The organism is Stieleria sedimenti, from assembly GCF_025060895.1.
Classification (GTDB): Bacteria; Planctomycetota; Planctomycetia; order Pirellulales; family Pirellulaceae; genus Stieleria; species Stieleria sedimenti.
In genome coordinates this window covers 115,343-173,013 of record NZ_JANZKV010000042.1, presented here as the reverse complement: position 1 = coordinate 173,013, position 57,671 = coordinate 115,343, and the positions used below count along the sequence as shown (strand labels likewise).

General features: G+C 54.8%; 48 protein-coding genes and 2 pseudogenes (1 of these 50 cut by a window edge). 33 read left to right on the top strand and 17 right to left on the bottom strand.

Annotated features, from left to right (window positions below):
- The 3 genes from NZK35_RS06935 to NZK35_RS06925 form a co-directional block, all read left to right on the top strand.
- Positions 1 to 228, top strand: the final stretch of a protein-coding gene (locus NZK35_RS06935) for a hypothetical protein (RefSeq protein WP_259631834.1). The gene continues 537 nt to the left of window position 1, outside the view; 228 of the gene's 765 nt are visible here — the last part of the coding sequence; the start codon falls outside the window, past its left edge; its stop codon occupies positions 226 to 228.
- Between the two features lie 647 nt (positions 229 to 875).
- Positions 876 to 1,895, top strand: a complete 1,020-nt coding sequence (locus NZK35_RS06930; protein ID WP_259631833.1) for a bifunctional DNA primase/polymerase — start codon at positions 876 to 878, stop codon at positions 1,893 to 1,895.
- Positions 1,892 to 2,971, top strand: coding sequence for an AAA family ATPase (locus tag NZK35_RS06925; protein ID WP_259631832.1), 1,080 nt, complete (start codon positions 1,892 to 1,894; stop codon positions 2,969 to 2,971). The genes NZK35_RS06930 and NZK35_RS06925 overlap by 4 nt, the downstream gene beginning before the upstream one ends.
- 333 nt (positions 2,972 to 3,304) lie before the next feature.
- On the opposite strand, the gene NZK35_RS06920 is transcribed toward NZK35_RS06925, so the two are convergent.
- Positions 3,305 to 3,427 (bottom strand): hypothetical protein, encoded by a 123-nt coding sequence (locus NZK35_RS06920; protein WP_259631831.1) that lies wholly within the window; start codon positions 3,425 to 3,427, stop codon positions 3,305 to 3,307.
- A 114-nt stretch (positions 3,428 to 3,541) separates the two neighbouring features.
- On the opposite strand from NZK35_RS06920, the gene NZK35_RS06915 reads away from it, so the two are divergent.
- Complete coding sequence (locus NZK35_RS06915; protein ID WP_259631830.1) at positions 3,542 to 4,591, top strand: tyrosine-type recombinase/integrase; 1,050 nt, start codon at positions 3,542 to 3,544, stop codon at positions 4,589 to 4,591.
- A gap of 401 nt (positions 4,592 to 4,992) precedes the next feature.
- Positions 4,993 to 7,440 carry a heavy metal translocating P-type ATPase gene (locus NZK35_RS06910; RefSeq protein ID WP_259631829.1) on the top strand — a complete coding sequence of 816 codons (2,448 nt, stop codon included), beginning with the start codon at positions 4,993 to 4,995 and terminating at the stop codon, positions 7,438 to 7,440.
- Here NZK35_RS06910 and NZK35_RS06905 read toward each other — a convergent pair.
- Positions 7,326 to 8,219 (bottom strand): restriction endonuclease, encoded by an 894-nt coding sequence (locus NZK35_RS06905; RefSeq protein WP_259631828.1) that lies wholly within the window; start codon positions 8,217 to 8,219, stop codon positions 7,326 to 7,328. The genes NZK35_RS06910 and NZK35_RS06905 overlap by 115 nt on opposite strands.
- Positions 8,220 to 8,679: 460 nt before the next feature.
- Here NZK35_RS06905 and NZK35_RS06900 point away from each other — a divergent pair, with 460 nt between their 5' ends.
- Positions 8,680 to 11,256, top strand: coding sequence for a hypothetical protein (locus NZK35_RS06900; protein ID WP_259631827.1), 2,577 nt, complete (start codon positions 8,680 to 8,682; stop codon positions 11,254 to 11,256).
- Complete coding sequence (locus NZK35_RS06895) at positions 11,253 to 12,731, top strand: hypothetical protein (protein WP_145214628.1); 1,479 nt, start codon at positions 11,253 to 11,255, stop codon at positions 12,729 to 12,731. Before NZK35_RS06900 ends, NZK35_RS06895 begins: the two co-directional genes overlap by 4 nt.
- A gap of 151 nt (positions 12,732 to 12,882) precedes the next feature.
- Here the strand turns inward: NZK35_RS06895 and NZK35_RS06890 are convergent, their stop codons facing one another.
- Complete coding sequence (locus NZK35_RS06890; protein WP_145214631.1) at positions 12,883 to 13,182, bottom strand: MTH1187 family thiamine-binding protein; 300 nt, start codon at positions 13,180 to 13,182, stop codon at positions 12,883 to 12,885.
- A gap of 224 nt (positions 13,183 to 13,406) precedes the next feature.
- On the opposite strand from NZK35_RS06890, the gene arsC reads away from it, so the two are divergent.
- The 5 genes from arsC to NZK35_RS06865 all read left to right on the top strand — a co-directional run bounded on the left by arsC (position 13,407) and on the right by NZK35_RS06865 (position 19,355).
- Positions 13,407 to 13,757: an arsenate reductase (glutaredoxin) gene (arsC, locus tag NZK35_RS06885; protein ID WP_259631826.1), complete on the top strand. Its 351-nt coding sequence runs from the start codon at positions 13,407 to 13,409 to the stop codon at positions 13,755 to 13,757.
- Between the two features lie 338 nt (positions 13,758 to 14,095).
- Entirely contained in the window at positions 14,096 to 15,658 is a 1,563-nt protein-coding gene (locus tag NZK35_RS06880; RefSeq protein WP_259631825.1) for a TolC family protein, read from the top strand.
- A gap of 137 nt (positions 15,659 to 15,795) precedes the next feature.
- Entirely contained in the window at positions 15,796 to 17,304 is a 1,509-nt protein-coding gene (locus NZK35_RS06875) for a copper oxidase (protein ID WP_259631824.1), read from the top strand.
- Between the two features lie 133 nt (positions 17,305 to 17,437).
- A complete protein-coding gene (locus NZK35_RS06870; protein WP_145214647.1) occupies positions 17,438 to 17,725 on the top strand; it encodes a metal-sensitive transcriptional regulator in 288 nt (95 codons plus the stop codon).
- Between the two features lie 184 nt (positions 17,726 to 17,909).
- Positions 17,910 to 19,355 carry a SpoIIE family protein phosphatase gene (locus NZK35_RS06865; protein ID WP_259631823.1) on the top strand — a complete coding sequence of 482 codons (1,446 nt, stop codon included), beginning with the start codon at positions 17,910 to 17,912 and terminating at the stop codon, positions 19,353 to 19,355.
- A gap of 236 nt (positions 19,356 to 19,591) precedes the next feature.
- On the opposite strand, the gene NZK35_RS06860 is transcribed toward NZK35_RS06865, so the two are convergent.
- The 4 genes from NZK35_RS06860 to NZK35_RS06845 all read right to left on the bottom strand — a co-directional run bounded on the left by NZK35_RS06860 (position 19,592) and on the right by NZK35_RS06845 (position 27,069).
- Positions 19,592 to 19,876: a hypothetical protein gene (locus tag NZK35_RS06860; RefSeq protein WP_259631822.1), complete on the bottom strand. Its 285-nt coding sequence runs from the start codon at positions 19,874 to 19,876 to the stop codon at positions 19,592 to 19,594.
- A 162-nt stretch (positions 19,877 to 20,038) separates the two neighbouring features.
- Complete coding sequence (locus NZK35_RS06855; RefSeq protein ID WP_145214656.1) at positions 20,039 to 21,436, bottom strand: hypothetical protein; 1,398 nt, start codon at positions 21,434 to 21,436, stop codon at positions 20,039 to 20,041.
- Positions 21,437 to 21,545: 109 nt separating this feature from the next.
- Positions 21,546 to 25,073, bottom strand: a complete 3,528-nt coding sequence (locus tag NZK35_RS06850) for an efflux RND transporter permease subunit (RefSeq protein WP_145222876.1) — start codon at positions 25,071 to 25,073, stop codon at positions 21,546 to 21,548.
- 64 nt (positions 25,074 to 25,137) lie between these two features.
- Positions 25,138 to 27,069 (bottom strand): efflux RND transporter periplasmic adaptor subunit, encoded by a 1,932-nt coding sequence (locus NZK35_RS06845; protein WP_259631872.1) that lies wholly within the window; start codon positions 27,067 to 27,069, stop codon positions 25,138 to 25,140.
- A 1,487-nt stretch (positions 27,070 to 28,556) separates the two neighbouring features.
- Here NZK35_RS06845 and NZK35_RS06840 point away from each other — a divergent pair.
- Positions 28,557 to 29,990 carry a TolC family protein gene (locus tag NZK35_RS06840; RefSeq protein WP_259631821.1) on the top strand — a complete coding sequence of 478 codons (1,434 nt, stop codon included), beginning with the start codon at positions 28,557 to 28,559 and terminating at the stop codon, positions 29,988 to 29,990.
- Positions 29,991 to 30,066: 76 nt separating this feature from the next.
- On the opposite strand, the gene NZK35_RS06835 is transcribed toward NZK35_RS06840, so the two are convergent.
- Positions 30,067 to 30,495: an RNA polymerase sigma factor gene (locus NZK35_RS06835; protein WP_407699773.1), complete on the bottom strand. Its 429-nt coding sequence runs from the start codon at positions 30,493 to 30,495 to the stop codon at positions 30,067 to 30,069.
- A gap of 302 nt (positions 30,496 to 30,797) precedes the next feature.
- On the opposite strand from NZK35_RS06835, the gene NZK35_RS06830 reads away from it, so the two are divergent.
- From NZK35_RS06830 to NZK35_RS34630, 4 genes and pseudogenes are all read left to right on the top strand, one after another.
- A complete protein-coding gene (locus tag NZK35_RS06830; RefSeq protein ID WP_259631819.1) occupies positions 30,798 to 31,367 on the top strand; it encodes a hypothetical protein in 570 nt (189 codons plus the stop codon).
- A gap of 594 nt (positions 31,368 to 31,961) precedes the next feature.
- On the top strand, positions 31,962 to 32,627 hold the full coding sequence (locus tag NZK35_RS06825; protein ID WP_259631818.1) for a Spy/CpxP family protein refolding chaperone: 666 nt from the start codon (positions 31,962 to 31,964) through the stop codon (positions 32,625 to 32,627).
- Positions 32,628 to 32,682: 55 nt separating this feature from the next.
- Positions 32,683 to 32,982, top strand: a pseudogene (locus NZK35_RS34635) (Glu/Leu/Phe/Val dehydrogenase dimerization domain-containing protein); the annotation flags it as partial.
- Positions 32,876 to 33,373, top strand: coding sequence for a Glu/Leu/Phe/Val dehydrogenase (locus tag NZK35_RS34630; protein ID WP_323379614.1), 498 nt, complete (start codon positions 32,876 to 32,878; stop codon positions 33,371 to 33,373). The pseudogene NZK35_RS34635 and the gene NZK35_RS34630, both read left to right, overlap by 107 nt.
- Positions 33,374 to 33,766: 393 nt before the next feature.
- On the opposite strand, the gene NZK35_RS06810 is transcribed toward NZK35_RS34630, so the two are convergent.
- Positions 33,767 to 34,459, bottom strand: coding sequence for a carbon storage regulator (locus NZK35_RS06810; RefSeq protein WP_259631817.1), 693 nt, complete (start codon positions 34,457 to 34,459; stop codon positions 33,767 to 33,769).
- A gap of 53 nt (positions 34,460 to 34,512) precedes the next feature.
- Positions 34,513 to 34,866, bottom strand: a complete 354-nt coding sequence (locus NZK35_RS06805; RefSeq protein ID WP_259631816.1) for a DNA-binding transcriptional response regulator — start codon at positions 34,864 to 34,866, stop codon at positions 34,513 to 34,515.
- A gap of 578 nt (positions 34,867 to 35,444) precedes the next feature.
- Between NZK35_RS06805 and NZK35_RS06800 the strand changes: the two genes are divergently transcribed.
- From NZK35_RS06800 to NZK35_RS35075, 15 genes and pseudogenes are all read left to right on the top strand, one after another.
- Positions 35,445 to 35,573 (top strand): hypothetical protein, encoded by a 129-nt coding sequence (locus tag NZK35_RS06800; protein WP_259631815.1) that lies wholly within the window; start codon positions 35,445 to 35,447, stop codon positions 35,571 to 35,573.
- Positions 35,574 to 35,916: 343 nt separating this feature from the next.
- Positions 35,917 to 37,950 (top strand): 2Fe-2S iron-sulfur cluster-binding protein, encoded by a 2,034-nt coding sequence (locus NZK35_RS06795; RefSeq protein WP_259631814.1) that lies wholly within the window; start codon positions 35,917 to 35,919, stop codon positions 37,948 to 37,950.
- Between the two features lie 3 nt (positions 37,951 to 37,953).
- Positions 37,954 to 38,718, top strand: coding sequence for a hypothetical protein (locus NZK35_RS06790; protein ID WP_259631813.1), 765 nt, complete (start codon positions 37,954 to 37,956; stop codon positions 38,716 to 38,718).
- Positions 38,719 to 38,730: 12 nt separating this feature from the next.
- Positions 38,731 to 39,516 (top strand): cytochrome c3 family protein, encoded by a 786-nt coding sequence (locus NZK35_RS06785; RefSeq protein WP_259631812.1) that lies wholly within the window; start codon positions 38,731 to 38,733, stop codon positions 39,514 to 39,516.
- Positions 39,517 to 39,583: 67 nt separating this feature from the next.
- Entirely contained in the window at positions 39,584 to 41,059 is a 1,476-nt protein-coding gene (locus NZK35_RS06780) for a ferredoxin reductase family protein (protein WP_259631811.1), read from the top strand.
- Between the two features lie 125 nt (positions 41,060 to 41,184).
- Entirely contained in the window at positions 41,185 to 42,441 is a 1,257-nt protein-coding gene (locus NZK35_RS06775; RefSeq protein WP_259631810.1) for a cation:proton antiporter, read from the top strand.
- 193 nt (positions 42,442 to 42,634) lie between these two features.
- Positions 42,635 to 43,087: a hypothetical protein gene (locus NZK35_RS06770; protein WP_259631809.1), complete on the top strand. Its 453-nt coding sequence runs from the start codon at positions 42,635 to 42,637 to the stop codon at positions 43,085 to 43,087.
- A gap of 74 nt (positions 43,088 to 43,161) precedes the next feature.
- Positions 43,162 to 44,241: a methionyl-tRNA formyltransferase gene (locus tag NZK35_RS06765; protein ID WP_259631808.1), complete on the top strand. Its 1,080-nt coding sequence runs from the start codon at positions 43,162 to 43,164 to the stop codon at positions 44,239 to 44,241.
- 625 nt (positions 44,242 to 44,866) lie between these two features.
- Positions 44,867 to 44,965, top strand: a pseudogene (locus NZK35_RS34850) (anti-sigma factor family protein); the annotation flags it as partial.
- A gap of 198 nt (positions 44,966 to 45,163) precedes the next feature.
- Positions 45,164 to 45,862 carry a hypothetical protein gene (locus NZK35_RS06760; RefSeq protein WP_259631807.1) on the top strand — a complete coding sequence of 233 codons (699 nt, stop codon included), beginning with the start codon at positions 45,164 to 45,166 and terminating at the stop codon, positions 45,860 to 45,862.
- A 206-nt stretch (positions 45,863 to 46,068) separates the two neighbouring features.
- Positions 46,069 to 46,689: a hypothetical protein gene (locus NZK35_RS06755; protein ID WP_259631806.1), complete on the top strand. Its 621-nt coding sequence runs from the start codon at positions 46,069 to 46,071 to the stop codon at positions 46,687 to 46,689.
- 430 nt (positions 46,690 to 47,119) lie between these two features.
- Complete coding sequence (locus NZK35_RS06750; protein ID WP_259631805.1) at positions 47,120 to 47,422, top strand: DUF5676 family membrane protein; 303 nt, start codon at positions 47,120 to 47,122, stop codon at positions 47,420 to 47,422.
- A 138-nt stretch (positions 47,423 to 47,560) separates the two neighbouring features.
- Positions 47,561 to 48,916: an APC family permease gene (locus tag NZK35_RS06745; protein ID WP_259631804.1), complete on the top strand. Its 1,356-nt coding sequence runs from the start codon at positions 47,561 to 47,563 to the stop codon at positions 48,914 to 48,916.
- A 224-nt stretch (positions 48,917 to 49,140) separates the two neighbouring features.
- Positions 49,141 to 50,004, top strand: coding sequence for a site-2 protease family protein (locus NZK35_RS06740; protein WP_259631803.1), 864 nt, complete (start codon positions 49,141 to 49,143; stop codon positions 50,002 to 50,004).
- A gap of 97 nt (positions 50,005 to 50,101) precedes the next feature.
- The gene (locus tag NZK35_RS35075; protein ID WP_456115271.1) at positions 50,102 to 50,446 is read left to right on the top strand and encodes a hypothetical protein; all 345 of its coding nucleotides are present in this window, start codon (positions 50,102 to 50,104) and stop codon (positions 50,444 to 50,446) included.
- Positions 50,447 to 50,764: 318 nt separating this feature from the next.
- Here the strand turns inward: NZK35_RS35075 and NZK35_RS06730 are convergent, their stop codons facing one another.
- The 7 genes from NZK35_RS06730 to NZK35_RS06700 form a co-directional block, all read right to left on the bottom strand.
- Positions 50,765 to 51,238: a DUF305 domain-containing protein gene (locus NZK35_RS06730; RefSeq protein ID WP_145214757.1), complete on the bottom strand. Its 474-nt coding sequence runs from the start codon at positions 51,236 to 51,238 to the stop codon at positions 50,765 to 50,767.
- Between the two features lie 427 nt (positions 51,239 to 51,665).
- The gene (locus tag NZK35_RS06725; protein WP_259631802.1) at positions 51,666 to 52,586 is read right to left on the bottom strand and encodes an SHD1 domain-containing protein; all 921 of its coding nucleotides are present in this window, start codon (positions 52,584 to 52,586) and stop codon (positions 51,666 to 51,668) included.
- 22 nt (positions 52,587 to 52,608) lie between these two features.
- A complete protein-coding gene (locus tag NZK35_RS06720) occupies positions 52,609 to 54,768 on the bottom strand; it encodes a glycogen debranching protein (RefSeq protein ID WP_259631801.1) in 2,160 nt (719 codons plus the stop codon).
- Positions 54,769 to 54,782: 14 nt separating this feature from the next.
- A complete protein-coding gene (locus NZK35_RS06715; protein ID WP_259631800.1) occupies positions 54,783 to 55,388 on the bottom strand; it encodes a hypothetical protein in 606 nt (201 codons plus the stop codon).
- A gap of 14 nt (positions 55,389 to 55,402) precedes the next feature.
- On the bottom strand, positions 55,403 to 55,699 hold the full coding sequence (locus NZK35_RS06710; protein WP_259631799.1) for a glycogen-binding domain-containing protein: 297 nt from the start codon (positions 55,697 to 55,699) through the stop codon (positions 55,403 to 55,405).
- An 85-nt stretch (positions 55,700 to 55,784) separates the two neighbouring features.
- On the bottom strand, positions 55,785 to 56,561 hold the full coding sequence (glgP, locus tag NZK35_RS06705) for an alpha-glucan family phosphorylase (protein ID WP_259631869.1): 777 nt from the start codon (positions 56,559 to 56,561) through the stop codon (positions 55,785 to 55,787).
- A 115-nt stretch (positions 56,562 to 56,676) separates the two neighbouring features.
- On the bottom strand, positions 56,677 to 57,078 hold the full coding sequence (locus NZK35_RS06700; RefSeq protein WP_259631798.1) for a BON domain-containing protein: 402 nt from the start codon (positions 57,076 to 57,078) through the stop codon (positions 56,677 to 56,679).
- 77 nt (positions 57,079 to 57,155) lie between these two features.
- Between NZK35_RS06700 and NZK35_RS06695 the strand changes: the two genes are divergently transcribed.
- A complete protein-coding gene (locus NZK35_RS06695; RefSeq protein WP_259631797.1) occupies positions 57,156 to 57,620 on the top strand; it encodes a hypothetical protein in 465 nt (154 codons plus the stop codon).
- The last annotated feature ends 51 nt before the right edge of the window (positions 57,621 to 57,671 follow it).

Below are 57,671 nucleotides of genomic sequence, written 5' to 3'. Positions count from 1 at the left end.
TTGGTTGGTTGCTCCCCCAATGCCCGAAGCCTGTGCGAAGCCTGGACTGACTACATGACAACCTGTGGCAAGGGGAGCGATACGCAGCAGGCCCACGTTTTGCATGACGGGCTGGGAGAGCTAGATGACGCTCTCGAAAAACTAAAGGCGGGCGAATTGGAAACGCTAATTCGGGAACAGGAGACTGATCAGCGTTCGGAGGGATTCTCTCGTAGGAAGGTGCTCTGACCCGGCGCGTGCGCACGCGCTAGCGCACGGAAACACAGCGATTCACCATGGTTTTTGCGGTATTCGCTCTTTTGTTAGCGCACGTTTCGCTTACTGACGGACACCTTCGTTCCGCCGGCCTAAATGAGTGAAATGACAAACCACAGTCCTCAGTTGCTGACATCCGGGCGAATGGCTCGGTTACTGGGAGCGTCTTCCCAGCGAGTACGGCATGTGCTCGCTACCAGACCCGACATTCATCCAACCGCATATGCCGGGCACGTGCGTTTGTATGACCGGCAGGCAATGGCCCGCGTTCGGCATGAACTCGCAGCGATCGACGCCCGGGCAAAACATCGGGAGCGGACCGATGGGTAGTACGCCGACACCCGCGTTCCTAGTCTCTCAAGAAGACCTGGACGCTCACGCCGCAAAGACGGCCGCAATTGTGATCGAGCAATTGCTCCCGCTGCTGGAGCGAGCCAATGAACCACGATTGGTCGATCGACAACGAATGGCGGAATTGCTCAGCATTTCGGTTCCAACGCTGGACCGGCTCGTCGCGAACGGATCAGTCCGAAGCCTGCTTCTCAATAATCGAAGGTTGTTCGACCCAGATGAAGCGATAGCTGATCTGCGTCAGCGCCGCGACGAGGAGGTGCAGCGTCATGAATAAGCCTGTCAACGGATTCGCAATCGCGAATATTGAACTACGCGAAACCATGTTCGATTTCGTGAGGGCGGGGATCTCGGTCATTCCCTTGGCCTTGGGCGGGTCCAAAGCACCTGCTGCGAACTTGCTTCTAGGGCCACCGGGCAAGTCGGGAACCTGGAAACCATATCAATACCGACTGGCTACAGCGGCCGAAATGTGGCACTGGACGCAGCATCCGGTCGGCATCGGGCTGGTGTGTGGTGTCGTCAGCGGGGGCGTCGAGGTGTTCGATTTCGATCTGAATGCGGACGAATCCATTGCCTACTGGCTGGACCAAATCCCGCCTTCAGTTCGCGGACGGCTGACGGTTGTCGCAACCGGTGGTGGCGGGTTTCACGTTCCCTACCGCTGTGAGGTCATCGGACACAGCCAGAAAATCGCCAAGACCGCCGACGGCTCCGGGACGGTCGTTGAAACGAAAGGGGAAGGCGGCTATGTGGTTGCCGTCGGATCACCGCGGGAGGTTCACAGCAGCGGCAAGCCCTACGTCCAGGTCATGGGCGAGCCGTTGCCTTCGCTGCCTCGATTCACCCCTGACGAACGTCGCGCGATGTTTGCGGCGGCACGAGAACTCGACCAACGAACGCGAAGGGACGTTATTGCCCAGTACGCCCGACGGTGTTCGCCGGTGATTCGCTCCGCCGACGTAGACGCTTCAACGCCCTGGGGTGACTTTGACATCCGGGGTGACTGGACTGCGATTTTGGAGCCGCACGGTTGGCGTACCGGCGATGGCGCTTCGTGGACAAGGGCTGGGAAACGATTTGGCACTTCGGCGAAAGTTGTGGTGGCTGGAAGCGGATGCGAAGTGCTGACCGTTTTCTCGGTTTCCGCGGGGCCACTCGCGCCAGATGTTGGTGGGCATCGGATTTGGGGGAAGTTCGCGGCATACGCCGCACTGAATCACGGTGGCGACCGACGTGAAGCCGCTAAGGCTGTGCGGGCGATGGGGTACGGGAGGACGGTGGCGTGAGTGTGACTGTAGAAAAAACACCGCCGGACCTGGAAGCAGAAGTCGAAAGGCAAATCGCTCCGCTACGTTTTCAATCGGCACTCGACTTCATTGAAACACACCCCACGCTCGCCGAGCCGATTGTTGACGGCTTGTTCCGGCGCGGAGAGACAGTCAACGTCATCGGTAGCACGAAGCAGGGCAAAAGCTGGATGATACTTGGCCTGGCACTATCAATTGCCGATGGTCGTGACTGGCTGGGACGTGCGACGGCTCAGGGGCGTGTCGCATTGATCGACAACGAGCTACAACCGGGGACGCTCAGCAGTCGCATCAAGTCTGTCGCAAACGCGATGATGGTCAAGGATGACATCTTACGCGACAACGTGGTTGTGCTGCCGTTACGGGGGAATCTCGCGGGCCTAAATGAGCTTTACGATCCGTTGGAGGGATTGGCCGATCAAGGCGTCGTGATGGTCGCATTGGATGCGTTTTATCGGTTCATTCCAACGGGGTTGAGTGAGAACGACAACGCGGCGATGACCGGGCTGTACAACACGATCGACGATCTGGCGAGAAAGACGGGAGCAGCGTTTGTGCTGAACCATCACAGCAGCAAGGGAAGCCAAGCCGACAAGCGGGTCACGGATGTGGGCAGTGGTGCCGGGTCAATCAGCCGAGCGGCCGACACCCACATGATTATCCGTGAGCACCAAGACGACGAGTTGGCCGTGTTGGATGCTGCGTGCCGATCGTTCCCACCGATTGACCCAACGTCCCTTCGTTTTGAGTTTCCGCTTTGGAGCGAAAGCAGCACTGAGCCGGAGCTGAAACGAGCGAAAGGACGCCAAAATGAGAAGCAAGAGCAGGCCGACAAGGAAGCGGACAACGTGGTGCGAAACATCCTCCGCGATTCTGGCGACTGGATGTGCCGCGCGACGATCACTCGCAAGTCACCATTCGGCCCAACTCGAGTCAATCGCGCACTTTTTCGGCTTGCCGGAGAACTGGACGTCATGCAGCAGCCGAATCCAAAGAACAAGTCCCAGAAGGTCGACTGTTTTAGATACGACTGTGGCAATGATCCGGCCCCGTAGCTCCGCTAAGTGATTGATACACACGCCCCTATTTATAGGGCGTGTGTGTATCAAAAACGAAGCAATGGCACGGATGAAAGACACGGGATTGATACGGTGTAGCGAATCACCGTGGCAATGAAATGATGTTCAACTATTGGTGAACGCGGTAAACGTACAACCGCCCTCACCCCCGAATCCAGTCGGACTAAGCTCGACTAGCTCAATGTGGATGAATACACTTACCAACGCCGCGGCTAGGACCGTACATCCGAAAACCAGTCCCCCATAACTGGCCCGCCGCGGTACTTCTTTCAATATGGGATCAACGAATGGGAGTTGAATACGATGGCTTCATTGCACCAACAGAAAGGTGAGCGGCGCGGCTTCAAAATTCGGTGGCGTGACGCTAACCAGTCGCAGCGTGTCCTTTGGCTCGGCGACGTTTCCAAAACATTGGCGAAAACGGTTTGCCATCACGTCACTGAATTGGTTCGCGCTCAAAAGGCGAACGGGCGTCCTGATCCGGCAACTGAGAAGTGGGTCAACTCGCTGCGAGGACGATTGCGGAAGCGCCTTGCTGAACTTGGCTTGGCAGCGCCGGAACGGGAATTGTTGAACGAGGACGCCGGGCGTCTGCTGGGGCCATTCTTGGAGAGCTACATCGAATCCAAGAAGGGCAAACCGTCAACGATCACCAACTACAGCAATGCGAAGGACTGGCTGCTGAAGCGTTTCGGTCGGAACAAGCTGCTCACCGAGATCACGCCGGCCGATTGCGACCGGTTCCACCAGTTCCTTCTCGAAAACCTCGCCGTGTCGACGGCGGAGAAGATCCTCAAGCGTTGCAAGACGATGATGACGTTCGCGGTGAGGGATCGGTTGATCGAGTCGAGCCCCTTCGATGGGCTGAAGCTGAGCGGGCACGTCAACCGGGATCGGGACCACTTCGTTTCGCGGCCCGTGATCGATGCGATCATCGATTACACGCCCGATCACGACTGGAAGCTGATTTTTGGACTGGCGCGGTACGGTGGGATGCGGCGGTGTGAATTGACTTCGTTGACCTGGACCGACGTGCTGTGGGAGCAGGGGAAGCTGCGGATCGATTCTGAAAAGACCGGACTGCGGTTCTGTCCGCTGTTCCCAGAATTGGAGTCGTTGCTGCTCGGCGCCCAGGAATCGGCGGCCGACGGTTCGGTGTTCGTGATCCGCCGGTACCGCCGGACATCGAACCTGGGCACGCAGGCCAACCGGATCATCGAGGCCGCGGGCTATGAGTCATGGCCCAAGACGTTCGTCAACTTGCGGGCCAGCCGCCGTACGGAGCTTCAGGAGCAGTTTCCCGATCACGTGATCAACGCCTGGATGGGGCACTCGGGCAAGGTCGCCGAGAAGCACTACCTGCAAGTCACCGATGACCACTGGAGTCGGGCGACCGATGGCGGTGGTAACACCGGTGGTAACATCATCGAAAATCAATCGGAATCCGCCGCCTCAGATGCAGCCGACACCAACGAAAAAACGCCCGCTGAGGGCGGGCGAGTCTCGAAGATTTTCGTTCTAGCTCCCCCGGCAGGACTCGAACCTGCATTCGCTCTGTTGGCTAGGCGTTGTGTCGGCGTCGGATTTGTGTTGTAAGTCATCTTGAGGGTGGGGGTTACTGAGACAGCACGTTGGATTGAGATTGTAACGAAGTTGGCCCGACGTTGCCAACATTGTCACTGATTTGTCACCGATTTTGGATACAAATTCCTCAGCGACCGCAGGCAACGCAAGACCGTGAAAACGGTTGTAGGTTCCAATCACAGTCGCCGTGCGAAGCGGCGGATAGGCAGTGATTGGTCAACGTGTCAGCACAGGTCGTCTGACGCTCTTGGCAGCTTTCGATGCATTCTTCCATGGATGCGGTTGCAGAACTCATTCGTTTCTCCTTTTGAAATCCTAGATGCGGCCCCGTTTCCGCTGAATAAGCGGTACGCAACTTGCATACCACTGCGGGGTATATTGGAGAATGACTTTTTGACAGCTTGGAGAAATCGATGGACCACGCCAAAAATCATGAAACGTCATTGCCGGTCGCCGATCCGTCAATGCAAATTGATCCGGTTTGCGGCATGAAGGTGCCTAAAGACAGTCCCCGTTCGGCGGATTTCCAGGGCAAACACTACGTATTCTGTAGTGATGGATGTTTGAGTAAGTTCCAGGATGATCCCGCTGGGGTGCTGGCAAAACGAGCGCAAAAGGAGGCGGCAAGCGGTTCGATTTGTTGCGGTGGAGAAGCCACGATTCAGATCGGAGAATCCTCGACCACTTCGTCGTGCTGCGGTGGTCAACCATCGACCAAGGCGAGCGATTCTCCGGCAGACCCAACTGCCATTTACACCTGTCCCATGCATCCGGAGATCGAGCAGGTTGGGCCTGGCGATTGCCCAATTTGCGGGATGGATTTAGAGCCGAAGGTGGTTTCGTTGGCTGACGAGGGTGATGACCAACAGTACGCTGACATGAAACGTCGCTTTTGGGTTGGCGTCGCACTGTCGGTGCCACTGCTCATAATCGCGATGGGGCCGATGGTGGGATTGCGGATCGCGGATTGGATTAGCCAGACGATGTTTGGTTGGTTGCAATTGGCCCTCGCGACGCCAGTAGTTTTCTGGTGCGGATGGCCATTGTTGGTTCGCGGAGCCAAGTCGTTTCGCACAATGAACTTGAACATGTTCTCGCTGATCGCGGTGGGAACCTTGGCTGCGTACATGTTTAGCTTGGTCGTGGTGCTGCTTCCGGGGGTGATCCCGGAAGCCTTCTTCGAGAACGGTGTTCCACCTCTGTATTTTGAAGCGGCGGCGGTGATCATCACCTTGGTGTTGCTCGGACAAGTGTTGGAACTGCGAGCACGTCAGCAGACTGGCGGAGCAATTCGCGAACTCATGAAGCTTGCTCCCGATACGGCACACCGAATTACAGACGATGGCGAGGAAGACGTCTCGCTCGATTCAGTACACAAGGGTGATCGGTTGCGAGTTCGTCCCGGTGAGAAGGTTCCGGTCGATGGGAAAGTGCTTAGCGGGTCGAGCAACGTCGATGAGTCGATGTTGACGGGCGAGCCAATACCTGTGAAGAAGGTCGAGGGCGACGAAATCACCGGCGGAACGTTGAATCAGACCGGTGCGCTCGTGATGGAAGCCGTCGGCGTCGGCGGGGACACGGTTCTCAGCCGCATCGTTCAGATGGTTGCAGACGCTCAACGAAGTCGTGCGCCGATTCAGAAACTGGTCGATGTGGTCGCTCGGTACTTTGTGCCAGCGGTGATCGTATGCTCGATTCTCGCGTTCATCGGATGGGCGGTGCTTGGTCCGCAGCCGCAACTGGCTCATGCGTTCGTAGCAGCCGTTGCAGTATTGATCATCGCATGCCCTTGTGCGTTGGGGCTGGCAACGCCGATGTCGGTGATGGTGGGCGTTGGCCGCGGTGCCAAGGAAGGCGTGCTGATCAAGAACGCAGAAGTCCTTGAGGTCATGGAGAAGGTCGACACGATCGTCGTCGACAAGACAGGTACACTCACGCAGGGCCGGCCGGAAGTGACCGGCGTCGAGACGTTTGGCAATTGGAATCAAGACGATGTGTTGACGTTGGCTGCGGCGGTCGAAGCGCAGAGCGAACATCCGCTAGCTCAGGCAGTCGTTCGTCGTGCCAAGGCGGGCGAGCTGCAGGCTGTGGAGGCACGTGAATTCAACAGTATTACCGGTGGCGGAGTTCAGGCGCGCGTCGATGATCATGATGTGTTGATCGGCAAGGCTGACTTGTTGGACGAACAGGGCATCGAGGGAGTCGATGCGGGAAGGGAAAAAGCGGGTTCGCATCAGGCCGAAGGCGCAACGGTTGTGTTTGTGGCGATCGATAACCAGTTGGCCGCTATCCTGGCAATCACGGACCCGATCAAGCAAAGCACGCCGGCAGCACTAAAGACGTTGCACGAACTGGGATTGAAGGTGGTGATGTTGACCGGCGACGCCGAACCGACCGCGAAAGCAGTCGCATCAAGGCTGGGTATCGACGAGTTTCATGCTGGGGTTTCTCCCGAGGAGAAGCATGATTTCGTTCGCAAGTTGAAGAAGGAAGGCAAGACGGTTGCGATGTGTGGGGATGGGATCAATGACGCTCCAGCTCTTGCCGAAGCGAATGTCGGCATCGCCATGGGCACGGGAACAGGCGTTGCGATTGAATCTGCGGGCGTCACGCTCGTCGGCGGCGATCTCCGCGGCGTTGCGGCGGCGGCGAACTTGAGCCGAAAAACGATGAGTAACATTCGCCAGAACTTGTTCTTCGCCTTCATCTACAACGCGCTGGGAATCCCAGTCGCAGCCGGATTGCTCTACCCATTCTTCGGCATATTGCTCAGCCCCATGATCGCAGCCGCAGCAATGAGTTTTAGTAGCGTATCGGTGATTGCAAATGCGTTAAGACTGCGGGCCGCAAAGCTCACCTGATCCTCGGCAGGAATCCATTTCCCATCACTAAGAGTTTTGGGCCATTGACGAAGCGATCGTGACGCCGCTGTAAAAGCGGGCGCAATTCCGTCAATCGTAAGCTTCGCAATTTGGCATACTTCGGCGCTTTCCTGCGTCTTTCTCTCTTCTCGCTCATCTAGGAGATCAACGACAGCTTTGGCGACATCTTCACTGGATCCATCGACTACCTTTCGGAGCGTGAAGAACTCGTCGATCAGGTCAGGAAACGCTTTGATCCGTAGAGTTAGCGAGATCGCTTTTTCTGATGTGATCTCAGGCCACCATTGCTTCGCAAAACTCACCAATTCACCTGATGGCGTTTTCTTGAGGAAGCTCTTCAGCGACTCTTCGGCTGCGGCTTGCCACTTTGCTTGATCGTCGATCAGACCCTGTGCGCCGCTGGTCAAGTCAGGAACCACATAGAACGTTACGCGATCAAATGGGCCGTCGAGACGCTTGTAAAATAGGTTGCTCACCAGCTTGGCAAGTTCAGCCTTGACTTGACTCGCGTCAACATTCTTCGAGAAACGCTTGCATTGAATGAGTTCAACATCGCCGTTGGCATGCCAACGAACAATGTCGCGTCCTTGATCTTTGGTCTTCCCGTAGTAAACGATCTTTTGGCCAGGATTCTCTGCTTTGAGAAGCAAGAAGCAGAGTATCTCGAACACATCACCGGAAAACTTCGAGAACGGTAGTTGCGTCTCGCCTTCGAGCCAGGGTGGCAACCCGAATGGTTCAAGTGATTTCAGTTCCAAACGAGCTTGCTCAATCGTTTGGCGTCTCGGTCTAGTCGGTTCTTGGTCTCCTTCGCTCGAATCATCGCTCACGTTTGGTGACACGGAAACGGCCAACTGTAGTAGTGCCGCGACTTTCTAGCCGCACTTGATATTAACAGTGCACTTCCCACCTCCCAAGGTCCGGGTTCGTTGCACGGGTTCCAGACGCTAAACGTGCTCACGATTTTACTGAGCTCTGGGGGCAGATCTGAAATTGGATTTGGTACAAACGGTTCAACCGCGCCTCTGAACGTCGTTGCTGCAGATGCAAGGTAATCGCAATTAGGCGTTCCACCTTCTGCAAACTCCAGGACGATCGTCGTGTTGGCTTCTTGGGGGATTTCTTCCGAAACACTAAACTGATGAAGCCGGTGCCTTTCATAGAACCACGCAAATCAGGCGAGGCTTGCATTTCCTTGCGCCACCGATAGGTGATTTCATGCGACGCTACGATGAATCGAGAAAAGACGATTTCGATCAGAGCCTTGAATTGGGTCGGGACAACCAAGAATGTCTCGACGGAATGAATGCTTGGTGTACCAACGTAGAAATCGCCCGGGAGAGCCAAGGGCTTTATGCCGAGATGAGCGGCCTTCCAATCGCGTCGCACTCGATAGGGTGTCCGCACGTTGAGCATAAATCGAGCTCGATGAATTTACGTTGGATCTTTAGCGAGTTCCTCAGCCAACATTGCCAGGGCTGCCCACACCACTCTCCCGCTGGTGACCCAAGTTGGGGAAATGAAATTATCGCTAGCCAGCGAAAGGCAGTTGAAGCTCGCGAGGGAAAGGAGGCGGATGAGACGGCTCGCATATCTGAGCTACGCGCCAATCTCGCTGACCAGAGCACACAGATAGGCGAAATGGCGTCGCCGGAAACGCGTGAGCTTATTCAGTTCTTGGAGCAGTTATTCTCCGAGGATGCATCGAAACGTGCTGCTGCGTCACAGCGACTGGTGGAATCTGCCAGCCTCGCGCCGGAACTGTTTCCCGACGCCAGCGTCACTCTGTTGATCACATTGGCTTCCACCGACGATCATGCCGAATTGACGCTACCAACCTGCATCGCGCTAGCACGGGCATCGCAAAGCGTTCGTGCCGCGATGCTTCCCATGGCAACCGCGAACATCGAGAGAGGATTCTATACCGAGCTGACAGCCGAGTTGGTGGACGCACTCGGAGACACGGTTCAGTACCCACTTAGCGATACGCTTATCGACAGTCTGATCCGCACCCAGCATGATGACATGGCATTCCTTCTGTGGCATCGGTCGTCTCCGAGCTACCAATGGCACCTCAACGCCCTCCAAAGAAGCTACGACGCAGACCAGGAAAGTGTCAGGCAAGCGTTTCGGCTTGGTTTGCAGAACTTGGACGACCGTACCCGCATTCGATACTGCGGTGCCTTAAAGAGACTTCAGCGAAGCAGACCCAGCATCGCTGTGGATCTGATCGAATCGATTGCCCAATCTCTCTGTCTCTTTGAAACGAATGATCGTGGTTCCAATACGCCATCCGCAGAGATCGTCGGCGTCCTGCAACACGCATTCAAATTCGCTCCAGACCAAGTCGACGAAGAGCTGGCGAGTACTTTTGCCGGATCACGTCCCGCGGTCAAGGAAGACATCATCCGCGTATATTCTGATCTGCTTGATTGGGACGATGATAAAACGAAAGAAGTCGATGATATCGCTCGTTCGCAACAGATTGCTTTTGGTCGACTTTTCGATTGGGTGAAAGACGACATGCTTGAACTTGATCTGAGAGGCGAAGCGGCCGAGGCTTTGGAAAACGCAGCGTCACATCGGCCGGTGGTAATCTCTGAGAAGTTCGACGCTATCTTGGGATACTTGGCCCTGATTGTTGCGATCAAAGAACCTCCTGAGCCCCCGCCAAAAATCATCATTCCTGGCGAGAGCGAAGATCCACGCCTCGCTGGTCTACAGGCCCATGGGCGAAAGCGTGAATGGTTGATGCTGAAAGACCGATTGATTCGCTGCTTGAAACACCTGACTGAGCAACAGAGTTCGGTTCACTTTGACACGGTTGCCGGGTGCCTTCAAAATCGTGATGCCAATGTGGGCGCGGAGCTGAAAGCGGTCTGCATGACACTCCTTGGGACGATTGGCGAGAACTACCAACTACGATCCAAGGCTCTACCGTTGCTGATGAAAGGACTCATGGATTATGAATCCGTTTGGGTTCGCGGACACGCTATCGACGCCACCTGTGAGATGTTTCGATATAGCAAGTCGCCGCCACCATCGAACATCATCGACATCATGAATGTTCACCTGCGAGACACCTACACGATGGTCCATAAGGCCGCTGTTGAGGTTGTCTCAAGAGGACCGCGATGGTTTGATGAGGATCAGGCACTGGACGCAATGACTGCACTGGCCACCCATTTGAAGGTCTACAAAGACGACCCAATTCAATTAGAGAGCATTTGCGAAGCCATCCTCGGTTTGGCACGTCAACACGATGGGCTCATGCACATCGCCATTGGATTGGTCAAGTCCACACTCCCAACCGGTGAAAGTCGCCCCGACCAAAAGATCATCGCGAATCTTGTGCGAACCTGCCCGCCAAATTCGCCGATCGCTGGAGTAGTATCTATTCTGATTGCGGAATTCCTGGCAAGAGTCCGTAGTCGGCGACTGAACGGATACGAGCACGACCGAAAGCGAATGTTTCAATGGCTTCATTCACTGCCCCCTAGGACGTACCAGCACATATCAAATCAACTGTTGAACGCCGCACGCGAAATGGCAGTTCACGACCCTTGGGAAACAACTCATTTCGCGAGTCTTTTTTCGCACTTCGGTGATTTCGCGAAAGAGAACTCGATACTAGATACAGTGAGGAACGCCATCCGCGATGAACCGAGGCACCAAGAGTTCCGAGACGACTTGTTGAAGCTCGCGACAGTCGCAAAAGGTAACGCGTGCTTGCGCACGGGCGACGTTGACTTGGCCATGGCGACCTTTGCGTCTCAGGGTGATCCGCAGTCATGAAAAAGTTTCTTAATGTTGACCTCCGTCAGGCCATCGACTCTTCCCAGGCAATCCTCGAAATCCGAGCGACTCTCTTCGCACTATCGTTGGACGACGACGATGCGTCAGATTGCGTCGCGAGCATGATCGAACGAGCGTCGAAAACAATTACCAAAGCGGCTGATCCTCGAATTCCCAATGGCTGGAAAGCGTTCATCGCAGGACTGAGACTGCTTGAGAATTCAATTCGTTGCCAAGCGATGGCGCGGTCTGGTGTTGGTGACTTGATCGCTGAAACAGCTCGAACGAAATTCTTGGTCGATGAGTTTAGTTCCAAGTTGTCGGAACTAGATCCGGGACCAGTCGCGAAATCAGATCACTCAGGTGCTAGCAGGTTGGAAGATCCATCCTTCTTACGCGAACTCTTGCTCGGAATCTCACTACCAAGTCTGTACTTGGCGGACGAGAAAGACCGCGAGAGAAGGGATCAATCGCATGAGATTGGTCCGGAACCGAAGCGACCGCTGGTGCGCGTGATCGCATTCCTGGACGATATTCCGATCGCGACGCCTCAGCTGCTCCGATCGGATCTGCTGTACTCGATTCGCTTCAAAATCAAGGGGTTAGAATGGCCGGTTGACTCGAAACGAGTTCGCCTGGATTTGTTGACCACTTGCCCGCAAGGAGAATACTCGATTTCGGAATTCATTTCGGACCAACCGCCTGTCGACAAGAACGGCGGATTTGAAGTCGAACTGAGCGGTCAAATCAAGTTCCAGTCTGGTCAAAGCAGTCTGCTGGATGATCTTGTGTTCGCGGTTCAGGTTGCGTTTGAATCAGATGACAACCATTGGACCGAAGTTCCAGCAATTGGACACACTGAGCTTCGGTTGAAAGTAACTGATGAGAGTCGGCAGCCCCTGCTTGTCGGAAACCGAAGCCTTGACCGTCATGTCAATGATTTGGCTACGAGTCTGATTTCGCAATGCCCCGCTGCAAAGGATGAGTTGCCAGAACTGCTCCCCATGCTTGGGGCGTTGACAAGGTTGCTCGCGACTTATGCTCAGGACGCCGTTTTCAAAGGGAAAGCAAGTGTTCTCGAGGCCGACTTCCAAAGACTTGTGAAGAGAGACTTGACGAATATTTTGGGGCAGGATGTCCAACAACACGTTGGTCAAGCGGGAGGTTTTACTGATATCCGATATCGCGGGGTGATTGTCGAGCTCAAGGTCGAATCCTCGAACGGAGACCGTGACCATTTAGTGGACACCTACGCTTCGCAAGCCACTCAATACACCGGAGCTGAGGCTAGGCAGGTGAGCATTCTGCTCGTGTTGGACTTAACGGAGAAAGTTCAGCCTCCTGGAGATATCCGCAACGACATCCGACTATTCGACGTGAAGACACACGGGCAAAACCAAGGCGGATTCCCGGCCAAGGCGTTCCTCTTCGTCGTCAACGGAAACACTCGGTCGCCGTCGAGTTACTCCAAATAGGACCTTCGCATGTCGTTATTGTAGCTGGATGATTCGATTTCGAAACGAATCACGGGATTGATCGACTTCGGTCATCTGCTGCGGTGGCCGACTTCGGTGCCACTATTTTCGCTACACGGGTCGACGAGTTCGAAGCCAGATGGGAGGCGTCCTACATTTGCGTCTCGGTAACGCTATTAAATTTGTCCTGCATCGACTGCTCGCGATCCGTGCGTGTTCCGACTTTGATGCTGGTGGTGATTCGCGGCGCGCCCATCGCGTGAACACGCTCGTGGCAACACTTTATTGCGGCGAACACTTCGTCCCAGTCACCCTCGATGTTGGTGCCGTACGCATGAAGCTGGTGCTTCAGCCCTGCTTCCTGCAAGACCTTTTGGCACTCAGCGACGTACTTGCCCACGGAGACACCCACGCCCATCGGCACGACGCACAAATCTATGATCACTTTCATCTCAACAGCCTCTCTCACGTTTCGGTCAAGTTTGATTCGCCTCGCCAAAGCCTACAATACCACGACGTAGCAACAGAATTTAGCCTGTGGTAAGTGGAACGCCACCTCCGGCTTCAGGAGCGAAAGGCGGGCGGATTGGAATTGACGAGGGGGAGCTAACAAAGCCTTCATTGGTTGTGGTAGAAACAAGAATCGAACTTTTTTTGAAATGCTGGTGGAAAATCATGACGACAATCTTTCACAATCCGAGGTGCTCGAAATCTCGTGCTGCTGTGGAGCTTTTGCGTTCACGTGAGATTGATTTCGAGTTGGTGAAGTATCTGGAAGCCCCGCCAAGCGAAAAACAGATTCGCGACATCGTGAAGATGCTGGGTATCAAGCCGGCGGAGTTGGTGCGGAAAGGAGAGAAACTGTTTAAGGAGCTGAAGCTTGGCGAGCAAGAGCTATCGGACAAAGAATGGATCGCCATTCTCGCCTCCCATCCTTCACTGATCGAGCGTCCGATCGTCTTGCATGAGGGGCGAGCCGCGATCGGACGACCTCTCGAAAATGTGGTTGAGATCCTTGATCAATAACGGAGAGCCCCAGTCGCAGCCGCGTTGCTGTATCCGTTCTTCGGCGTTTTGTTCAGCCCCATGATTGCAGCGGCAGCGATGAGTTGTAGCAGTGTGTCCGTGATTGCGAATCCGTTGAGTTTGCGAGCCGCGACGCTTGGTTGATTCTTAGAGAATGTTTTAGAACTCCTTCTAAAGGAGGGGCGAGCCTTAGCGAGGGGAAGATCCAGCGTAAACCCTCTCCTCGCTTCGGCTCGACTCTCCCAGAGGGAGAGTGAAATTGAGTCATCCTGTTTTAAAAACAGTCTCTGAAACATCTTTTGGCACCGGGCAAAGCTTACCCAATCGTTGCAAGTGGAATGAAAACCGATTCCACGACGAGTGCGATCAGCCGGGGCTATACCCAGCATGGGTATGTTGCCGAAGGTTGGAATACGACTCGGCATCATTCCAGGGATTCGGAATTAATGAAACGGAAACTACTTCAGTTGTTGATCGCGGTGACGGCGACGACGACTTTCCAAACGGCTGTTGCTCAGGAAGCCTCGATGGGGCAAATGATGAGCATGGATCAAACAATGGCGCAGTCACTCGGTGGTGCCGATGACCAAGTTCTACCCGAGAGCGACTTGCCGCCATTGCCGGACATGCCGAGTGGGTTTGCTGATTTCGATACCACGTATGACTACGCGGACAACGCAACGGTCGAAACTCATACGCTCGAAACTGTCTTGGCCCTGGCGGCCGGCAACAATCCAACCATCCAGCAAGCGAGATTGCACGTCTCGGCGGAAACTTCCAAGGCGTTGCAGGCAGGTTTATATCCCAACCCTGTCCTGATGTACGTCGGCGAAAAGATTGGTAGCGACGGAAGTGCCGGGGAGTTTCAGGGATTCGAGGTTTCTCAGCGTTTCGTAACGGCTGGCAAACTGCAACTGAGTCGATTGAAATACCGCCAACGCGCGCATGTTGCCGAACACCTCGCAATTGCCCAGACGTACCGCGTGACGAATGCCGTCGAAGTTCAGTTCATTGAGGCACTGGCAGCTTCGATGCGACTTGAACTCCAGCGAGAGATTGAGAAGACGGCCGAGGACGGTGCGGTAACAACTCGTGAACAGTATAACCAAGGCCAAGCCAACTTGACGGCGGTTCGACGCGCCAACGTCATGCTGCAAAAGCAGCGTTTGGAACGCATGGCGACTGAGAACGAGTATCGCGATGCGTTGCGGCGATTGTCCGCCATCGTCGGCGTTCCGCTTTCCATTGGCCCGACCGAGGGTGAGTTGCGCCCGAGCAATGCGTTGGAGTCATTCGACACAATTCTCGCTCGGTTGATTACGGAGAGTCCTGAAGTGTTGGCCGCACGAGCAAAATTGCGAGTGGACCAAACGACCGTCCGTCGAGAGCAAGTGGAGTGGATTCCTGACGTCACCGTCCAGGGTGGGCCGGGCTACAACTTCAGCAATGGCGACGACGTTTACAACGCGGGCGTCCAAATTGAGCTGCCGATTTACGATCGAAACCAGGGAACGATTCGTCAAGCCTGCCAGGACTTGCGACGTCAGCAATTCGAGATTCAGAGAATGGAATTGCATCTGAAAGAACGTCTGGCATCAGCCTATCGAACCTATGCTACTGCTTTGCAGCACGCGACGGAGTACGATCGAGTGGTGATTCCCGAACTGAGGGCGGCTTATCGACAATTGCTTGTCAGCTACAAAGACAACCGGATCGCTTGGCCGGATGTGTTGGAAGGTCAACGCGACTACTTTCAAGCCAGAATGCAACAGATTGATCAGTTCAAGCACGTTCGGCAACAGGAAACGATGATCAACGGATTTCTACTTGACGGCGGGTTGATGGCTGCTGAAGGCCCAGTTCCACCGGGACACATCGATGCGGTACCGAAGCCGCGGTAGTAAGAGAGGGAGACACAGAGACAAGGAGAGTGTGAGAAAACCGTTGCCTGCACAAGAGCTCCGTGTCTCCTTGTCTCCCACTCTCCTTGTCTTGAATTGTTTTCATTGATGTTCAGAAACTGAAACGAAGAAGAAAAATGTCAAACACCGAAGACCGCCGAAGTTTCTTGACCGCCGGATCGCTGGCCGCCGCGACGGGAGTGGTTGGGAATTTGCTTGGTAGGAACGTACAGGCCCAAGAACCGATGCCAATGGACATGAAAGGAATGTCCTCGCACCAGCATGGCGAGCACACACCGCCCCAGATGCCAGCCGGCTCGGACGTTCAGGCTGAATACGATGGGTATTCCCGATTCAAGCCGTCACGCGGAAACGATCCCAACAGCGACTACTACCTTGGCAAGATGATGCCGGGTTTCCGGCCGGCGTCTGATGGTCCGGCTACTTTTGAAGCTCCTGACTTGGACAAGCTTCCCTACAAGATGGTAGGTGGAGTGAAGGAGTTTCAACTTGTCCCGATGGCGGTCAAGCGAGAGTTTCTACCCGGCTATGAGATGAATGTGTATGGCTACAACGGCAGCATGCCGGGGCCGACAATCGAAGTCACGCAAGGAGATCGAGTTCGGTTTGTTGTAACCAACGAGCTACCCGAAGATACGTATGTGCATTGGCACGGTTTTGAACTTCCGATTCAGTGGGATGGTGCGTCGGAGTTGACTCAAGAACCGATTAAGCCTGGTGAGACTTTTGTGTACGAGTTCGACGTTCACGAGGAAGGCACGTTTTTCTACCACTCGCATGTGCCGATGCAGGAAGCGTTTGGAATGGTGGGCTGGTTCATCGTCCATCCGAAAAAAGTCTTCGACCCACCGGTCGACCGTGATTTCGGATTGATCTTCCAGAATTTCTTTATCGACAGTTCGCAAACCATCGCGGACAGTTGGAAGATGGATTGGAACTGGCACACCATTAATGGTCGGAGCGGTCCTTACACGACACCGCTGGTTGTCAAGCATGGCGAGCGTGTGCGAGTTCGCATCATGAATTTCGCGCCGATGCAGCACCATCCGATCCACCTTCATGGTCACACATTTTGGCTAACCGGTCGCGAAGGTGCCCGCACTCCGTACTCTGCTTGGATTCCGCGAAACACAGAACTGATCGGAATTGCTCAAGCAACCGACTTTGAATTCATCGCCAATAACCCCGGCGACTGGATGTTCCATTGCCACATGGTCCATCACATGATGAACCATATGACCGAGCAAGTCGGCCCGAGAATGCGGCAGGGAGTGTCGGTTGACCAGTACCTTGCAAACCTCGATTCTCGCCCACGAGTTGATGCGACGCGGCAAGACCCCGGATTCGACACGCCGGGATATCCTCAAGAAATGAAAGGCATGAATATGTCGCCGTCGATGATGAAAGCGATCGGTTCGCGGCGTGCAATGATGGGGATGCGTCCGATGGCCGAAATGGCGGTCATGGGGTTGATGACTACGTTGAGAGTTATGCCGAAAGACTTGTATCACAAGGTAATGGAAACGGACCAGGAGGTCGAACCCGGCGAAGTATTCAACGAGATCGTTCGGCGTTTTGGCGATCCAGCGAAATACAACCCTGGCATGAAGGGCATGAAGATGTAGTTCTCGGTACTGCGTCGTTCCCGGAAATTTCCGGTGTCGTGGGACTGCCGATCGGGGCTAAGTTCGCTACACTAATTCGGTCCAGACGCACGCTCAACTCCCAATCCCCAGTTTTTGTCACTGTTGCTCCGTAATGCTTTCCGAGGATGATAAAAAGAAGTTGACCAATCGTCTTCGACGCGTCATTGGACAGGTCGAGGCCGTTGGCCGGATGATCGAAGACGACCAATACTGTGTCGATATCCTGATGCAGTTGTCTGCCGCGACTGGAGCCCTTGGAAAAGTTGGTCAAATCGTCCTTGAAAACCATCTAAAAACCTGTGTCGCGGAAGCTCTCGAAGGTGGTGAAGCTGCTGAACGAGAAAAAAAGCTCGAAGAGTTGATCAGTCTGTTCAGAAAATACGCAAGTGTGATTGATTGAGCTTCGCGGCTCGTCTTTCCGTGGCCTGCCCTGGCGAAACAGTTATCTGTGCTCAAAACCTGGGCATCGTGAAGTGGAAAGTTCGCAATTCGTCTCGTCGTGTGAAGTTTGAAGGAAGTTGGACCATCTAACCAGTGTTGCTCTGTCGCTATTGCGAACACACCTTCCAACTCCATAAGAATCGATGAAGTCACCGAAGATTTGGCGGCAACTTCCGCTATCGCGACAGCTTCTCATCGCGGTCAACTCCGTGCTGCTTGTCGTCGTGACGCTGTTCGTAGTGATCGACCACCGATTACGAATCGTTCGACACGTCGATCAGGCGCGGGTCGCATTGTCTGAAGAAGCGAAGACACTCTATGAAGCCGCAGTTGCGCTTGATGGCAGTGAAACACGTGCGGTGCAGAAGCTTGTGGATGATGTCTGCGCCCGAATGAACACCATGGATTCACCCGGTCACCACATCGCATTGCAGTGGCAGGGCGAGTTGCTGCAAGCGAATTTACATGGTCGAGCTTCACCGGAAATGATAGACGCGATGATCGCGTCAGCCAAAGATGTCGCCATGCGTCAGCCAATGAAGCAATCGATTGTTGTTGGTAGTTTTGCTGGTCCGGCAGGGGCAGTTTACGTTTCGGAGAAGCGTTCTAACTTGATCTCCTCGGCTCGTGAAGAATTGTTGCGTCAACTCAGCGCAGTAGTTATTGCTGGTGCCGTCGCAACAGCAGTCGTGAATCTGATGCTCTATTTGGTGGTGACCAAGCCGATGAGAAAGCTGGTAGCATCACTAAAAAGTGTCGGGGAAGGAAACCTAGATTCGCGAACGCAAAACCTTAGTTGTCGCGAATTGCGATATCTCGGCGACCAAATCAACGTCATGGCGGAACGCCTCGAATCATCCGATCGTGATCGACGATTGCATATGGCGAAGGCGCGCGAGATTCAGCAGAATTTGCGGCCCGATGTCATTCAAATTCCACAATTGAGGATCGACTCTTCGTTTGAACCCGCCGATGACGTGGGTGGTGATTACTACGACGTGATTGCGTTAAACGATTCACAGGTGTTGATTTGCCTCGCCGATGTCGCGGGCCACGGAGTCCCTGCTGCAATGGCGGCAACTTTGCTGAAGGCATTCGTTTGCGAAGCAGCCAAAGTGACCATCGAGCCGTCCGAGATTCTCTGCCGCGTAAATCGTCAGTATTGCGAGTACGTAGTGAGTGGTCACTTTGCAACAATGGTCCTGGTGCGAATAGATCTCGTTGAACGGCGAGTCGTCTATGCCAACGCTGGCCACGAATGGCCGTTTGTCCATCGCGGTGGATTGCCTGTCGAGCGACTTGAAGCTGGGGACTTGTTGCTGGGAGTGGAAGTTGATACGGAGTACGAGCAGGCGGCGATACCAATTCGTCCTGGAATGAAGATCGTCTTGGTTAGTGACGGAGTTACCGAGGCGTTTAACCCAAGCGAGGAACAATTTGGCACGCAGCGTGTCGAGCAGGTGATCGCATCAGGAATGAACGATCATGCCAACGAGTTAACGAAACGCTTTGAAGATTCGTTGAACGATTTTCGATCGGGGCGAGCGGCGTTTGATGACACGACGTTACTGGTAGTAGAAATTTTGTAGTGAATTCGTCAATTCAATCTCGTTGGTCCCCAGTGTAGCGTCCGAATTGAATACCTCCGGACAACGGTAGTCGCGAATGCCTTGCCGCGGTGAAACCACGGATACCAAATAGCGCACTGCATCTGAGAAATAGAAATCTCGTTTTGCCCGCGCTTTGCAATTGTCAGTAGTTGGTGCCTTCTGTGGTCAGCCCCAATCCCGATAGGGACGGTAAGCAACTCTTGTAAAGAAACGCATCAGTGACAACAGCTACCACCGACACCGCCACTAGATCGCGAACCGGGCTGCGAAGGCGTTGTGTAGCTGGCCACCGGCTGGGCGTTTGGCTGGTAATCCTGAGTCAGGTCAACATCCGTGTTGTACTCGATGTTTGATGCCGCCTGAGCCACGTAGCTTTCCATCGACGATCTGTCTTCCTTTTTTGCGAGCCAGGGCAGACGCCCCGTGGCGCAACCTGTGGTTGAAACCAGCAGACCGCCCAGGGCGAGCCGCATTACGTTCTGGGTCATTTTCATATTCATTTGACAGTCCATGTCATTCAAGGGTGCAAAAGGGCGGGGACGGCGTGACTATCGACCGTGAGCAAGTCGCGGTTTCCAGGGACACCGCCCCCGCGTTTTTCGAGCGGGGGAGTCTGGGATGTTTTTTCCATGCTCCATGTCTCCCCCGTTCCCAATCTATTCTTAACGTAGCTTCGGCGCATTGACTCCTTGTTGTGCGAGTACGGTCAACCACTTTTGAGGTTCAGCAGCAATCTTTTTTGCGCAGCCAGGGCAACAAATGTAGATCGCTTTACCAGCCGCGTGAACTTTGTAAGGGCCGCCCATCGCGTCGAGCGGTTCATCCATGACCGGGCACTTCTTTTGTGCCGCTATGAAAGGAGCGTCCTCGGCACTGACCTTAAAGATGCCGGCCCGCACTTGCTCTGTTCCCGCAGGAACTGAGCCCGCTGAGCCGCCGCCATAGACCAAGGAAAGATACTTGGCAGGATCGGCCTTGATCTTCTTGATGCAGCCTCTGCAGCACAAAAAGATCGGCTTGTCGCCGACGATGACCTTGATGGGATCGCCCATGCTACCAAGCGGTTCATCCATAACCGGGCAAGTCTTCTGCCGAGCAATCAATGCTGCGTCAGCTTGTGTTGCAGAAGTCACCGTGATGCTGGCAGTCGAAGAGTTTGCCCTCTGGCTCCCGACGCTCTGGTTCCCAGGTCCCGAGGGGGCCCCATAGACCATTGCGAGATACTTCGCGGGCTCGGCTTCGATCTTCTTGATACAACCTTTGCAGCACAGATAGATTGGTTTGTTACCGACGGTCACTTTTATCGGTGTTCCCATTCCACCAAGCGGTTCGTCCATGACGGGACAAACTTTTTGACGGGCAATCGCGTCGGCGTCTTCCACTGTTGCAGTCGTGACCGTGATTTGCGGACGTCCCGACGCGTACTTTGCCGGGTCGGACTTAACCGCATTGACGCAACCGCCACAGCAGACAAACAAACGTTGTCCGTTAACGTCCACAGCGACCGGGTCCCCCATGCTTCCGAGCGGCTTGCCGCTGACCGGGCAAATTTTCTGACGGGCGATTGCGGCTGCGGCAAGCTGAAGTTCGCTGGCGGGAACGGTTGCAACTTCATTCAGCGTCAAGGCTTGGGCACGAACAGCGTCTATGCCAACCAATTGAATGTCGATTTCGATCTGACGTCCAGCGATCTGAGAAAGGTTGATCGGCGCGGTCAAACCACCTTTTCCATCAGGAAGTAAATCGTAGCGATAGCGTTTTGCATTCCCCTCGACTCGCAATGATGCGGCACCGCGACCGCGATCAACCGAAACAGGCTGGCCGCTCCGGTCGAAAACGAACATCTGGATGCCGCCTTGCGAAACGACGGTTTCGAGCTGAAGTGCACCTGCTTGCTTTAAGGAGCCGCCGTGCGGTCCAGCAATCGGACGACCCATTTGAGCCGTCGCCGTCTGACCGGACATCGCGTGGTTGTGACCGGCGTGACTATGCTGAGCACAGGCGTTAGACGCCGAAACGACCGCGATCAGTGCGGTGGTGAGTAAGATTTTGTGATTCATTGGATTCAGTCCCTTTTTTTGTGCGCGACCGATTCCGTTAGGTCGCTTCAAAGTGTTACGGGTTAGATGCGCAGGCAATCGAATTCCTTCACGCCGTTGGAAAAACTTTTTAGGCAGCTTTCATTAACTCCTCCGTCGGCGTTTCTTCGGTTTTACCCCAGAGTTCATCTCTAATGCCGAATCGCATTTTCGTTTCCAAATATGCAGAATAGAGTGTCGGAACAATGAACGACGTGAACGGCTCGGCAAGCATTCCCCCGAATACGGGGATCGCCATTGCACGAGCGACGTCAGCACCGCGGCCGGTCGCGATCAATACGGGAATCAAAGCCGCTAGAGTCGTCACGGTGGTCATCATGCAGGGGCGAATACGTTTCAGTCCCGCTTCGTAGACCGTGTCCCGAATGTCCTGAACGCTGTTGATCTTTCGTTTTTGCAGCAATTGATGGATGTAGGTTGCCATCACGACACCGTCGTCGACGGCAAGGCCAAACAATGCGATGAACCCAACCCAGACAGCGGTATTCAGTTCAACGTTCATCCAAGCGACCAACATCATGCCGCCCGCGAAGGCGACCGGGATGCCAGTGAACACTGCCATTGCGATGGGAAGGTTGCGGAATTCGACATAGATCAGCAACAGGTTAATCATGATCACAACCGGAATGATCCACATCAGCCGTAAGTTGGCTTCGATCTGATTGCGGAAACTTCCCACCGCTTCGAGCGAGTAGCCCGCCGGAAGTCCCAAATGATCAGGATGAGAAACTGGAAGCGACTGAGCGAGTCGAAGCTGCTCTTCGATCGCAGAGACAGATTCCAGGTCACCTTTTGATCCGTTCGTCATGAACGAAACGTGAGCGACCAAGCGACCGTTTTCACTGTTGATTGCACCCGGCCCCCAAGTCGTTTCTAACGCCGCGAGTTCCTCAAGCGGAACCACGGCGCCGCTGTGTGTCACAACCGGAAGTCGATTGAGTTGGTCGATCCGCTCACGCAAGTCGCGGTTGTACCGCAGTCGCACAGGGTATCTTTCGCGGCCTTCGACAGTTTTAATCAGATTCATGCCGCCGAGCGCGGTTTCGATCACCTGGTTGACCATTGAGACGCTCAAGCCGTAACGCGATGCGGCCTCCCGGTCGACGGTGAACTCGATATAGGGCTTTCCAAGCACGATGTCAGGGTTCACAGTTCCCGAATTGATGTGCGGCGACTTTTTCAATGTTCCGGCAACATCCATTGCCGCACCGGCCAAGGTCTTTAGATCGTCCCCGTAAACTCGAATTGCCATTGGAGCCTTAATACCCGATTGCAGCATCACCACCCGGCCCTCGATCGGTTGCAGCGCTGAGGCGGGGGTAACACCGGGCAGGGTGGCGACCTTGTTAATTTCATCCCAAATGTCACGGGCCGTTACGCCTTCACGCCACTCGCTCTCTGGCTTCAGCATGACGTACGTTTCAACCATCGCAGCGGGGGCTGGGTCGAGTGCCGATTCCACGCGACCAATCTTGCCCAGCACATCCTTCACTTCAGGGATTTGCCCGATCAACACATCCTGCGTTTGCAGCACTTGCATCGCCTGCGAAAAACTGGCCGCCGGATAGAGTGTTGGCATGTAGAACCAACTCCCTTCATCGAGCGCGATCCAGTCATCACTTTGTAAACCGGTAAAGACATGTTTGGCGTCAACGTAGCCGGGGAAGTCATTTAGCTCCGCACCGAAAACGCGGGCCGTTCGCTCGACCGGTTGCAGTATGGTCGGCATGCCGAAATACGCTCCAAGGCCTAGCACCAGGAGCATGGCCGGGAACGACAATGCGAACGCTTTGTGATTCAGGGCGTGACGCAACCTGGCCGCATAAATCCAACGAACAAAACGGCTCGACGGAATTTCTTCAATCGGGCGAATGCGTTCACGAAACAATTGCCATCCAGCGATCAATCCAATCCCGGCCGCAAGAAGCGTGACGATCCATTGTTCAAGTCCTGCGAATGCACCCAAGTCATCGCCCCACAGAAAATGCGAAGTCACCGCCAGCAAAGTCGCAAATGCGATCGCTGCAGCCAATGCCGTTCGCTTGCGGTAATTTGCACTCCGCAGCATAATGCGACTGAGTGCCGGGACGATCGTCACCGCCGTGATCATGGCTGCCGCGATCGCGAATGTCTTCGTGTAGGCCAATGGTGAAAAGAGGCGGTAGTCACGTCCCGTCAGAAAGAAGACAGGCAAGAAGCTGACGATGGTTGTCGCCACCGCGGTCACCACTGCGGGCGCCACTTCGATCGTGGCTTCATAGACGACTTCCGATCGGGATTTTTCCCTGTCTCCCGCACTCCCGGTCTCTCCATTGTCTTTTTCCCAGTCAGCCAGATGCTGGTAAATGTTTTCCGAAACGATGATGCCCATATCGACCATCGTGCCGATGGCGATGGCGATTCCGGCGAGCGACATGATATTTGCCTCCACGCCAACGACATGCATCGCGATAAAGGACATGAGTACTGCCGCGGGCAGGCAAATCGCGACCACGAAACTGCTGCGGATGTGCAATAAGAACAGTAAGATGATAACAGCGGTGATGATGATCTCGTCACGCAATGCGTGCGTCAGTGTCGCCATCGTTTCGTCGATCAGGCCGCTGCGATCATAGACGCCGTGGATTTCCACGCCCTTCAGCGCGGGCGTGATCGCGGCAATTTTGGCTTTGACACGATCAATCACGACGCGTGGGTTTTCACCGTATCGCATGACCACCACGCCACCGACCGCTTCGGCGCCGTTGTAATCGAGAGCGCCGCGTCTGAAATCCGGACCAAGTTGAACTTGAGCGACGTCGCTGACGCGCACGGGAATGCCCTTGCGCTGCAAGATGACCGTCTCTTCGATGTCGGTAATCGCTTTGGACTTGTCGCCATCGGTTCCAAGGAAGCCCTTGCCACGAACAATAAACTCCATCCCCGTCGATTCGACCGTTTTTGCTCCTACATCAACATTCGATCCCTTAATCGCCGTCGCAAGTTTGTCGAGCGAGACGTTGTAGTAACGAAGTTTGTCGGGATCAACTTCGATTTGATATTGGCGAACGTAACCGCCGATCGAAGCGACTTCGCTGACACCTTCGACGGCTTGCAGTTCATACTTGATGACAAAGTCTTGCAAACTGCGAAGCTCTGCCAAGCTCATGCCTTTTTTGGGCGATTTTAGGGTGTAGTAATAGACCTGCCCAAGCCCCGTCGCGTCGGGGCCTAGCTGAGGAACAACTCCCTCGGGTAACTGAGACGCTGCACTACCAAGCTGTTCGGAGACACGGCTACGTGCCCAGTAGAAGTCGATCGAATCTTTGAACGTGACCTGGACAAAGCTATAGCCGAACATGCTTTTTCCACGGACGGACTCAGCGCCGGGAACGGCCAACAACGACACGCTCAACGGATAAGTGACTTGATCTTCAATGTCTTTCGGTGAACGCCCAGGCCACGGCGTCAGTACGATGACTTGGTTCTCGCCGACATTAGGAATCGCGTCGATCGGCACCGCCTTGAAAGCGAACCAACCGCCCACACTCAAGCCAATCGTGAGAAATACGACCAGCCAAGGTTCTTTGACGCAAAAGCGTATGATTAGGTTGAGCACCATCGACCTCCTTGGTTATTCAAATTGCCAACCGATTTACCCGTTCGAGATTCTGGTTGATCGTTCATTGCATCTCTCCCAATTCATCTCCGAACCCGATCACTTTGAAACTGACGGCTTCGCCCGTCGTGGTGACGTCGCTACGACTGACCGACATGTCGCGAACGGTCTCGCCGCAGGTCAGCATTTCGCTTCCCCAATACGGATTTTGCAGGTCTCCTCCAGGTTGCATCCAATCGCCACCGCCCCCAGGTACCATTGGGCAATAATAGTGCGTTAGCTTTGCTGCCGTCTTGGGGCCGCGTGTGACGGTTGCGGCATGCAAAAGCGCGTGGCTGACACTGCGGTAAGCTTCACGAGCGGTTTCGAGTGAACCGTCCATCCTTGACGCACCCCGCCGTGCACTTGCAAAACGTGACTGGGCGTCGTCTGGGACGTCTGGAAACATTTCGAGTTTGTTAAGAGCATCCAACAGTGTATTGAGCGCCACCGGTGGGGGCGTCCTGTCGGCCGCCATCGCGCACTGAATCTCGAAATAAGCATCGTAGGCACGATCGAACTGTACGCCCGACTCACCAGCCAACATGACCGGATCACGACTGGGGAGTTCGAGTGGGCCTGGTGAATAGCTGGGTGCTTTACTGGGGTCCATCAACGATGGATTGCCAGCAAGCTGCATTTGCGAGTCGATTAGAAAATTGCCGTTTGTTGCGACGGTTTCGCCTGCCGCCATCCCTTCGACGATAATTGCCTGTTCGTCGTTCATCGCTCCAACCGTGACGCGGCGAATCTCGAATCGTCCTGGTTCGGTCTCGACGTAGATGACACCCTGTTCACCGGTAAGCAACACTGAGTCGCGCGGCACTGTAACGACACGCTGCGACGGCACTGGCTCAGGCGAGTAGCCGAGCTGAGCCGTTGGTATCAAGTCCATGCCGCAAAGAGGACAGTCGCCAGGTTCGCCCCGGATCACTTGTGGGTGCATCGGGCTGATGAACTTGCCAGCAAGCGCCGGATCGTAAACCATGTCCGCAGGTATCGCGGGAACGCTGATGCGAGCCGTTGCGTAATCACCCGGACGCAGCTTTCCATCGTAATTCATCACTTCAACACGGACACGAACCGTACGAGTCGTCGGGTTGACGGTCGGATCAATGAACGCGACGCGGCCGGTAAAGACTTCGCCAGGCATCGACTGAATCTCAGCTTCAACTTGTTGGCCGAACCGAACCGATGCTGCATCGTCGGGAAACAAATCCAGCATCATCCAAACGGATGTCAGATCAGCGATGCGGTATATCTTTTGCCCGGTCTTAACGTAGTCGCCTTCGACCGCGGCCTTTTCCAAAACAGTTCCAGTCTGCGGGGATTTGATTCGGATACGTGATTCCGGCCTCCCACTTTTGCGGAGATCTTCGATCTGACCGGTAGTCATTCCTAGTTCACTCAAATTTTCGCGAGCCATTGCCTGCATGTTCGGGCTGTTGACACTAAAACGTCCAACCGACTTGCTTTCCAGGCTGGTGATGTATTCGGTTTGTGCGGAGTAGAGTTTCGGGCTGTAGATCAATGCCAGGTCATCGCCCTCGCGGACTTCGACGCCAACGTAGTCGGCGTACAATTCCTCCAAACGTCCGTCGATGTACGCGGAGATGGTCGAAAGTCGGCTTTCATCGAAATCGATCGAACCGATCGTGCGAATCGTTCGATTCACTTCACCCATCTTGCTGGTCGCAGTTTGAATCCCAACTAAACGGCGAGCAGACGATTCGATCGTGACCGAGATTCCGTCACCGCCGCCGCCCCCGGTTGCTTCGACCAACTCCATCGCACAGACGGGGCAGCGCCCCGGCTCTGTCGAAGGCGGCGTGCACATCATGGGGCAGATGTAACGTTTGTCTTCACCACCACCGGCGTCGGCAGCAGCCTCGCCATCAGCACCGCCAGAAAACCCATTGGCAGTCACCCATTCTGCGCGCTGGGCAACTCCAATCATCAATAGGATGAGTGCCGCGACGGCGACGACTGCGATAGCATTGACGCCGACACGGAGTAACCATCCCAATCCGTCCAGCCTGGAAGCCGCGGCGGGCGCGGGCTCGGCTTCCGATGTGGAACTCGGTTCGGTCGCAACAGACGCATCCGAGGATTCCGAAGCACTCTCGACCGACTGGGTCTTGATTGCCGATGCTTGCGTTTCCACAGGCTGATCTGGGGGCAATTCGCCCTCCGCTGCTGGGATGTTGTCTTTATCGGTCATCTTGAAATCCTCCTTGTTCTCCGTAGTAAGCGAGTCGCTGCGTCGTGATTGGTTAGCGGGATTCATCATCGTAAATTCGAAGGAGCTATGAGCGCAGAAAAGTCGTCAGGCGAGTCTTCCCGGAGCGTGTCTTCCGGTGCTGCCATCGAGTGGGACCCACTGTCGAACGACAGCAGCTACGAACTGATCGGGCAATCCAACGGCGCACACGTTCTTCGCAAAACGTCAGACGCTGATTTCGGCTTCAGAACACGCTATGAAACGCGCGTGAAACTACAGTCGCAGGCGCAGCTTATAGCCGCCAGATGCAGAACTGGACTTGAGAGAAGTGTGGCGAAAGCAAGCTCTCGCCAACATCGCGACGGGCTGGTCGCGGGGGCATTGCCCCCCCGAAAAGGTCGGCCAAATTTGAATGCCGGATCGCCACGGACTGACGCGGTGAAACCGTTGGCCTAGGCGGTGCCGAATCACCAAGCGGCGGGCCTTCTACACCACAACGGCAAGTGGATGAAACTTCGTGGCTGGATTGCGTATCGCCCGCTTCAGCTTCGTAACCCTCGAATGCCGCAGGTTCGACCGTGCTGATGGCAATGACTTTGAGTTCCAAAGTGGCATGGGAAAACATCGTCCTGTCGGAGCTGCCCCATGCATCATTGGACTCCGCTTCGACCGTGCAACAGCCATTTTCGCCGTCGGCTTTTTCGCCACCACCACAGCAACTGCATTTGTCGTCTCGTGAAGCGACTTCGCAGCATCCGCAGCCTTCGCACATGTACTCGGAAGCATAATTTACACCGCAATCTTCCGCGGAAACCAACGCCATCGCCGGCTGAATCATCATTGCGATGGTCAGTGAAAGATTGACGACGGTACGAATTAGACGCGAGCGAAACACTTTATCCTTCCGAAACAGATACCTAGACCCGGTATATTCTGTATATCGTAAATTTGGCCGAAAAGTTCAATAGGAATTGGCTGACTAGGCGGAAATCGAGCGCAAATTTCTAGCATATCAGGGATGGAACGCCATGGATTGGCAATCTAAGACACTCATAGCCAAGCAAGCGAAACGGCTAATCTTTGCTGCGGTAATCACTGCGTCAGCCTCTGGGTGTGCCTCGCAATCAGGCATTCGACTTTCCTCAAAAGCTGGCCAAGCGACGAATTCCGGGACGGAAGTGACCGATTTTCATTCAAGGAAGAACCGCAGTCGAACGCAATTAATGCGTCAAGACAAGGTGGATGCCGTTCGGCCGGCTGGTTACACCGATGATGTGGTATCTGAGTCGCCACGGACGTTCACGCAGTCACCCGAAGGCACCGCCGAGCATAGTTTCGGTGACTTGATGCAACTCGATTCGCCTCGCCATGGCGACAATGAAGCCACGCCGCCGGAGATTCCAAAAGCCAAACTTGAGGAATTCGAAGGCAATCGAGAGGGCGTGTCCGTCACTTCTCCCGCCGGCCAGCCGGTAGAATATTTTGTTCAACAAGCCCTGGCGGCTCACCCGAGCATTCGAGCCGCTCGACAACGTGTCGCCGCCGAACTCGACCGCATTCCACAAGTCACTGCACTCCCAGACCCACAATTCAACAACACGTTTTGGCCGTTTCACGACTACGCAACACAAACCGCCGCCGGTCGTATCGCTAACCAAATGTCGTTACAGCAGGGCGTGCCCTTCCCTGACAAACTGCGTGCCAAAGGTGCGATTGTAAGCCGCGAAGCTCAAATGGCGCAAGCGGAAGTCGAGCGCATCGAGCGTCAGATCACCGAGTCGGTGCGATTGGCATATTACGAAATTTGGTATGCTTCTCGCGCCATTCAAATAATCGAGGAAACACGAGACTTGGTAGACGACCTTACGAAGGTCGCCGAAGCTCGTTATCGGGCCGGAGGCACGCAGCAAGACGTGTTGCGTGCTCAGTTAGAAACGGACCGGCTGGACGATCAATTGGTGCAGCTCCAGAGACAAAAAGAAGTCTCCCAGGCGGACCTTGCATCCTTGCTGCAACAGCCAACGTCACTGTTGGCCGAAGCAACGTACGAACTTGGCATTGCTGACGCACCAATGCAGCTTGACGCTTTGATCGCACAGGCCGAGCAATGCAATCCAAGCTTACGCGGACTCGCTGCCGAGATTGCACGAGATCGTGAAAAGCAGCGACTCGCCTGTCTCCAGCGTTTCCCTGACTTCATGGTCGGTCTCAACTGGGGCATCGTGAGCGATGGCCATGATGTCATCAGTCCGGTCGCCAATGGGAATGACAATCTCAGCATTACGTTTGGCACAACACTTCCGATCTGGAGAGAAAAAATCAACGCAGGCGTTCGCGAAGCCGGTCGCCGCACTGGCAGTACGATGCAACGGCTTGAAGCAGAGCGTGATGAAATCTATGGACGACTGCGACGCTTGCTTGTGCAAGCTGATTCATTTGTCGAGCAAACAAACATTTACGAAGAACGTCTCATTCCTCGCACCGAAGACACGCTGAAGCTTGCGATTGCCGACTACCGAGGCGAACGGACCGACTTCTTTGCCTTGATCGAAACCTATCGTGAGCTGTTGATGTTCGAGATTCAGCTCGCTCGAATCAATGCCTCGCTTGCGGGCACAATCGCACAGATTGATCGGACCGTTGGATGTCCTTATTGAGTGGGGGAGTGGGGAAGCGAACAAACTCCGATGCGTTGGGTCATTTCATTGGCCCGCTCGTCAGCCGCCAGGATCATCATCTCCACCCCAGTCGCTCAAGCTCGTCCCGCAATTCTCGCCGTGCCCGGTTCAACCTTGAGCCTACGGTACCTTCAGGGATGTCCATGATCTCGGCGATCTCTGCATAGGAGAGTTCCTGTACTTCCTTCAGCGTCAATACCGCCCGCAGTTCTGGCTCAAGCTTGGCAAGTCCAGTCTCCAGCATCTCGGCATCTTCTAAGCGAAGCCCACTTTGACTCATTTGGGATTCCGGTTCATGGCGAATCGTGTCGACGTTATCTCTCTTGCGACGTCGCAAAAATTGCAACGCCTCATTCGTCGCCACACGGTAAATCCACGTTTCCAAACTTGATCCGCCACTGAAGCGATCAAGTTTGCGAAAGATCCGCATGAACGCCAACTGCATCGCATCATCGGCGTCCTGGCGACCCACCATGCGAACCATCAGCGCAAAAACGCGACCGCTGCAACGCTCGTACAGCCGACCCATCGCATCATGGTCTCCGTCGATGCATTCGCGGATCAATGCGGCGGTTGTAGCGGCATCAACCGCCGGCCTCCCCGACTGTTGCTCGTTCGTAATGCGTGGATTACTCAATAAATTGCGTCTCCGGCGTACACAGCAGCAAAATGAGGAAATCCGGGCTTTTTCGTGAAGGACGCAACATCGCCCAGCATCGAATTCAGCGAGTGAGAATGAGACCTCACCAAAACATCCCCTGGTTTTCCAACAAAGGAACCCCGCAAATGAGTACAAAACCGTTCGGAATCGCTGCGCTGACCCTGGCCGCTATGTTCACCTTTGCATCGCTGGCTGCCCAGCCCGCGTCGGCGCAAGGCAGCAAAATTCGCTCGACCGTCGAGCGACGGCAAAGTCCCGGAAAGGGTTTCTGGGCCAATCAGCGAACGTCGCGCAATATCCAACATGCCCGCGATTACTCGCGAAGCATCGGAAGCTACACAACCCAGGCGCCGGTGATCAACCCTGCGATCACGCACGCTGAATCGCAAATGCTGGGCATGCAACTCCAGGGGATCCAACGCGACATGGGCATCGTTCGCGAGGTGTACGTCGATAACCCGCAAGTCGTCGAGCAGGTCAAAGTCATCGACAACAAGCTCGCGGCAGCCTCGGAAACTCAAAAGATGCTGCACATGGAATGCTGCAAGGAAACCCCCGACGGCAAGATTTGCGGCGACATGGCCACGAAGTTGACGACCGCGCTGGACGAGATCAGGAAAGATCACGCCAAGTTGATGAAGATGACCGGCGACGACAAGCACGAAGGACACGCAGCACCCGATGCTAGCGAGTGATTTCGCAGCAGGCATGGCGTTCACGCACTTTCGTTGCATCCGTGCTCGCTTGATTTGATCGAGATTCAAAGGAATTGGCCGCCAAGTTTGTAATAAAACCAGTTCACGCGACCGAGAACATCGCTTGGACTGGGTTTTCATTCGTGCAGTAGCGCGGTTGCTTTGCGTAACTTACCGACCCGGTCGCCTCCCTAACGTCCCAATCCTCACGAAGGTCACAGTTTAAATATACCCGCACTGGGTATCAAGGGCAGGTGCCTGCCGTCGCGCTTCCCCTCCCAATACAGCCAACTAGGCTCCGAGGTCCAAGAAATGTTCACCCAACGTACACTGTCACTTGTCTCATTCGCTTGCGTGGCACTGATCGCGCTGTTGACAAGCGTCTCTTCCGTCGCACAAACGACTGGCGACACGCAAGCAAATCACTCCGATACGCCACCAGCCAAAGCAGAAGGCGGTGATCTCGCGTCGGAATTGCAAGCCCTGCGATTGAAAGTGGGGCAACTGGAAGCGGCTCTCAAGGCACAGCACCAAGCCCGTTACGCAACCGACGGTTCCATGCCGAGCATGTCGAGTAACAAAGCGATGGGTGGAATGAAGAACATGGGCAGTATGAAAAGCATGTCCCAGGACGCCAATGATTCGAGCGAGTCCGGCGGCATGTCGATGGGCTCTGGCGGCATGGGAATGGGGACGATGGGCGGCATGAAAAACATGTCTCAGGATTCCGGCAGCCAATCGTCCGGCATGGGAAAGGGCATGATGAGCAAAGGCATGGGCGGCATGGGGACGATGTCGATGATGAAAGGCAAGAAAGGAATGATGGGCATGGGAATGATGGGAATGAACCCCGCCATGAAATCGGATTCGATGGCCGGGATGGAGATGCCGTCCGCCTTACCTGGATTTCCAGGGGCATCGCATCTTTATCACATCGGCCAGACTGGATTCTTCCTCGATCATCCCGAACACATCACGCTGACCGACCAGCAGCAAAAGAAGCTGAACACGATCAAGGAATCCTCGTTGCTGGCGACTTCCACCTCGGAGCGCAAAATCGCTGAAGCCGAACAGGAACTGTGGGTACTGACCGCCGCTGACCAGCCAGATATCAGCAAGATCGAAGCCAAGGCAAAGGAAATCGCCAGCCTGACCGTCAACAACCGCATCGAGTTCATCCGTGCAGTCGGAAACGCTGCCGAGATTCTGACCGAGGATCAACGCCAAGCACTTGTCGGGACTGCGACGGACAACAACTAGCGGCAACTGACAATGTGCAATCCAAACTCTACGCGGCTTTCACTCGAGATACTCCATGGCTATCGAACCGTCCGGTGACATCTTTGAGCAATCCCTCCTTCGACTCAATCACGCGGCGGAGTTCGCAAACATCGAGAGCGAGTCTCTTGAACGGTTGCGACACCCCAAGTCGATCCTGCAAGTTTCCATTTCCATCCGGATGGACGACGGATCACTACGAGTGTTTGAAGGTTACCGCGTTCGACACGATGACACACGCGGCCCAACCAAGGGTGGCATTCGGTTCCATCCGGATATTCATCTGGGCGAAGTTAAAGCACTCGCTTTCTGGATGTCGTGCAAATGTGCGGTCGCAGGCATCCCGTTCGGCGGCGGAAAGGGTGATTGCACCGGTGATCGTCGAGGTTGCCAACGGGCCGACAACGACGGATGCCGATGTGATTCTGAACGCCAAGCAGGCACTGGTGGAGCCGGACATCCTGGCAAACGCGGGTGGCGTGACGGTCAGCTATTTTGAATGGACACAGAACCGAGCCGGTTACTACTGGACCGTTGCTGAGGTTCACGAGCGTCTGCACCAGATCATGACGCGTGAGTTCAACATCATCTATGAGCTGATGACAACGAATCAGATCGATATGCGAACCGCTGCGTATACGCACGCGCTCAATCGCATTGGCAATGCGATTGAAGCGCAAGGCACAAAGCGTTTCTTTTCGTCTGAGCATGCGGTGCAAGGACGTTAACGGCCTGCGTACTCACTTGCGATACAGCCGGGGACGCCGGCAAGCAGCCAGGTTTTCAAGTGGTCATGTTGACCGCTCCCTGGATCATGAACGTATGAAAACACTAAGCGTTTGATCCAGATTGGTCAAACGAGACGGCCAATCAATCGGCATGACCAGCAGGCTCGCCCTATGTTTCGGCGAATCCGTGATCTCAGCGTGAAGGAACCATGTGAAACACGCATCCAAATGGATGAAAGCGTGGCACTTGCATTGCAGACCGCCACGCTTGTTCACGCACTGGCCCGAACGGGCCTTCACGTTCCTTTCAAAAGGCGATTTCAAATGAAGAACGCATCAAAACTGAAGATACTGGCTGGCTTAGTTGTTGTAGCCGCAGCGATTTCATGGTCCTCACCCGCAATGGCTAGTGGCGGTCATGGGGGCGGAGGTCATGCAAGTGGCAGTCATGTGGGAAGTGGACATGGCTACGGAGGCCACGGCAGTTACAGCCATGGCGGATACGGACACGGTGGTTACGGGCATGGATACAGTGGCTACGGGCACGGAGCCAGCTACTACGGAACCGGGCTTGGCTATGGAGTGGGTTACAGTGGCATTGGCTACGGCGGCTTTGGCTATGGCAGCTACTATCCCAGCTACACCCCAGCCTATTCCAGCTACCGACCGGCGCTCGTTACCCCTCGCCGAGTACTTCATCGTCGCGTACGGTCGGGTTGCGGTTACTGATCCGTGGCCTGTAGCGAGGTTATCCAAGTCTGATTGCCCCATCGCACTCCGCGGTGGGGCTGCTTCGTCCAAGATGTTGCTGGACTCTGCATCGGATTTGTCACTTGGGTCGCGGCATCCGATCTGCTTGCCGGTCTTCGTCGATGGCGATAATAAATCGGTTCCGCACGCCAGTCTCGCTATCGCGGTTTCGATGACACTAGATGTGGTTGAAAAGCGTTCAGTTGTATTGGCGAGCTCGCGTGGTGCGTCGATTGCCAATGACACTCGACCGCCAGATGTCCGGTGTATCGTGATCGTTGTGTTCGTTCCGGGCAAGCAAATCGACTCGCCCATTTTGCGTGACAGAATTAGCATGAAATCGGTCCTTCGATAATTGGCTTGTTTGTGTTGTTTGGGCGACGCCGTTTTTAGGCAACGCTTCGGTATTTTGATTCATTTTGAAAAGGCGACTCGGTACCAAGCACCTGACGAATCCGAGCCGAAAGACGAAACAGGTCACCGCCGTACTCAATTAACTCTTCGATGCCCAAGAAGTCGGCCATGGCATAGTCGTGGACGGCAACCTCAGCACCGTACAAAACGACTCGCGTATCGCAATCGAGCATCGCGAGCTTCGGAGCTAACTGCCATGCCTTTGGGCTTGGAAGGGCAAGCTGCGCCACGACGAGTTTAGGGCGATACTTTTCGCACGCCTTCAGTGCATCCGTAGCCGACAAGGCTGTGACGACGCGATAGCCAGCTTCGATCAGATCACCGGCCAATCGAGCGTAAACCTCGTCGCGTGGTTCGACGATGAATGCGATGGGACGGGGCGTTGATCGGCGACTTTGATGCGGTTTGGGCAGATTCTCCTGTTTGCGAGATGGCCGTGTTGGTGTCGAGCGAATGGGCGATTCTTGTTTCGAGGTCTTTCGATCAGCGGTTGTTGATCTCGCAAGCTTCTCGCCATTCATTTGTTCCGTCACGACAAAGGTGCCGTGGCAGTGCCCGCACGCAACTTCTTCGCCAACGAGTTTCGGGCGAACCTTCGCGGGGCGTCCGCATACCGGGCAGCCAATTAGGAGTGGCTCGGTGGCACCGCGTTGATAGCTTGCTGTTGCGATGGGCGCATATCGTTCTTGCATGATCATCTTGAAATCACTTTCCGTTTGAGAATGTCGTTTGGTTTGTTGCAGTGGAGCGAACGTCGGAAATGACGTGCACTACAAACGAAAACGACACAGGGCAACGCAAAGCGGCGCACCCGCTAGCACCGCGGGAGAAGCCTGCGGGACCGCGCGGGAAAGTGAACTGCCTGTCCAGTGCGAAGCAAAGACTCGCTCGCTCGCGAAAATCGGCGATGGAACTTCGGATTGTGGCTCAAGCCCCTGATCAGGCGATGATTGCTGACATCTACAAGGGCATGACTGGCAAGGTGCCGAGGAATCAGTTCCGCAGCAGCATTCCGGTGCAGACTCTGCTGAAGTAACGGACGAACCGACTTTCGACGGGCAATGCTCGCATTTGCAAGTGGAAGGCTGCGGTGCCCCGGCCGAGAACACGACGACGGCGATGAGGGCAGCAAGTTTCATTAGGCCAAAAAGCATTGGGTTCATGGGATCGTCCGTGATCGCGACTCATTCAACGCCCTGTTCTGGGCCAGTGTTGCGAGATTTGATGCACAAGAGGATGGAATCCTTCGCGGCAAATCAAAAATTTTCTAAACAAATTCGGAAGTGATTTGCAGCCGTTCAGGTTTGTTCGTGAAGAAACGGAAGGACTGCCGCATCCAAAGCGGTATTGACATCACACGAAATGAGAGAGTTCGCTCGATGCAAAGCCGTATTGCCGTTTTTCTTTTGCCGGTCGCCACAATGATGGTGGTTGGGTTGGCCGCGTCCGGAATCGCGTACGCCCAGATTTCGCCAGAAGAACACGCCAGCCACCATCCCGAAGAAGCTGCAAAAACGTTTGGCGAGTCAGGAATGGGTGGCATGGGCGGCAAGGAAATGGGTGGCCCGCCCGAAGGAACTGGGCCGGGAATGCTGGGCGGAAAAGGCGGTGGCATGGGAGGAATGATGGGAGGTGGCGAAGGCGGCGTCGGGATGATGGGTGGCGGCGGAATGGGTGGCATGATGGAAAAAATGGGTGCGCCCAAACCGAAAGACCTGTATCCATCGTTGATGGAATTGCCCGATTTGCCGATGGAGCGACGTGGCGAGTTGGAGCACGAGGCGCACCAGCGAATGATCGCGGGGACCCGGGTCTTGAGCGAAGGCTTTGACGAGCTTTCCATTTCAGCGGGCAGCGATGATTTCGTAGCCATGCAGGCTGCAACCGCCAAGATTCGCGAAGGACTCGGTGATTTTGAAAGTGGTTTAGCAGCCCATCGCGCACTTCGCGAAGGCAAAGCACCACGCAGTGTCGCCCTTCAGTGGTTCAAAAACGAAATGAACCTGAGTGACGGTACTCCAGTGGCAGCGTCGAACGCTTGGCTATGGGGCATGACACCGTTTCACACGCTCGTGATGGTGATCCTGGTACTGTTCGCGGTAACCATGATCTGGATGTACTTCTTCAAAATGCGCCGCGCCGCTTCGCTGCTGGAACGACTAGCGTCGAGTGAAGGAGGTGGGAGTACGGGAGTAGGGGCGTCAGCGAGTGGAGGAGCAAAGCTGGGAGTTGGGAGTGGGGGAGGTGGGAGCAATACAACAACGACTCCAAACTCCCCTTCTTCAACCGACTGTTGCGACACCGATGATGGATGCGTTACCGAACAAGACGTCAAGGGCGTCAGTCACAACGGGTTGCTCGCCGTTGGCAAGAAGAAACTCTGTAAGTTGCGGGTTGCCAAGATCATTCAAGAAACAGAAGACGTGAAGACGTTTCGCTTTGTCGCCTGCCATGGGGGCGGCATTCCGTTCAGCTACCTGCCGGGTCAATTTCTGACGTTGACACTGCCGGTTGCCGAGACACCGATCAAACGCAGCTACACAATTTCATCTTCGCCGACCCAGGGCTACTTCTGCGAGGTCACTGTCAAACGTGAAGATAAAGGCGCGGGGTCTCGTTACCTGCATGACCAAGTGAAAGTCGGCGACACGTTGGAAGTCAAAGCCCCGAGTGGCAAGTTCGTCTTCTCGGGGAAGGAATCCGACGACATCGTATTGATCTCCGGTGGCGTCGGAATCACACCGATGATGAGCATCGCGAGAGCGCTCACGGACATGGCGTGGCCCGGCGAGATTCATTTTATCGCCGCGTGCCGCGATCCTGCACACTTCATCTTTGAATCGGAACTCAAACGACTTCAAGAGCAATTTGGCAACCTGCACGTCCACGTCGCGATGAGTCGGATCAAGGAAGATCTTAACGGCTATACGAGCGGTCGCCTAAATAAAGAATTGCTGGCCGAGTGGGTGCCGAACATCGCGTCAAAACGCATTCACATCTGTGGTGCTCCGGCCATGATGGAAGCCACCAAAGCGATGCTCGCGGAACTGGAAGTGCCAGCCGAGAGCATTCACACCGAAAACTTTGGTTCCACACAGAAGCCGAAGGCGAAGGTTGCAGAGAAACAAGAGGCTCGCCAAGAGAAAGCGACGGGAGCGAAGGTCACGTTCGCGACATCCAACAAGTCCACTTCGTTGCCTCCGGACGAAACGATTCTCGAAGCGTCCGAACGGATCGGAGTCGATATTGATTACTCATGCCGAGTCGGCACCTGTGGCGAATGCCGGGTGAAGCTGCTTTCGGGCAACGTGTCAATGGAGGTCGACGACGGTCTGGAACCGGACGAGAAAGAAGCGGGAATGATCCTGGCTTGTCAGTCGAAGTCGACAGAGGATGTGAGCGTGGAGGCGTAAGCAATGAAAGAACGCGAAAAGATAGTCGTCACCGGCCTCGTCTTCCTCATGCTGCTCGCATGGCTTGGCTTTCCGCTACATCATTCTCATCGCTTCGCAGGCAGTTTTTGGGGAGGCGTTCTTGGCGTCACCGGGGCGCTGCTGATGCTGGTGCCCCTGGCTTACCTGGTCGTCAAACGCAACAAGCAGTTGAAGCAGGCCGTCACCAAACACGTTTCGATGCGAACGCTGCTCGCGTGGCATATCTATGCGGGCGTGTTGGGGCCGATTCTGGTCATCCTGCACAGTGGCCACAAATACAACAGTGCGCTGGGGATCACGCTGACGGCGATGACATTGCTGGTTGTTGTCAGTGGTTTCATTGGGCGATATCTGATGTCGGGATTCGCTACGGAGATCAAAGCCAAAAAGGCGATGCTCTCGGAATTGCAAACCGCCTACGACCAAGCTGTAGTGGAGGTTGGTTCTCATCCAGCTACCGCTGAAAGCTTGCGACTGTTCTCCGGATTCTTCAGCCGTCTGACTGCTGGCTTCCTTCTGCCGGAAGCGAGCGACACAGTGGACTCATCAGGGCAGAGTACGATCACACTCGTTCGTCTTGCAGAATCTATTGCCGATGTCGAGTTTGCAATCGCGACGCACGAGGACTTCAAACAATGGTTCGGGAAGTGGTTGAAGTTTCATATTGTGATTTCGTTCGTTCTCTACGGCCTGATGTTTGTGCATGTTTATTACGCCGTCTACTTCGGCTTGCGGTGGTTTGAATAAGACTCGATCTCCATGAAACGCAATCTACTTATCTTCATCACGCTCGCGGCAATCCTGTCGACTGCCTACGCCATGGGCATTTTGCCGGAGTCGGAAACGGATGCCGTGTCACACACGCTGCACCGCTCGGTCAATCCCGGTACGCTTTCGGCTGCTCACGCCAACCTTGGCGACAATTGCCAAGCCTGCCATACGCCGGTGATGGGTGTTGACACCGCGAAGTGCATTTTGTGTCACGCCAACAACGAGTCGATTCTGCAACGACAACCGACAGCCTTTCACGCTAGCATCGGCACCTGCAAGCAATGCCACCTCGAACACCAAGGGGTGGATGCGAGCTTGTCGGAAATGGACCACACGCTACTGACCTCGATCGGGATGAAGGAAATGCAAAGCGCGGAAGCGGGAACTGAAGAAGCGTCGGCCTATAACATGCTCGTCGATAAACTTCGACTGGCGTCTCCACCGCACGAACGGATCAGCCTGCAAGAATCGGTGCTCGACTGTGCTTCGTGCCATTCCAATGATGACCAACACCGCAGCTTATTCGGCAGAGATTGTGCCCAATGCCATGCAACCGACCGCTGGACGATCCCCGAATTCAAACACCCCTCAACCAACTCGACCGACTGTAACCAATGCCACCAAGCACCACCAAGCCACTACATGATGCACTTCAAGATGATCTCAGCCAAGGTCGCGGGCAAACCGCACGCCCGAGTCGAACAATGTCACCAGTGTCATCAAACAACGAGCTGGAACGACATCAAACGAGCTGGATGGTACAAGCATCACTAGGAGAGGGGGGGAGTGAGGAGTTGGGAGTTAAGAGTTTGATTCCCCCACTCCCCACTCCCCACTAAAAATGAAAACTGCTCTCATCGCACTCTACTTGCTCACCGTGACCGCACCGGTTTGGATCGCCTTGCTAGCGGTCCCGCAAACGGACCATTCGTTTTGGAGCGAGGTGGCGAAGAATAGTGGCCTGATCGGAATCGGCGTTCTGCTGATGCAGTTTGTCCTGGCCTCGCGGCTGCCAGTAACGAATCGCTACGTTGGCCTCGATAGCGTGATGATCTTTCACCGCTCGATGGGCATGTTCGCACTCGCCCTATTGCTCGTGCATCCCTTCCTGCTAGCGTTTGGCGAAGGGAACTGGAAGCTGCTTTACGGTCTCGATCAGACCTGGTACATCTGGGCTGGCAAGACGACGTTGTTGCTCTTACTCGTTCACATTTTGATCTCCGTGTTCCGTCGGTCGTTGAGGCTCAGCTTTGAGCGGTGGCGAGTTTTTCATGATTCGCTGGCCATAGCGATCATCGCGTTGGCGCTGCTCCACAGTTGGTACGCGGGCGGTGATCTATCCGCATTGCCGATGCAGATTTTGTGGGTGCTGCTTGGCGGCGCAGCGATCGCCGCGTTTGTTTGGCATCGACTCATCCGACCGCGACGCTTGGCGTCCAAGCCATATCGCGTTGACGACGTTCGACAGGAATCACCTGATGTTTGCACGTTGCGATTCGCGTTGCCCGAGGGTGAAACAGCAAACCATTTGCCGGGTCAGTTTCACTTCTTGACGTTTCCAAACTCCGCTGTTGTTCCTGCGGAGGAACACCACTTCACGATTTCCTCCAGCCCGACACTGACCGGGTTTGTCGAATCCACGATCAAAGCTTCGGGAGATTTCACCAGTCAAGTCGGCAAGATTCAAAGTGGCGAAACAGCGATTGTGCAGGGCAACTTTGGTCGCTTTTCCTACACCTTGAACCGGGACGAATCCGAACTCGTGTTCATCGCTGGCGGCATCGGCATCACGCCGCTGATGAGCATGCTTCGTCACATGCGAGACGTTGGTGATGAACGTCCTGTCACACTGATCTATGGCAATAAGACCGAAGCGGACATCGTGTTTCGCAGCGAGTTAGATGAGATGCAATCGACACAACAACCGTCATTGCAGGTCGAGCATGTCTTGTCCGCACCAGATAAACCTTGGGCGGGTGAAAACGGACACATTGATGGAAAGTTGCTCAACCGCTTGCTCGGCGGCGAGCTAATGAGAACCGGCTTCTATTTGTGCGGCCCTGCGGCGATGACCAGTAAGGTCGTCACTGCCCTGCGGCATCACAAGGTGCCGCGCCACAACATCCACACCGAGTCATTTTCCTTGACGGAAGACACGGCACCGACGAGTGCCAGAAGCATCTTTCGGAAATGGGTGACGGCACTGGCAATCGTCATCGCAGTCGTTTTTACGGTTACGGTAGCTGGCATACGTGCCGGAGGCAGCGAAGCCTCTGGCGACGGACACGAACATTCTCACAGTCATCACAGCCACTGAGTCAATTGAATCAGAACTACTACTCGATATAGGTGGCTACGGACTGGCGTATTGGCAAGTTAGCTTGGTTGCTCCTGACGAGAGCTGATTTGTGATTTGTTGGTTTGCGAGAAAAATCATTTTTCATGGATACAACTTCCGTCACAATTGTCTCGCTGGCAATCATTCTTTACAGCCTTGTGTCAGCGCGATTACGGCAGAGCGTCATCACAGCTCCGATCGTTTTCGTTTCATTCGGACTGCTGGTTGGCGATGGCGGATTTGGCGTACTCGAATTCCGGTTGGAACACGATGCGATCCACCTTCTGGCGGAATTGACTTTGATCGTCGTGCTGTTCACGGATGCATCTCGCATTGACTTAAAGCTACTTCGCCGTGAACACGATTTGCCTATTCGATTGTTGACGATTGGTCTACCGCTTTGCATGTTGATAGGAACGATCGCTGCTTGGTGGTTGTTCCCTGAGTTTGGATTTTGGCAAGCTGCGGTCTTGGCTGCGATTGTTGCTCCAACCGACGCGGCGTTGGCACACGCTGTCGTGACGAACAAACTGGTGCCGACACGCATTCGTCAAGCGATCAGCGTCGAAAGTGGTTTGAACGATGGGCTATGCCTACCGTTGTTTCTAGTCTTCTTGTGTGGTGCACGTGTCGCTGAGCATCTGGAAACGACCGCCTATTGGGTACAGTTTGCAGCAATGCAAATCGGGCTTGGACCACTGGTCGGAATTTGCGTCGGCTACATCGGCGGAAAACTGATTGAACGATCGGCGATTCGCAAGTGGATTAGTCATTCGTTCCTCGAACTGACAACCATCGCTCTGGCATTGGTTGCCTATGGGGCGGCGGAGTCAGTCGGCGGGAACGGCTTTATCGCGGCCTTCTGTGCGGGACTGACTGTCGGGAACGTCTCTCGATCAATTTGCCTCGCCATCCATGAGTTTGCGGAGGCGGAAGGGCAGTTGCTCACTCTGTTAATCTTCTTTGTCTTTGGTGCTGTCCTATTGCCGCTGGCCTACACGAATCTCACATTCACCGGGATGCTCTTCGCAATTCTGGCGCTGACAGTGTTACGGATGTTGCCGGTGGCGATCAGTCTTGTCGGTACTCGATTGCGTGGGGAAACACGTTTGTTTGTCGGATGGTTCGGTCCCCGTGGTGTCGCATCAATCGTGTTCGCCTTGGTGCTGCTCCAAGAAATTGAGGTTCCCACCCGGCAAGACATCTTTGCGATCGCAATGGCGACGGTCGCACTGAGTGTCTTTTGCCATGGATTGACCGCATATCCGCTCGCGAAATGGTACGCCGTCCGAGCCGAACGGGCGAAGGAAATCAGCCCAGCAGCGGAACACGAGCCCATCGTTGAAATGCCCTTTCGCTAATTGCCTTACTCGTGACCACGTTGATCACGCCGCCAGCGTTGAAGCGGGCGATGGGGGGGAGTTGGGAGTTGGCGAATCAAACTCCCTACTCCCTATTCCTCACTTTCTTCTTTTTCCGTGAAGGATTCGGCGAGCCGCGTCATCTAAACGAGCAGTCTACAAACCACTACCTCCTCAAGGATTCGAGGAAATCATGAAAAACGCAATGAAGCCGTGGGTCTGGCCAGTCGCTCTTTCGCTGGTCTTTGTTTTTTCCGGCTGTGCCAAAGATCGCACCGCCCTCCTGGGAATGCCCGGCGGCGGGGGCTGTGGTGGAGGAGGCTGCGGTGGCTGCGGCAGCTCGCCTAGTCCTGCGGGCTATGCCGCCGTGGCAGATTATCGTGCGACTGGCGGTGCGACGATGCCCCAGCATGACATGTCGCGGCAAGCAATGGCTTCCCAATCCATGCAGCAGCCGATGGCTGCCTCCGGTGGCAGCGTCATCAACAACAAGCTTTGCCCCGTGATGGGGGAGCCACTTGGATCGATGGGGGATCCCGTTCCGGTCACCGTTGACGGAGAAACGCTGTTCGTTTGCTGCCGCGGCTGCGTGAAAAAGGTAAAGGCAGATCCCGCCAAATACTTCGCGATCGCTCGAAACCAATAGATGGAAATCTGGACGATCTGGACAGACAAAGCATCGAGAGCGAATGCGACATCAGCTGCGTTTGCGATCGGTTGATGGAAATCTTTAGCGCCGAGAATGAAATTCAAATGCCTTCATTGCAAATCGTTTCTCCGACAGAAAAGCTTCGTGTTGTTGTTTTGGGCAGTGGTGCTTTGGGAATGAGTCTCCTGCGCGGCGTCGGCGACGCCTCTGAACACGCTCATCTCGTGGGCTTTCTGCCGGTTTGCAAAATCCCACGGTACTTTTTGCTCGAAAATCACCCGAAAGAAAAAGAGCTGCTGCAGTTTGCCCGTGATCGAGGGTTAGGCATCCTGGATTGCCCAGGTGTCAATAGCATCGGATTTCGACAAGAATTGGATAGGCTGAGACCACATATTGTACTAGTCGGTGGATGGCCAGAGATATTGAAGGAATCGGTGCTTAACTCCGGGCATACGACCTTCATCAACTGCCATGGCTCAGACTTGCCAAAATACCGAGGTGCCTGTCCGCACTTGGCATCTATTTTCTTCGGCGACAGCGAGACGGCCATCACGTTTCATCTGATCGACGCGGGCATTGACACCGGGGACATCCTTTTGCAGGAAAAAGTTCTGATCAAGGAGAAGGAAACCGCGTTGGCGTTGTCTGATCGAATGGCTGGATTGTCTGAGCATGTCGTCGCAAACCTACTACGGGCGATCGTCTCTGGACGTGCGATCCCAAGAAAACAGCTCGACCAATCCTCCTATGTTCCATCCGCTGATCCGCAGTGGGGATGGATTCAATGGCATTCCTCTCCTGATTCCATCGATCGAACAATGCGAGCTCTGGAGGGATACTTGCCGTTGTTTACGACGCTCAACGGTACGGTGATCGGGTTCGAGAATGGAAGACTTGTTACGTCACAACGCGATTTTTGCGAGAAGGCTGCAAGTGAATCGCGTAGCGATAAATCCCGCGTGCCTCCTGGCACGGTGATCTCCGACGACCGCGACAAATTGACGGTTGCGACGCGTGACCCAGGCTTCCACGTGGAGTTGAAGAAACCAGTGATTCTTCCATCCACACAAAATGCGCAGATGAGTCTGCGGATCAAACCTGGAGATCAATTCATCAGTCGAAAGTGTGCCAGCATTTTGAAGGCTGCTTGAAATCAATCCCAACAGCTGAGATGAAAAACGTACGACGCGTAGGTTTCCTGGTCTTGGCATTCGCGTCGACCGGCGCCGCGACCGGTCCACCCGGTTTTACTGGCCACTGGCGAGGGCAACTGGGGCCTGGTCTTCGGCTGGGGTCAGTCCTGGGGCATTTGGGTGGGCAGGGTTGCACTGCTGCTGTTATTGATCCATGCGGGGCACCGGGAGCCAGAAACCGGTCCAATTCGCTGATGAAAGACTCAGCGCCAACAAGTTCCAGCAGTCGGTGGCGGAGGCGGCTAACCTTGGCAACCATACTGCTGATATCGGTTTTACTGTTTGCTGTTGCGTTGCGTTGCGGCGCGCGAACGGAACCTCAGCAGACGGAGGGCATCAGCACTCGCACGGCCATACCCGCTGATTTCGGGGAAAGGAAGTGTTGGGGCCATAGGAGCCTGAGAGAAGGAAAGAGCGGCGATCGTTACAGCAGTGTGACGCTTGGGCTCCCAACTCGACAACGGGAATAATTTCCAAGATAATTCCGGATATCCGTGAAGGATTCGTCTAAACGCAGCGTCTAACCGTTTAACTTTCGTTCGTAGATGACGGCGGGAGTAGGTTTCAAGCACGAGCGAAACGCATGAACTGTGACGGCGTACAGCAACAACTTTCCAGCTATTTTGATGGCGAACTCTCTGATTCAGCCACTGCGGAAGTTCGCGCGCATGTACAGACCTGCCCGGCTTGTCAAGCGGAGTTAGCGGCATTCGAGAAGCTGAGCGTATCTCTCGCGGCTCCCCTGCCGTGTACAGCGCCACCGTGGTCTGCAATCCAGACGAGCCTGGCTGACGGCAGTCCCGTTGTGTCGCTTGCCAGTCCTGAGGCGAGCCCGAACGAGCGTGAAGGTGGACGCTCAAAATGGCGCAAAGATGCCCTGGTGATTGCCGCATCGTTGGCCGCATCGATCTTGATCCTGGCGTGGACGGTGCACCGTAACAATGGTCCGGTCCAGGTCGCACAGCACGATGCTTCATTGAGCAGGGAAATGACCGCTCAAACAGTGGATCCGCATCGCCTGGAATCAAACGTAAGCCCCCTCGACCACTTTGGGCACCAGCATGGTGCCCACGATGCCGACGTGACTGCGGTTACGGACCTGCACGACACGTTCGCGTTACATGCCTCCGGCACGGAAGAGGCAATGCAAAATCTGGCAAACCGATATAGCGGCAAATCTGCATCACTCGCCGAAGTCGTTGAGAGCTTCGGTCGCCAACCATCGATTCAATCCATGTTGCCAGCGTCGGTAAAACTCGTCTCAACACAGCTCCTGGAAATGCCGCAGTGCAATTGCTCCGAAAACGAGTGCACCTGTGGTCCCGGCAGGTGCAATTGCGTCGCATCGATTTGCCAGCGGCCAGACGGAACAACGTTCTTGGTGCTTGAGCAATGTCGAGGCCAGGAAGTCTCGTTCGGTGACACACCGACTCAACTTGTCAAACGCGGCAATCACGAGTTGAAAGTCGGCACGAGCGGCGAAACAATCGCGGTGAGCTGGAAAGCACCGAGTGGGAGATTGACCGCATTTGGACTCAATGGCCTGGACGAATTCGACCAAATGCTAGCGATGCAGTAACGGAGCACTTCGACGAACTCCCGTTGCCCACGCAGACTTTTCCGATTTGGAAAAAGATCCCAGATTTGCGTGAAGGATCAGGCTGGAGCCGGCATCTAAGCAGTCAACGTACAACGTTTCCGCTCAGGGATGTCGATGCATGGTTCGCCGTCTGCCCTGAGTGACTGAAAATTGGATTCCAAACCCCGAATCGAAGGATTCCCCGAATGACGATCAAACGATCACCCCTGTTGTTCTCGCTGGCCCTCGGACTGATTGCTAGCAGCCTCGTCTCTCTGAACGCCTTTGCCCACGAAGGTCACGATCACGAAGCGATGAAGAAGGCCGAGAAGAAAATCGAAGACACCCTTTCCAAGCTTCCCGCGGACGATCAGAAGCTCGCAAAGGAACAACGATTCTGCCCGATCATGACCTACGACCGTCTCGGTTCGATGGGCACACCGCTGAAGGTCATGATCGAAGGCAAGCCGGTCTTCCTTTGCTGCAAGGCTTGCAAAGAAGAAGCGGTTGCTGGTGGTGAAAAGACCGTCAAGACCGTCATGAAGTTGCGTGATTCAACGGCAACACTCGCCAAGCTGCCGATGGATGAACGAATGGCAGTGGAAGCCCAAAAGTACTGTGCCGTTGCCAACACCAGTTTCCTCGGCTCCATGGGCGCACCGCTGAAGCTTGAGATTGATGGCAAGCCGGTTTACCTCTGCTGCGGCGGATGCACCAAGAAAGCACAAGCTGATCCAGCCGGAACCCTCGCAAAGGCTCAAAAGCTGATCAAGGCCGGCACGATGGAGGGCATGAGCGAGCACAAGCATGACGGTCACAAGCACTGAGCTTGAGTGAAGAAAGTGGGGAGTTGGGAGTGGGGATGCAATATCTTGGCTAGCAGGGTTAGATGCTCCTCACGCTTTACTCCTCAATAGGCCGCGGCAGTATTCCCACTGCCGCGGCCTTTTTTCGTTTTTGGGTAATCGTTCCTTCGGCGACTGATGAAGAAGACTGCGTTGAACTGCATCTAAGGAAGCAAACGACCAAGCCGCTCAACCACAAGAAATCGGAAAGAAACCATGAGTCACTTCTGGCGAATGCTATTGGGTTGCATGATCCCAATAGCGATGATTTTTGTCTTGCCTTTGTTTGGTGTCAGCGAAGGCGTGACCCTAGCCGTATTCCTCGTTCTGATGCTCGGATGCCACTTGCTCTTGGTGCCCAGCCACCAGCCGGTTCACTCTGATCGCGACCACCAACACAAGGACCAAGATCATGCAAACTCTTAGCATAAAACGATTCGGCTTCGCGATCGCCAGTGCCTCGATCGTGTCGTACCTCGGATGTGTTTTCGTAATGATGACCGTCCCCAAGGATGTCGCAATCCGATTCTTCAATAGCCTCATGCACGGCGTTGACGTCACCACTATCATGCGTTGGGACATGCCGATTGGTGAGACCGTGTTGGGAGCCGTTGGAGTTTTCGTATTGGGATGGTTGTTCGGTGCGATGATTGCCTGCTGTTACAACTGCTGCGGAAGCGAGAAGAAGGGTGAGGGAGTTGGGAGTCGAGAGTGAATGAGTCTGGGAATAACGGAGACAGGATGAGTTCCGGATGAACATGCTCCCCAGACTCCTTGTCTCCCACTGGCCCGACGTTTGGACACGCAGTAGCTACTGCAACGCGAATCTTCCAATCAGGGAACTAGGTAAGGGATGAATCATTCAGAATCATCGGGTGGGTACGAAGAAAATAGCCTCTCGCTAACCGGCTCCGTTGCGATGGGGACCGGTGTCATGATCGGTGCGGGAATTTTTGCACTCACCGGACAAGTTGCCGAACAGGCGGGCGGTCTGTTTCCGCTAGCGTTCTTGGCCGCCGCCGTCGTTGCCGGATTCAGTGCTTACAGCTACGTGAAGATGGCCGAGCAGTACCCGTCCGCTGGCGGCATCGCCATGTTCTTGATGAAAGCGTACGGCAAGGGAACCGTAACCGCTGGCATGGCCCTGCTGATGTACTTCTCCATGGTCATCAACGAAAGTTTAGTGGCCCGCACGTTCGGAACGTACACGCTGCAACTCTTTGATGCAAAAGACAATCAATTGCTCGTCCCCGCTTTGGGAGTCGGGCTTCTCGTCGCCGCGTTCATCGTCAACATCCTTGGCAACAAGTTCATTGGCACGTTTTCGACGGTGACTGCTGTTATCAAGATCGCGGGAATCTTGATCTTTGCAGCAGCAGGTCTCTGGGTATCCGAGCTAACGTTTGAAAGCGTCGGCGTCACGGAGCGGTCCTCGGCGGGCGGATTTCTTTCCGCAACAGCCTTAGCACTTCTCGCCTACAAAGGCTTCACGACGATCACCAACAGCGGTTCAGAGATTGTCGACCCAAAGAGAAACATTGGCCGGTCGATTATCATTTCACTCGCCGTCTGTTTGGTCGTCTATTTATTGGTTGGTTTCGCCGTTGCGGGGAACCTTTCTGTCTCAAAAATCATCGAGAGCCGTGACTACGCATTGGCCGAAGCCGCTCGACCGGCGTTCGGACAGTGGGGAACTTACTTCACCGTTGGCCTTGCAATCGTGGCGACAATCTCCGGACTGATTGCGAGCACGTTTGCCGTTTCGAGGATGCTGGCCATGCTCAGTGAAATGAAACTCGTGCCGCACAAGCACTTCGGAATGCCCGGCGACATTCAAAAACACACACTCGTCTACACCGTGGTTTTCGCAATCACGTTGACGATTCTGTTCGATCTGTCGCGGATCGCGTCACTCGGAGCGATCTTCTATCTCGTGATGGACATGGCCGTGCATTGGGGCGTCTTGAGGCACGTCCGAGAAAAGGTCAACGCGAATCGCTGGGTGCCAATCACGGCATTGGCGTTGGACTCAGTAATCTTGGGGGCGTTCGTTTGGATGAAGGCGAGCAGCGACATGCTCGTCATCGGGGTCGCTTTGGGCTCAATGGCATTCATCTTCGCGGGCGAACGTTTGTTCCTCACTTGGAACGACGAAGACCATGACGATGACGAAGACGCCCACTCGAAACACGCGGAAGCATCAGCGTGATTGAATTGGTCCACTAGAACACAGGACAACGAAATGAGGGGAAACCAACAAATGGATCGGCAAGACAACAATGATAAAACGCAAGCGACATCCCAGCATTGCTCATCGGCTTGCAAACTACGCAGGTGATGCCGCCTGGATCGGAGGGAGCCGAAGTTGGTCACTCGATGATGCACGGAACTTCGGTCGGTTCTTCGATGTTGTTCGCGTTGCTGTCGAAAGCAGTGCTCGGCGAGCAACTTCAGCACGGATACTTGCTCAGGCTTAGTCCGCTGGCATTCGCCCGTTGGCTTGGTTTGCTGGTCACTGCCCTCAACCTGCTTCCGATCGGGCAACTCGATGGCGGTCACATGGCCCGCCCGCTGTTCGGTCATCGTATTGGGAAAACGATCAGCAGCGTCGCCACTTGGTCGTTATTCTTGCTAGCGATCTTTGTATGGCCGGGCCTGATGCTGTGGGCGATCATCGTCTTTTTCATCGCCGGTCGCGGAACACCACCTCTCAACGACACCACGCCGGTGAGCACGGGCCGACGTTGGATCGGCTATGCCACATTCCAAATGCACATCCAGATCGAACTGTTGGACATTGGCGGAGAAGGGCGCTACGAGATTGCTTGGAACCTTAATCCGCGATCGTTGAAAACGCTCGGGCCTGACAAGGGCGTTGCCATCCCGCGTCACATCCTTGGGCGTGCCGAATGCATACCGTTGCCCGATCGTAGCGTTCAGCAGATCATCATGGAGCGAGCACCTATGCGACGAGCAGCCGTCCTCGAGATGATTCGCGTGATCGTGCCCGGAGGCACGATCATACTTCGACACCACGCCGGCAGTGGTCACAATCCGCATGTGATAGCTCACCAATTGATTGGCGCTGATTTCTCGGTACAGCAGATTACGATCGGACGCCAAGAGCTGCAACAAACATGTTTTCGGAATGTCCGCCGCGTTGGGATGACGGGAACGACATCGAACCGCTATCGCCATCGTACGGGTGCGATCGTCGTTGCTAATACGGGGCGACGCATCGCAGGCCACACTCCCTGGCAGAGTATGCTGGTTAGGCGAAACTGTGCCAATGAGTGAAACGGTTGGATCGAGGCGCTCGACCCCTAGCGAGCGTCATCGCCTCCCGTAACACGCATAGGCTATACGGGAGGCGATCTTTACTCATTACTGCACAATGATTTTAAGCAGCACTTGCTGCCATGCTTTCGCATTCTTTGACACATTTTCGACAAGCTTCCGCACAACGCTTGCAGTGATCGTGGTCGTGCTGCCCACATTGGTCGGCACACCAATTGCAAATTTCGGCACACAACTGGCAGATCTGGCTGGCGTACTTGCTATCTCGCGCCATCGCCTTCACACAGGCTTCGCAGATGTCGATGCACTGAGCACAGCAGCTTGGGCAGTCGTTGCCACTCTTCTTTCCGCCCATGGCTTCGAGGCATTCGGTGCAAGCGACCACACACTGCTGACACGCGTCGATACAACTCTTGAATTGGCTCATCGTCTACTCCCGTGATTAATTGATTTTCTCATATGCGATCACTCGACCGCTTTGACTGCGATTACGTTGGGCAAGTGCTGTTCCAAAGTGAAACAAAACAGGGAAAACCGTGCGTTCTCGATTACTTGTAGCTCAAACCGGTGGATGAGCCGTCACGTCGGCCGATTGAGTTCCACAGCATCCGAACGGCGCGCAACAGTCTTAAGAGCCAAAGGCCTTCGTCACAGCGGTCTCGTGCAGTTCCCGGAGTTGGCATGCTCGCCGTGATCGTGCTTGTGTCCTGCCTTTTTCAGCTCGGCAACTTTCGCAACCTACCCAATTCGTCAAGCCGTTCTACCGTGACGCGATCGGGCGTTCAGGCTCATTCTCTAAATCCGCGATCAACGCCTTCATCTGAGCAATTTCTTTTCTTTGCGCCTCAATGATCTCATCGGCTAATTCACGGACCCTTGGATCACTGATCTCAGCCCTTTCACTGGTCAGGATCGCGATTGAGTGGTGAGGGATCATAGCCTTCATCCAAGCGACGTCTTGAACCGTTTCTTGGCTCCGGACGAGGTACAAAGATCCAGTGAATACCACGATGCTGGTGACAGCAATCGCGATATTGGTCTTGGTGTCTTTGTACATCCCTAGCATGAACGACAGCATGATCATTGCCATGGTCGAACCCATCACCAACGCCATATAGAAGCGAGTCTCGCTCCAATAGACGTGATCGATGGCGTAAGTGTTCAGGTACATCAACAAGAGCATGACTGCGGTGGACGTTGCGATCATGGCTCCAAAAAGGCGATATTTGGACACGGTACTAATTCCTTTGGCTGTAAAATTGTTAGAGGCGATGGTGGCATATTTCGGCAAATCGCCATCCCGACTGACGCACTACGCAGATGGCGTGCCAACATCGATTTGTTCAAATCCGATGGGCGCGATCACCGGAGAGTTCGCAGTCATCGCAAATTCAACTGGCTAGATTGACGGCTCCGCGGCCAGCCTGTTCGATCTTCGCTCAAGCAGAAGCGAGCGAGTCATCGCATAAGAATCGCGCATCGAAGGATTGATGCCAAGGCTGACGCGTTCCCAACTGCGCTGGATGTGGACGTTTCGATCGTCGCTGACGAGTGGGGCCTTGCCACTTCGGTGGAACTAGATGACGTGGCAATGTGTGGATCGCGCTGTCGGGTGCCGGATGTTGCAGTTAGGTTATCGCGAATAGTTTCGTGCTAACGATTCAGTTTCGACGTCGGACGATTCGCATGGGGCCGATGATGTAGGGAGGATTTTGTTGATGGGCGACTGCAGCGGCTTGCTGGCTGTCGGTTGCTGGGACCACGACACTTAGTGGCCGTCCATATCCTCCCGCCTGTGGATACATCGTGACCTCCCACAGGTCAAAGAGACCGGCGTCGTAGGCTTGTAGATTTAACTGCAATTTCTGAATCTGCCGCAATCGCATTTGCTGTTGTTCGTACGCGTGTGTTTGTGCTTGTAGAAAGAACGACTCTTGCTCCTTTTCGTCATAGTCTTCCTTGGCCGCCAGCCAGCGTTCCCAGCCCGGCTTGAGCATCGCGAAGGTTTCGTCGGTGAAGAGGAAGAACGGGACGCAGTACAGATTGCTGTCCTCTAGTTCGATCATCACACCCGCACACTCGAAGGTTCGTGGTTTGCCTCGCTGATCGCGCGCCCAGTCTTCGAGTCCCCTTTCACCGTCAATTTCTTCGGACGTGAAATGCGCGACCAGCTTGGGAATGATGGCGCGGTAGACGCCAGGCATCTTGTCGAAGCGTTGGTTGTTGACGTAGACCTTCCCTAGCCGACGCTGAATGGTGACGCCGTGCTTGTCAAAGCCGACGATTCGCCCGGGGAGTTTCAGGCCAGACTTCAATTCCCAGACTTGATTGCCGCTGCCACCGCCGGTGATCGTGTCCTTCGTTTGGGTCTCGAGGTACTTGCGGTCCGAGTCTGACAATTGCTCGATCGGGACAGCGACCAAGTCATCGGGCTTTCGTTTCAGGACAACGGTCGTGTCGCTGTAACCGATCAGGTCGGCGTCGACTTGGTATTGCCCTGTTTTGTCGGACCATTCGCGAGCGAAAACGCTCGTTGTTGTGGTCAGTGTCAATAGGAACGTAATGGATCGTATGGTGTTCATCAGTCATTCCTTCGGAGAAAACTTAGGAGGTGGATGTACCGCTGCTGCGTGTCAGCACGACGACGCTACGAGGGTTTACGTGGTAGCGGCTGTTTTCGATCGCGACTTGCGATTCCCGACCAGCATTATCGAGCGGACTGGAAAGCGAAGTGTCGATTGCCCGCATCCAGATGTTTGAACTGTCGGCGTGAAGGTCAAAAACGCGTTGACGAGTCGATGCGTTAACCATCACGTACAGATCGGCTTCGCTCGCTGACCGGCCGGAGAGGTGATAGGCCAGAGTCTGCGACTCGGAGGACATATCCACTTCAGGCGATTCGGCACCGAACCAACGAATATCGTCACGCCAAAAAGTGGAACTTCCAATTGTTGGATGCGTTTTGCGAAACGCGATCATCTTCTTGAAGAAGCGAAACACTTCTTGGTTTGCTTCGAGTCGACTCCAATCGAGCCAACTTGTTTCGTTGTCTTGGTTGTACGGATTGTTGTTGCCGCCCTGGGTTTGCATGAATTCGTCACCCATACGGAACATCGGCGTTCCGGCGGAAAGCATTAACAGACAGCAGAAGTTCTTGACTTGGCGTTTGCGTAGGTCGAGCACTTCTTGCGGTGCTTCTGTATCGCCTTCCCAGCCGTTGTTGCAACGGAACTCCGTCGGGCCGTCTCGATTGTCTTCACCATTGGCCTCATTATGCTTTTCGTTGTACGAAACGAGATCGTAGATTGTGGAGCCATCATGGGACGCAATGAAATTGATACTTTGAAAAGGCCGGAATGACTGCGATGGATGATCGGGAAACAGGTCGCTGCTTCCGTACAGTCGTGTCATCAGGTCCGGCACCGTGCCAGCGTCACCACGAACGAACCGTTGCAAAGTATCGCGATAGCGGCTGTTCCACTGCATCCAGGTTTGCCCAGGAAAAGAGCTACCAAGCTGATAGAGTCCGGCGGCGTCCCATGGTTCGGCAATCAGTCGGACGTTGGCCAAGTCGGGATCACTGGCGATTTGGTCAGACAAGGGTGGCTGTTGCAGATTGACGTTTCCTTCCGAGTCTCGCGAAAAGACCGATGCAAGATCAAACCGGAAACCATCGACGTGCATTTCCTTGGCCCAATATCGCAGGCTATCGACGATGCGTGAGCGAACGGTCGGATGCGCCGTATCAAGTGTGTTGCCGGTTCCGCTGAAGTTTGCGTAGGGCGAGGCCGGATCATCCGACGCAACGTAGTAGACGTCGTTGTCAATTCCCCGGTAGCAGCAGGTCGGTCCGTGATGATCGCCTTCGCACGTGTGGTTGTAGACGACATCCAAAATGACTTCGATACCGGCTGCATGCAGTTCACGAACCATTTCGCGAAATTGGCTGTGTTGCTCGCAAGACGACTGATGAGCAGAATAGGCGTGGTGGGGCGAGAAAAAGTTCAAGGGCATGTAGCCCCAGTAGTTATTGTCTTCCGGGTCGAATTGGAAGACGGGCATCAATTCAACTGCGGTAACGCCGAGCTCCTTCAGGTACGGGATTTTCTCCACGACACCAGCGAATGTCCCCCGATTACTGGCCTCGACATTTGAAGAGGGATGCCGCGTGAAGCCACGAACGTGCATTTCGTAGATGACAAAATCGGAACCATGGCGGATTCGCTGTTCATCGCCCCAGTCAAACGGACATCTGCAAACGTCCAAACGCCCCAGCGGAACGCGGCCCGCGTTGGAGCCGGGCGAGCGTGCTGCCTCGCGATTGAAGCAATCGGGAAAATAGATGCTTCGCGAATACGGATCGAGCAAGACTTTCTCAGGGTCGAAAGCGTGCCAAGGCAAAGCGGCACCCTCGACCGGCCCGTCAACTTGGTAAGCGTAGTATTCCGAGTCACCGGCTTCGGCGATGGGAACTCGACAATGCCAAATCGGTCCCGACTTGTTTCTCAGTGGATCAAGCGCCACGGAGTGCCACGGAACTCGCAGTTCATCCTTGAGGTACATCAGCAACGTTACGCTGCGAGCGTTCCCCCCGTGGAGTGCAAAGTTGTAGGACTGTTCGTGTTCCAGCCAAGTGACACCCAGCGGTCGCGGCGTGCCGTCGGCCCGCTCCCAATTTGGTCCGAGCGTTGGCCGATGCTGCGTCACCGATCTCACATCGGTGCCGCAGTGACGACAGTGGGATTGAATCGTCTTTTGAATCATTGAGCTATCCGGTTCTAGTGCCCTGATCGCGTGCGTTCAAACTCGACCTGCAGGCTCAGCAGTTCCGATCGCAACCGGTCGATCTGCCACTGCAAATGTTGCATCGGGTCGGCGGTGATTCCTGGCTGCTCGGCTCGCTCCAGCGCTAGTCGTGCGAGCTGCGCGGCAAGCTCTATTCGCTTCATCTGGTCGTCGCGAAGATTTCCAGATGCTTTGCTTGCCCAAGCAAGCTGTTTCTCCGCGAGAATCGCGTCATTCTTTACCGATTGTAGATGACTTTTGTGCAGGTCGTGATCCGCATGTTTCCCGACCTGCTCAACCAACTTCGTCGCGTAGGCAACTTGGTTTTCAAGCCGCAGCAGCAATAGCTTCGAATTCAAGTTGGGAATTCGTCGATTGGCGGCCAACGCGGTTTGCAGATCGTGTTTGGCCAGCTCCAGATTCTTCTGGAAGTAGCGAGCGTCGATATCGGTGGCCGCGTGTTCGTTGTGCGATTGTTCGTTTTGAGGGTTTTCCTGAGACATCACATCCGAAACAGCGAAGACAGAGATGGCTCCAAAGACCAAGGCCGCTAATATCCACGTCTTCACGCCGGTCGGTTGTGACGGTTCCTGACTCATGACTGGCTCCCAAATTATTGCACTTCGCAGACGCGATTCATGGTGCCCATGTCGTTTGGGACACACTGCGGGCATTCGCCTTCGGCGTGACAATTCGTTTCGCAGCACCACTGGCCATCGACAACGAATTTGAATTCGTATCGGCCAGCCGGAAGCTCCAGCTTCGCCGTCCATTTTCCGGCACCGTCCTTGGACATCGGCGTTGCATCGCACTTCCATTCGTTGAACGTGCCCGCCAGGAAGACTTCTTTGGCATCGGGAGCGTGACAGGTGAACTGGGTTTCGTTGCCATCGGTTTTGGATTTCGACATCAGAATCTCCTCTAATCTTCGGTGAAGGTGAATGGTTGTCCTTTAGATGCTCATCGCTCCGACTTTCTTCATTCACCAATGTCATTTAGGCTTCGTAGTAAGCCTTCACGACGTACTGCTGCACCATCCTCTCGGTGTTGAAATATGACCCGTTCAACGCAATCGCGTGCAACATGGTTCGCAGCCATTGGTCGGGCTTCTGGTAATACAGCGGAACAATCACTTGTTCAAGTTGGTCGTATAACGCGTCTGTGTCATCCTTGCAGCGGTCGACATTCGCAGGATTCGCTGATGTAGCATTCCCAAACGCCCAGCCAGTCGTTCCTTCGACACAACCTTCGATCCACCATCCATCCAAAATGCTCAGGCTCGGAACGCCGTTGATCGCCGCTTTCATCCCGCTGGTTCCGGATGCTTCTAGCGGCGGCTGTGGAGTGTTCAGCCAAACGTCAACACCAGCAACGATCAGTCGAGCAAGCTCCCAGTCGTAGTTTTCCAGATAGACGAGCTTGACTGCGGGGTGCAGGTGATTCTTCGCTCGCACGATCTGTTGAATCAGACGCTTTCCCTCGACATCATGAGGGTGTGCCTTGCCAGCGAATACGATCTGGATTGGTCCATGCTTTTCAGCAATGCGTTGAAATCGCTCCGGATCGCTGATCAATAGGTTCGCTCGCTTATACGCCGTCGCGCGTCTTGCGAATCCAATCGTAAACGTCAGCGGATCAAACAAGGTATTTTGAGTCAAATTGATATCGTCGATCAATCGCAGCTTTGCGGTTCGGTGAGCCTGCCAGACTTCGTCGGGCGGTATCGGCTGCCGCCCACAACGTGTCCCCAGCAAGAACCCCCAATCCGCCACTGTAGGTCGGCATCGCGGGACCAAGTGCAATCTCCATTGAGAAATAGGCGACCGTTGGCAATAGTGTGTTCGTTTCGTTACTGGTCATCGGTTTGGTCGCCCGCCACTGCATGAATTACTGATTGTCACGTTCAACGTCTTTCACGAGCAGTCGATTCTGTACTCGCTGGACCCCATCGACCGTCCGTGCTAGTTCCTGCGCCATCTGCTTGAAAAAGAAGCTTGGCACGCTGCCGTCGATGACCAACACACCATCATCACATCGGCAAGAAATGTTTCGCAGCGCAGCGTACCCGCTTCTCGCCCATCGGCTATGCACGCCCGCGACAACACGACATCCGCAGGGTTGAATGACCGGAAGCACGGTTAGCTTGGGGGACGATCGCTCTTGAGCGTCGTCGAATGGCAGTCCTGCATCCGCGTCGTCGCGTTTTGCCACGCCCGCCGTTCGATCAACTTGCTCCCAAGAGCGACCCGTTGGGTATGAGCAACGCTGCTTTGTAGAAACAACACTCATGCGAACCTCCGGGTCATCGAGGGAAGCTGAATTTGCCAGCAACTCTGTGACGAAAGAAAACCGCGAGAGTCAAGGCGTTGTCGGAAGCGAAACTTCGCCAGAAGCGCCCAGATTCCTTCCGGCGATTCGCGAACCTGCATCGCCGCTACTGGTCGTCGCTTTGGATCATTACCGAGCTGCCGCAGCAACTACGCTTGATCGTGCAGCAGTACGCACGCTTTGCACAGCACGTGTTCCCGACCAACTCGGTCGATTCGATCGAATTGGCTTGCACCACGGCACTGGGGGCCGAATCGGATGCCGGCACGCTCAACGCGGCGGTGCCAAAGATTCCAAGAGCCAAAACACCGGCTGCTACTGATTTCAACAACATGACTTCCACCTCTAGTCGTCAGGGATTGGGAACCAAGACGTTTTGGCAGAACGTTTCCGCCGTCGTTCGTCTTTCCTTGGTTTTGATGCCCAGACGGCTTTACTTCTTCACAAAATCTCACAGGAGTTTTCGTTCTGCTGGTTCGTCGAAAAAACGGGCATTCGCGTGAAGGGTCGCGGCGCAACCGCCATCCAAAGGGCTAGCCAAGTCATCTGGCGCA

Coding starts and splice junctions, on each gene's coding strand:
- NZK35_RS06755 (WP_259631806.1), top strand. CDS start 46,069: ATGACGATCAAACGATCACCCCTGTTGTTCTCGCTGGCCCTCGGACTG.
- NZK35_RS06855 (WP_145214656.1), bottom strand. CDS start 21,436: ATGAATCACAAAATCTTACTCACCACCGCACTGATCGCGGTCGTTTCG.
- NZK35_RS06840 (WP_259631821.1), top strand. CDS start 28,557: ATGCGTCAAGACAAGGTGGATGCCGTTCGGCCGGCTGGTTACACCGAT.
- NZK35_RS06930 (WP_259631833.1), top strand. CDS start 876: ATGAATAAGCCTGTCAACGGATTCGCAATCGCGAATATTGAACTACGC.
- NZK35_RS06810 (WP_259631817.1), bottom strand. CDS start 34,459: ATGCTAATTCTGTCACGCAAAATGGGCGAGTCGATTTGCTTGCCCGGA.
- NZK35_RS06875 (WP_259631824.1), top strand. CDS start 15,796: ATGTCAAACACCGAAGACCGCCGAAGTTTCTTGACCGCCGGATCGCTG.
- NZK35_RS34630 (WP_323379614.1), top strand. CDS start 32,876: ATGACACACGCGGCCCAACCAAGGGTGGCATTCGGTTCCATCCGGATA.
- NZK35_RS06725 (WP_259631802.1), bottom strand. CDS start 52,586: ATGAACACCATACGATCCATTACGTTCCTATTGACACTGACCACAACA.
- NZK35_RS06700 (WP_259631798.1), bottom strand. CDS start 57,078: ATGAGTGTTGTTTCTACAAAGCAGCGTTGCTCATACCCAACGGGTCGC.
- NZK35_RS06920 (WP_259631831.1), bottom strand. CDS start 3,427: ATGGCAAACCGTTTTCGCCAATGTTTTGGAAACGTCGCCGAGCCAAAG.
- NZK35_RS06860 (WP_259631822.1), bottom strand. CDS start 19,876: ATGAATATGAAAATGACCCAGAACGTAATGCGGCTCGCCCTGGGCGGT.
- NZK35_RS06895 (WP_145214628.1), top strand. CDS start 11,253: ATGAAAAAGTTTCTTAATGTTGACCTCCGTCAGGCCATCGACTCTTCC.
- NZK35_RS06785 (WP_259631812.1), top strand. CDS start 38,731: ATGAAACGCAATCTACTTATCTTCATCACGCTCGCGGCAATCCTGTCG.
- NZK35_RS06745 (WP_259631804.1), top strand. CDS start 47,561: ATGAATCATTCAGAATCATCGGGTGGGTACGAAGAAAATAGCCTCTCG.
- NZK35_RS06795 (WP_259631814.1), top strand. CDS start 35,917: ATGCAAAGCCGTATTGCCGTTTTTCTTTTGCCGGTCGCCACAATGATG.
- NZK35_RS06775 (WP_259631810.1), top strand. CDS start 41,185: ATGGATACAACTTCCGTCACAATTGTCTCGCTGGCAATCATTCTTTAC.
- NZK35_RS06870 (WP_145214647.1), top strand. CDS start 17,438: ATGCTTTCCGAGGATGATAAAAAGAAGTTGACCAATCGTCTTCGACGC.
- NZK35_RS06880 (WP_259631825.1), top strand. CDS start 14,096: ATGAAAACCGATTCCACGACGAGTGCGATCAGCCGGGGCTATACCCAG.
- NZK35_RS06865 (WP_259631823.1), top strand. CDS start 17,910: ATGAAGTCACCGAAGATTTGGCGGCAACTTCCGCTATCGCGACAGCTT.
- NZK35_RS06910 (WP_259631829.1), top strand. CDS start 4,993: ATGGACCACGCCAAAAATCATGAAACGTCATTGCCGGTCGCCGATCCG.
- NZK35_RS06715 (WP_259631800.1), bottom strand. CDS start 55,388: ATGAGTCAGGAACCGTCACAACCGACCGGCGTGAAGACGTGGATATTA.
- NZK35_RS06845 (WP_259631872.1), bottom strand. CDS start 27,069: ATGATTGGAGTTGCCCAGCGCGCAGAATGGGTGACTGCCAATGGGTTT.
- NZK35_RS06835 (WP_407699773.1), bottom strand. CDS start 30,495: ATGGTTCGCATGGTGGGTCGCCAGGACGCCGATGATGCGATGCAGTTG.
- NZK35_RS06780 (WP_259631811.1), top strand. CDS start 39,584: ATGAAAACTGCTCTCATCGCACTCTACTTGCTCACCGTGACCGCACCG.
- NZK35_RS35075 (WP_456115271.1), top strand. CDS start 50,102: ATGATTTTAAGCAGCACTTGCTGCCATGCTTTCGCATTCTTTGACACA.
- NZK35_RS06720 (WP_259631801.1), bottom strand. CDS start 54,768: ATGATTCAAAAGACGATTCAATCCCACTGTCGTCACTGCGGCACCGAT.
- arsC (WP_259631826.1), top strand. CDS start 13,407: ATGACGACAATCTTTCACAATCCGAGGTGCTCGAAATCTCGTGCTGCT.
- NZK35_RS06825 (WP_259631818.1), top strand. CDS start 31,962: ATGAAGAACATGGGCAGTATGAAAAGCATGTCCCAGGACGCCAATGAT.
- NZK35_RS06830 (WP_259631819.1), top strand. CDS start 30,798: ATGAGTACAAAACCGTTCGGAATCGCTGCGCTGACCCTGGCCGCTATG.
- NZK35_RS06770 (WP_259631809.1), top strand. CDS start 42,635: ATGAAAAACGCAATGAAGCCGTGGGTCTGGCCAGTCGCTCTTTCGCTG.
- NZK35_RS06900 (WP_259631827.1), top strand. CDS start 8,680: ATGCGACGCTACGATGAATCGAGAAAAGACGATTTCGATCAGAGCCTT.
- NZK35_RS06710 (WP_259631799.1), bottom strand. CDS start 55,699: ATGTCGAAATCCAAAACCGATGGCAACGAAACCCAGTTCACCTGTCAC.
- NZK35_RS06800 (WP_259631815.1), top strand. CDS start 35,445: ATGGAACTTCGGATTGTGGCTCAAGCCCCTGATCAGGCGATGATTGCT.
- NZK35_RS06790 (WP_259631813.1), top strand. CDS start 37,954: ATGAAAGAACGCGAAAAGATAGTCGTCACCGGCCTCGTCTTCCTCATG.
- NZK35_RS06750 (WP_259631805.1), top strand. CDS start 47,120: ATGCAAACTCTTAGCATAAAACGATTCGGCTTCGCGATCGCCAGTGCC.
- NZK35_RS06765 (WP_259631808.1), top strand. CDS start 43,162: ATGGAAATCTTTAGCGCCGAGAATGAAATTCAAATGCCTTCATTGCAA.
- NZK35_RS06890 (WP_145214631.1), bottom strand. CDS start 13,182: ATGAAAGTGATCATAGATTTGTGCGTCGTGCCGATGGGCGTGGGTGTC.